51 protein-coding genes, 1 rRNA gene and 3 pseudogenes (1 of these 55 only partly in view) are annotated in these 48,843 nt (G+C 70.6%); 37 read left to right on the plus strand and 18 right to left on the minus strand.

Going from position 1 to position 48,843, the window contains the following annotated elements; all coding sequences use genetic code 11:
- Positions 1-78: the 5' portion of a DUF3099 domain-containing protein gene (locus ACFYOH_RS28000; RefSeq protein ID WP_388630868.1), read on the minus strand. Its footprint begins 186 nt before the window's first position; only the first 78 of its 264 coding nucleotides appear in the window; its start codon is at positions 76-78; the stop codon falls past the left edge of the window.
- Between the two features lie 199 nt (positions 79-277).
- On the opposite strand from ACFYOH_RS28000, the gene ACFYOH_RS28005 reads away from it, so the two are divergent.
- The 5 genes from ACFYOH_RS28005 to ACFYOH_RS28025 all read left to right on the plus strand — a co-directional run bounded on the left by ACFYOH_RS28005 (position 278) and on the right by ACFYOH_RS28025 (position 3,740).
- The gene (locus ACFYOH_RS28005) at positions 278-1,021 is read left to right on the plus strand and encodes a DUF2993 domain-containing protein (RefSeq protein ID WP_388630870.1); all 744 of its coding nucleotides are present in this window, start codon (positions 278-280) and stop codon (positions 1,019-1,021) included.
- Between the two features lie 198 nt (positions 1,022-1,219).
- Positions 1,220-1,300 carry an Ms5788A family Cys-rich leader peptide gene (locus tag ACFYOH_RS28010; protein WP_350751515.1) on the plus strand — a complete coding sequence of 27 codons (81 nt, stop codon included), beginning with the start codon at positions 1,220-1,222 and terminating at the stop codon, positions 1,298-1,300.
- A 129-nt stretch (positions 1,301-1,429) separates the two neighbouring features.
- Positions 1,430-2,275 (plus strand): sulfurtransferase, encoded by an 846-nt coding sequence (locus ACFYOH_RS28015; RefSeq protein ID WP_388630873.1) that lies wholly within the window; start codon positions 1,430-1,432, stop codon positions 2,273-2,275.
- 57 nt (positions 2,276-2,332) lie between these two features.
- Positions 2,333-2,623, plus strand: a complete 291-nt coding sequence (locus ACFYOH_RS28020) for a DUF1416 domain-containing protein (protein ID WP_384776111.1) — start codon at positions 2,333-2,335, stop codon at positions 2,621-2,623.
- A 391-nt stretch (positions 2,624-3,014) separates the two neighbouring features.
- On the plus strand, positions 3,015-3,740 hold the full coding sequence (locus ACFYOH_RS28025; RefSeq protein ID WP_388630877.1) for a hypothetical protein: 726 nt from the start codon (positions 3,015-3,017) through the stop codon (positions 3,738-3,740).
- Between the two features lie 143 nt (positions 3,741-3,883).
- On the opposite strand, the gene ACFYOH_RS28030 is transcribed toward ACFYOH_RS28025, so the two are convergent.
- The 3 genes from ACFYOH_RS28030 to ACFYOH_RS28040 are packed head-to-tail and all read right to left on the minus strand — an operon-like array spanning position 3,884 to position 6,205.
- Positions 3,884-5,041, minus strand: coding sequence for a hypothetical protein (locus tag ACFYOH_RS28030; protein WP_388630879.1), 1,158 nt, complete (start codon positions 5,039-5,041; stop codon positions 3,884-3,886).
- Position 5,042: 1 nt separating this feature from the next.
- Positions 5,043-5,297, minus strand: a complete 255-nt coding sequence (locus tag ACFYOH_RS28035) for a MoaD/ThiS family protein (protein WP_388630882.1) — start codon at positions 5,295-5,297, stop codon at positions 5,043-5,045.
- A gap of 47 nt (positions 5,298-5,344) precedes the next feature.
- Positions 5,345-6,205: an alpha/beta hydrolase family protein gene (locus ACFYOH_RS28040; RefSeq protein ID WP_388630885.1), complete on the minus strand. Its 861-nt coding sequence runs from the start codon at positions 6,203-6,205 to the stop codon at positions 5,345-5,347.
- Positions 6,206-6,400: 195 nt separating this feature from the next.
- Here ACFYOH_RS28040 and ACFYOH_RS28045 point away from each other — a divergent pair, with 195 nt between their 5' ends.
- From ACFYOH_RS28045 to ACFYOH_RS28075, 7 genes are all read left to right on the plus strand, one after another.
- Positions 6,401-7,189, plus strand: coding sequence for a winged-helix domain-containing protein (locus tag ACFYOH_RS28045; protein ID WP_388630888.1), 789 nt, complete (start codon positions 6,401-6,403; stop codon positions 7,187-7,189).
- 97 nt (positions 7,190-7,286) lie between these two features.
- Positions 7,287-8,312 (plus strand): LacI family DNA-binding transcriptional regulator, encoded by a 1,026-nt coding sequence (locus ACFYOH_RS28050; protein WP_388630890.1) that lies wholly within the window; start codon positions 7,287-7,289, stop codon positions 8,310-8,312.
- A 150-nt stretch (positions 8,313-8,462) separates the two neighbouring features.
- On the plus strand, positions 8,463-9,461 hold the full coding sequence (locus tag ACFYOH_RS28055) for a S1C family serine protease (RefSeq protein WP_388630893.1): 999 nt from the start codon (positions 8,463-8,465) through the stop codon (positions 9,459-9,461).
- Between the two features lie 58 nt (positions 9,462-9,519).
- Positions 9,520-9,759, plus strand: coding sequence for a hypothetical protein (locus ACFYOH_RS28060; protein ID WP_388630896.1), 240 nt, complete (start codon positions 9,520-9,522; stop codon positions 9,757-9,759).
- 1,068 nt (positions 9,760-10,827) lie between these two features.
- Complete coding sequence (locus ACFYOH_RS28065) at positions 10,828-11,556, plus strand: response regulator transcription factor (protein ID WP_388630899.1); 729 nt, start codon at positions 10,828-10,830, stop codon at positions 11,554-11,556.
- A complete protein-coding gene (locus ACFYOH_RS28070; RefSeq protein ID WP_388630902.1) occupies positions 11,553-13,040 on the plus strand; it encodes a sensor histidine kinase in 1,488 nt (495 codons plus the stop codon). Before ACFYOH_RS28065 ends, ACFYOH_RS28070 begins: the two co-directional genes overlap by 4 nt.
- 251 nt (positions 13,041-13,291) lie before the next feature.
- A complete protein-coding gene (locus ACFYOH_RS28075; protein ID WP_388630904.1) occupies positions 13,292-14,005 on the plus strand; it encodes a PH domain-containing protein in 714 nt (237 codons plus the stop codon).
- Between the two features lie 271 nt (positions 14,006-14,276).
- Here the strand turns inward: ACFYOH_RS28075 and ACFYOH_RS28080 are convergent.
- A pseudogene (locus ACFYOH_RS28080) lies at positions 14,277-15,137 on the minus strand (ABC transporter transmembrane domain-containing protein); the annotation flags it as partial.
- Between the two features lie 377 nt (positions 15,138-15,514).
- On the opposite strand from ACFYOH_RS28080, the gene mshD reads away from it, so the two are divergent.
- The 7 genes from mshD (at position 15,515) to ACFYOH_RS28115 (ending at position 22,858) form a co-directional block, all read left to right on the plus strand.
- Complete coding sequence (gene mshD, locus ACFYOH_RS28085; protein WP_388630907.1) at positions 15,515-16,441, plus strand: mycothiol synthase; 927 nt, start codon at positions 15,515-15,517, stop codon at positions 16,439-16,441.
- 121 nt (positions 16,442-16,562) lie between these two features.
- Positions 16,563-16,949 carry a GntR family transcriptional regulator gene (locus tag ACFYOH_RS28090; RefSeq protein WP_388630909.1) on the plus strand — a complete coding sequence of 129 codons (387 nt, stop codon included), beginning with the start codon at positions 16,563-16,565 and terminating at the stop codon, positions 16,947-16,949.
- Positions 16,946-17,842, plus strand: a complete 897-nt coding sequence (locus tag ACFYOH_RS28095) for an ABC transporter ATP-binding protein (RefSeq protein ID WP_388630911.1) — start codon at positions 16,946-16,948, stop codon at positions 17,840-17,842. Before ACFYOH_RS28090 ends, ACFYOH_RS28095 begins: the two co-directional genes overlap by 4 nt.
- Positions 17,839-18,825, plus strand: a complete 987-nt coding sequence (locus tag ACFYOH_RS28100; protein ID WP_388630914.1) for an ABC transporter permease — start codon at positions 17,839-17,841, stop codon at positions 18,823-18,825. The genes ACFYOH_RS28095 and ACFYOH_RS28100 overlap by 4 nt, the downstream gene beginning before the upstream one ends.
- Before the next feature lie 146 nt (positions 18,826-18,971).
- The gene (locus ACFYOH_RS28105; protein ID WP_388630917.1) at positions 18,972-21,326 is read left to right on the plus strand and encodes an RNA degradosome polyphosphate kinase; all 2,355 of its coding nucleotides are present in this window, start codon (positions 18,972-18,974) and stop codon (positions 21,324-21,326) included.
- On the plus strand, positions 21,307-22,428 hold the full coding sequence (locus tag ACFYOH_RS28110) for a CHAD domain-containing protein (RefSeq protein ID WP_388630920.1): 1,122 nt from the start codon (positions 21,307-21,309) through the stop codon (positions 22,426-22,428). The genes ACFYOH_RS28105 and ACFYOH_RS28110 overlap by 20 nt, the downstream gene beginning before the upstream one ends.
- Before the next feature lie 22 nt (positions 22,429-22,450).
- Positions 22,451-22,858, plus strand: coding sequence for an NUDIX hydrolase (locus ACFYOH_RS28115; protein WP_388630923.1), 408 nt, complete (start codon positions 22,451-22,453; stop codon positions 22,856-22,858).
- On the opposite strand, the gene ACFYOH_RS28120 is transcribed toward ACFYOH_RS28115, so the two are convergent.
- Positions 22,840-23,013: a hypothetical protein gene (locus tag ACFYOH_RS28120; protein WP_388630926.1), complete on the minus strand. Its 174-nt coding sequence runs from the start codon at positions 23,011-23,013 to the stop codon at positions 22,840-22,842. The two genes, ACFYOH_RS28115 and ACFYOH_RS28120, sit on opposite strands and share 19 nt — an antisense overlap.
- A gap of 143 nt (positions 23,014-23,156) precedes the next feature.
- On the opposite strand from ACFYOH_RS28120, the gene ACFYOH_RS28125 reads away from it, so the two are divergent.
- Both ACFYOH_RS28125 and ACFYOH_RS28130 read left to right on the plus strand, forming a co-directional pair.
- Entirely contained in the window at positions 23,157-24,005 is an 849-nt protein-coding gene (locus ACFYOH_RS28125) for a hypothetical protein (RefSeq protein ID WP_388630928.1), read from the plus strand.
- 101 nt (positions 24,006-24,106) lie between these two features.
- Entirely contained in the window at positions 24,107-24,274 is a 168-nt protein-coding gene (locus tag ACFYOH_RS28130; RefSeq protein ID WP_388631014.1) for a hypothetical protein, read from the plus strand.
- Between the two features lie 28 nt (positions 24,275-24,302).
- Here ACFYOH_RS28130 and ACFYOH_RS28135 read toward each other — a convergent pair whose 3' ends face one another.
- Positions 24,303-24,608, minus strand: coding sequence for a metal-sensitive transcriptional regulator (locus tag ACFYOH_RS28135; RefSeq protein ID WP_388630931.1), 306 nt, complete (start codon positions 24,606-24,608; stop codon positions 24,303-24,305).
- Between the two features lie 206 nt (positions 24,609-24,814).
- Here ACFYOH_RS28135 and ACFYOH_RS28140 point away from each other — a divergent pair, with 206 nt between their 5' ends.
- The 4 genes from ACFYOH_RS28140 to ACFYOH_RS28155 are packed head-to-tail and all read left to right on the plus strand — an operon-like array spanning position 24,815 to position 27,134.
- Positions 24,815-25,435, plus strand: coding sequence for a DUF47 family protein (locus ACFYOH_RS28140; RefSeq protein WP_351615062.1), 621 nt, complete (start codon positions 24,815-24,817; stop codon positions 25,433-25,435).
- 7 nt (positions 25,436-25,442) lie between these two features.
- On the plus strand, positions 25,443-26,441 hold the full coding sequence (locus ACFYOH_RS28145; RefSeq protein WP_388630934.1) for an anion permease: 999 nt from the start codon (positions 25,443-25,445) through the stop codon (positions 26,439-26,441).
- A gap of 58 nt (positions 26,442-26,499) precedes the next feature.
- A complete protein-coding gene (locus tag ACFYOH_RS28150; protein ID WP_388630937.1) occupies positions 26,500-26,757 on the plus strand; it encodes a hypothetical protein in 258 nt (85 codons plus the stop codon).
- Positions 26,758-26,765: 8 nt separating this feature from the next.
- Positions 26,766-27,134, plus strand: coding sequence for a hypothetical protein (locus ACFYOH_RS28155; protein ID WP_388631008.1), 369 nt, complete (start codon positions 26,766-26,768; stop codon positions 27,132-27,134).
- A gap of 142 nt (positions 27,135-27,276) precedes the next feature.
- Here the strand turns inward: ACFYOH_RS28155 and pstB are convergent, their stop codons facing one another.
- The 4 genes from pstB to pstS all read right to left on the minus strand — a co-directional run bounded on the left by pstB (position 27,277) and on the right by pstS (position 31,409).
- Positions 27,277-28,053: a phosphate ABC transporter ATP-binding protein PstB gene (gene pstB / locus ACFYOH_RS28160; RefSeq protein WP_069780064.1), complete on the minus strand. Its 777-nt coding sequence runs from the start codon at positions 28,051-28,053 to the stop codon at positions 27,277-27,279.
- Between the two features lie 47 nt (positions 28,054-28,100).
- Positions 28,101-29,159 (minus strand): phosphate ABC transporter permease PstA, encoded by a 1,059-nt coding sequence (pstA, locus tag ACFYOH_RS28165; protein WP_388630940.1) that lies wholly within the window; start codon positions 29,157-29,159, stop codon positions 28,101-28,103.
- A complete protein-coding gene (gene pstC / locus ACFYOH_RS28170; RefSeq protein ID WP_388630942.1) occupies positions 29,156-30,163 on the minus strand; it encodes a phosphate ABC transporter permease subunit PstC in 1,008 nt (335 codons plus the stop codon). Before pstC ends, pstA begins: the two co-directional genes overlap by 4 nt.
- Positions 30,164-30,278: 115 nt before the next feature.
- Positions 30,279-31,409: a phosphate ABC transporter substrate-binding protein PstS gene (gene pstS / locus ACFYOH_RS28175; RefSeq protein WP_388630945.1), complete on the minus strand. Its 1,131-nt coding sequence runs from the start codon at positions 31,407-31,409 to the stop codon at positions 30,279-30,281.
- A gap of 349 nt (positions 31,410-31,758) precedes the next feature.
- Between pstS and ACFYOH_RS28180 the strand changes: the two genes are divergently transcribed.
- Entirely contained in the window at positions 31,759-33,315 is a 1,557-nt protein-coding gene (locus ACFYOH_RS28180) for an FAD-binding oxidoreductase (RefSeq protein WP_388630948.1), read from the plus strand.
- Positions 33,316-33,344: 29 nt separating this feature from the next.
- Here the strand turns inward: ACFYOH_RS28180 and ACFYOH_RS28185 are convergent, their stop codons facing one another.
- From ACFYOH_RS28185 to ACFYOH_RS28195, 3 genes are all read right to left on the minus strand, one after another.
- Entirely contained in the window at positions 33,345-34,049 is a 705-nt protein-coding gene (locus tag ACFYOH_RS28185; RefSeq protein WP_388630951.1) for a phosphatase PAP2 family protein, read from the minus strand.
- 246 nt (positions 34,050-34,295) lie between these two features.
- On the minus strand, positions 34,296-35,315 hold the full coding sequence (locus ACFYOH_RS28190; protein ID WP_388631011.1) for an NlpC/P60 family protein: 1,020 nt from the start codon (positions 35,313-35,315) through the stop codon (positions 34,296-34,298).
- An 81-nt stretch (positions 35,316-35,396) separates the two neighbouring features.
- On the minus strand, positions 35,397-35,765 hold the full coding sequence (locus tag ACFYOH_RS28195) for a Uma2 family endonuclease (protein ID WP_388630954.1): 369 nt from the start codon (positions 35,763-35,765) through the stop codon (positions 35,397-35,399).
- 225 nt (positions 35,766-35,990) lie between these two features.
- Between ACFYOH_RS28195 and ACFYOH_RS28200 the strand changes: the two genes are divergently transcribed.
- On the plus strand, positions 35,991-36,287 hold the full coding sequence (locus tag ACFYOH_RS28200) for a hypothetical protein (RefSeq protein WP_388630957.1): 297 nt from the start codon (positions 35,991-35,993) through the stop codon (positions 36,285-36,287).
- Positions 36,284-36,631 carry a hypothetical protein gene (locus ACFYOH_RS28205; RefSeq protein WP_388630960.1) on the plus strand — a complete coding sequence of 116 codons (348 nt, stop codon included), beginning with the start codon at positions 36,284-36,286 and terminating at the stop codon, positions 36,629-36,631. Before ACFYOH_RS28200 ends, ACFYOH_RS28205 begins: the two co-directional genes overlap by 4 nt.
- 77 nt (positions 36,632-36,708) lie before the next feature.
- Here ACFYOH_RS28205 and ACFYOH_RS28210 read toward each other — a convergent pair whose 3' ends face one another.
- A complete protein-coding gene (locus tag ACFYOH_RS28210; protein WP_388630963.1) occupies positions 36,709-37,479 on the minus strand; it encodes a trypsin-like serine peptidase in 771 nt (256 codons plus the stop codon).
- A gap of 127 nt (positions 37,480-37,606) precedes the next feature.
- Positions 37,607-38,509, minus strand: a complete 903-nt coding sequence (locus ACFYOH_RS28215) for an oxidoreductase (protein WP_388630966.1) — start codon at positions 38,507-38,509, stop codon at positions 37,607-37,609.
- Positions 38,510-38,563: 54 nt separating this feature from the next.
- Here ACFYOH_RS28215 and ACFYOH_RS28220 point away from each other — a divergent pair, with 54 nt between their 5' ends.
- The 9 genes and pseudogenes from ACFYOH_RS28220 (at position 38,564) to ACFYOH_RS28260 (ending at position 48,070) form a co-directional block, all read left to right on the plus strand.
- Positions 38,564-39,187, plus strand: coding sequence for a TetR/AcrR family transcriptional regulator (locus ACFYOH_RS28220; RefSeq protein ID WP_388630969.1), 624 nt, complete (start codon positions 38,564-38,566; stop codon positions 39,185-39,187).
- Positions 39,188-39,585: 398 nt separating this feature from the next.
- Positions 39,586-39,861: pseudogene (locus ACFYOH_RS28225) on the plus strand (peptidase S8); the annotation flags it as partial.
- Positions 39,862-40,038: 177 nt separating this feature from the next.
- Positions 40,039-40,591 (plus strand): annotated as a pseudogene (locus tag ACFYOH_RS28230) (hypothetical protein); the annotation flags it as partial.
- 360 nt (positions 40,592-40,951) lie between these two features.
- Entirely contained in the window at positions 40,952-41,260 is a 309-nt protein-coding gene (locus tag ACFYOH_RS28235; RefSeq protein WP_190181597.1) for a hypothetical protein, read from the plus strand.
- A 107-nt stretch (positions 41,261-41,367) separates the two neighbouring features.
- Positions 41,368-42,198, plus strand: a complete 831-nt coding sequence (locus ACFYOH_RS28240; protein ID WP_388630972.1) for a hypothetical protein — start codon at positions 41,368-41,370, stop codon at positions 42,196-42,198.
- Positions 42,188-43,525 carry a hypothetical protein gene (locus tag ACFYOH_RS28245; RefSeq protein WP_388630974.1) on the plus strand — a complete coding sequence of 446 codons (1,338 nt, stop codon included), beginning with the start codon at positions 42,188-42,190 and terminating at the stop codon, positions 43,523-43,525. The genes ACFYOH_RS28240 and ACFYOH_RS28245 overlap by 11 nt, the downstream gene beginning before the upstream one ends.
- Positions 43,522-45,078 (plus strand): SCO6880 family protein, encoded by a 1,557-nt coding sequence (locus ACFYOH_RS28250; protein ID WP_388630977.1) that lies wholly within the window; start codon positions 43,522-43,524, stop codon positions 45,076-45,078. Before ACFYOH_RS28245 ends, ACFYOH_RS28250 begins: the two co-directional genes overlap by 4 nt.
- 14 nt (positions 45,079-45,092) lie before the next feature.
- Entirely contained in the window at positions 45,093-46,505 is a 1,413-nt protein-coding gene (locus tag ACFYOH_RS28255) for an ATP-binding protein (protein ID WP_388630980.1), read from the plus strand.
- Positions 46,506-46,531: 26 nt separating this feature from the next.
- A complete protein-coding gene (locus tag ACFYOH_RS28260) occupies positions 46,532-48,070 on the plus strand; it encodes a type IV secretory system conjugative DNA transfer family protein (RefSeq protein ID WP_388630983.1) in 1,539 nt (512 codons plus the stop codon).
- Here the strand turns inward: ACFYOH_RS28260 and ACFYOH_RS28265 are convergent.
- Positions 48,067-48,633: a GNAT family N-acetyltransferase gene (locus tag ACFYOH_RS28265; protein WP_388630986.1), complete on the minus strand. Its 567-nt coding sequence runs from the start codon at positions 48,631-48,633 to the stop codon at positions 48,067-48,069. The genes ACFYOH_RS28260 and ACFYOH_RS28265 overlap by 4 nt on opposite strands.
- A gap of 105 nt (positions 48,634-48,738) precedes the next feature.
- A 5S ribosomal RNA gene (rrf, locus tag ACFYOH_RS28270) occupies positions 48,739-48,843 on the minus strand; the annotation flags it as partial.

Consider the following 48,843-nt stretch of genomic DNA (forward strand, 5'->3'; position numbering starts at 1 on the left):
GACCCCCCAGGCCAGGACGAAGAGGCCGATGCACGTCCCCATCATGGCGAAGTAGATGTGCCGCCGCCGCGCGTACATAAGTTCAGGGTAGGCCGTGGCCCGGATCCGGCACGCGGGACCGGCGTAGGCCACACCGGTCGGCGGTCGCGGCCGTTCGGTGGACGCACCGGCAGCGAGTCGGCTGTCACAAGTGATCCACATTCTTCCCCGGGCCGCGCGCCGCGGAGTTACCTTGGCGTAGCCAAACCACCGACCGCCGACCCGGGGGATACACCACATGCGCGCCCTGCGAATAATCCTGATCCTCGTCGTGATCCTGGGTGGGCTGTTCGTGATCGCGGACCGGGTGGCCGTGCACTTCGCCGAGGGGGAGGCCGCCGACAAGCTGAAGTCGACGGAGAACCTGGCCTCGACGCCGGACGTGAGCATCAAGGGGTTCCCGTTCCTCACCCAGGTCGCGGGCGGCTCGCTCGACGACGTCGAGGTCGGGATCAAGGACTACGAGGCCGCGACCGGGACCGCCGGGAAGACGATCCGGATCGACGATCTGCAGGCCGACATGAAGGGCGTCTCCTTCTCCGGCGACTACAGCTCCGCCACCGCCTCCAGCGCCACCGGCACCGCGACGATCTCCTACGCCGAGCTGCTGAAGACCGCCAAGCCCGAGCCGACCGAGGTCGTCCCCGGCCTCAAGGCCAAGGTCGTCAGTCTCGCCGACGGCGGCCACGGGAAGATCAAGGTGACGGCCAAGCTCACCGGCACGCTCGGCCCCCTGCCGATCAACCAGACCGTGTCCGTGCTCAGCACCGTGACCGTCGAGAACAACAGGGTGCAGGTACACGCCGACTCCCTGCCCAAGCTCGCCGCCGCCGCGATCGCCGAGAACCGCATCCGCGAGATCACCGACTTCCAGCAGGCCATCAACCAGCTGCCCGGCGGCGTCAGGCTGGACAAGGTGCAGGCCGCGCAGGACGGCGTGGAGATCAGCGTGCAGGGTTCGGACGTCAAGCTGGCGGGGTAGGACCACGCCCGGACGGCAGGCGTACGTCCGACTGGCGAGACGGGTCGTCCGTTGAGTAGACGCGGCGACCCGCCCGAGCGCTCGGGAGGCCGCGGGGCGGCCGCCGGGCGCTCTTCTCGTCCCGCCATACGGACGATCGTGTCTCGTCATATGACACGCCGGTGACACGCCCGCCCGGACGTCCCTACGATCGCATGCATGAAGCGACAGGCGGATCTCACGAAGCGGCGGGCAGTGGACCTGTGCCGCGTTGCCGCCATGCTCTGTCGCCCCTTCTGAGCGAAAGTCCCCGGCTTCCGCATCTCACCGCCGCCCTGCTGGAAGGGCACCCGTGCGCCGCTCGGGCCCTACGAGCGCGCACCCCTGTACTCGCACACCCCGCCGCAACTGCCCCGGAGGAGAAAGAGCATGAGCCGCACCGACGTCCTGGTCGATGCCGACTGGCTGCAGGAGCACCTGGACGACCCGGCCATCGCCATCGTCGAGGTGGACGAGGACACGTCCGCCTACGAGAAGAACCACATCAAGAACGCGATCCGCATCGACTGGACCAAGGACCTGCAGGACCCGGTCCGCCGCGACTTCATCGACCAGGAGGGCTTCGAGAAGCTCCTGTCGGAGAAGGGCATCGCCAACGACACCCTGGTGGTCCTCTACGGCGGCAACAACAACTGGTTCGCCTCGTACGCCTACTGGTACTTCAAGCTCTACGGCCACGAGAACGTCAAGCTCCTCGACGGCGGCCGCAAGAAGTGGGAGCTGGACGCCCGCGAGCTGGTCGCCGGCGACGAGGTCCCGGAGCGCGCCAAGACGGAGTACAAGGCCAAGCCGCAGGACACCTCGATCCGTGCCTTCCGTGACGACGTCGTCGCCGCGATCGGCTCGCACAACCTGGTCGACGTGCGCTCGCCCGACGAGTTCTCCGGCAAGCTGCTCGCCCCGGCGCACCTGCCGCAGGAGCAGTCGCAGCGTCCGGGTCACGTCCCGAGCGCCCGCAACATCCCGTGGTCGAAGAACGCCAACGACGACGGCACCTTCAAGTCGGACGAGGAGCTGAAGGCCCTCTACGCCGAGGAGGACGTGGACCTCGCCAAGGACACGATCGCCTACTGCCGCATCGGTGAGCGCTCGGCCCTGACCTGGTTCGTGCTGCACGAGCTGCTCGGTGTCGAGAACGTGAAGAACTACGACGGCTCCTGGACCGAGTACGGCTCCCTCGTCGGCGTGCCGATCGAGCTCGGCGCGAACAAGTAAGCCCACCCCTCATCCATCCCGACCGACCTCCCGGTCACACCCCTCTGGAGAAACAGCATGTGCGGAGCGAAGGCCGGCGGCCCGGACGCCTCGACGATCAAGCCCGGTGAGACCACGATCCAGGGTCAGGTGACCCGCGACGGCGAGCCGGTGACCGGCTATGTCCGTCTGCTGGACTCGACCGGCGAGTTCACCGCCGAGGTTCCCACCTCGGCGACCGGTCAGTTCCGGTTCTACGCGGCCGAGGGCACCTGGACGGTCCGGGCGCTGATCCCGGGCGCGACGGCCGACCGCACGGTCGTCGTGGCGGAGAAGGGCGCGCTGGCCGAGGTCGCCATCGCGGTCTGATCGGGCCTGCGCGAAGCAGCAGCACAGTGACGGTCGAAGGGCCGCATCCCCGGGGTTGGACGCCAGTGGGGGTGCGGCCCTTCGGCATGCGCGGTGGGCCGTTGCTAGCGCGACGCACCTCATTGCGCCAGTAACGACACGCTTGCTGCTGGGGTAGGCACTAGTACTAAGATCATCCAAAAGGTCTAGCGGTGAGTCAATTCACCTATTTCCACGGTGATTTGACGCCTCCTCGATGAACGGCGAGCGGCCGTTATCGGCCACAATTCCCCCAATTGGTGCACAAAAACCCAGTCTCTCGCCATTTCCGACATGACAGCCATAGCGGTCGGCGAATACGTTCCATGACGACCGGCCAACGTGTCGGTGTCTCAGAGACTGGAGAAGCACGATGAAGATCTCGCGTTCCACCGTCGTCACCGCTGCGGCAGCGGCTGCCGCGGCTCTGGCCGCGACCGGCGTCACCTACGCCTCGGCCGCCTCCGCCCCGGAGGCGGCGCCGGCCGTCCACCAGGCGGCCGCTGCCGCCCCGCTCGGTGGCGCCGGCAACAGCAACGGCAACGGCAACGGCAACAACAACGGCAACGGCAACAACAACAACGGCAACAACAACAACGGCAACAACAACTTCGGCAAGGGCAACGAGGGCCGCGAGGGCCGTGGTGGCGGCCACGGTGGCGGCTGGGGCGGCGGCTGGGACGGAGGCCGGATCGAGATCAACGAGCGGTCCTACTCCGCCCACCCGGGTGACTGCATCACCGTGGTCAGTGGCCTGGGCGCCAAGACGCTGAACATCCGGAACGACAGCCGCCGGGTTGTCGAGGTGTTCCGCGGCGCGGTCTGCGACAACGGCGCTCCCGTCGCCACTGTCGGACCCCACAGCCAGAGCGACGGCGTGCGCGTCCGCCACACGGAGGGCCTCCACGTCAAGGACGGCGTGGTCGGCAGCTTCCGCGTGGTCGGCTGCCCCTGGGGCGGCTGGGGCGGCGGCTGGGGCGGCGACGGCGGCTGGGGCGGCGACGGCGGCTGGGGCGGCGGCGACGGCGGCCGGGGCGGCGACGACGGCGGCTGGGGCGGCGGCGAAGGCGGCTGGGGCGGCGACGGTGGTGGCCGGTAACCCAGAGCCCGCCGGCAACCCGCAATCCGCCGGCAACTCACAGCCCGCTGTATGACATGGAGCCCCGGCCCGCCGGAATCGGGCCGGGGCTCCGGCTTGTCCCCCGTTCGGCAACGGACGGGGCCTGATCGAGGGGAACGGCTCTAACCGAGCGCCCTTCCCAGCACCCACACCACGGGCGCGGCAGCCGACAGCGGCAACGCCACCCCGGCCGTGAAGTGCACGAACCTCGACGGGTAGTCGTAACTGGCCACGCGGTGACCGATCAGCGCGCACACCCCGGCGGCCGCGCCGAGCAGCGCGCCCTTCGCGCCCAGCCCGGTCATCCCGCCCACGGCGATCCCCGCGCCGGCCGCCGCCAGCAGCGAGACCACCACCGACGCCGGTGTCGGCAGCGGCAGGACCCGGGCCAGGATCGCCACCGCCGCCGCCGCGGCGCCCACGGACACCGCGTGCGCGCCGGCGCCCAGGTACCCGGTGGCCAGCACCGACAGGGCCGACGAGACGACCGTCGCCATCAGGCCGTACATCCGCTCGTCCGGCGAGGCGTGCGAACGCAGCTGCAGGACCAGGGTCAGCAGGACCCAGATGCCGAGCGGACCGAGGATCGCCGCGGGGGCGTGGTCACGGCCGGCGACCAGCACCGCCGTGTCGGCCGCCAGCCCGCCCAGGAACGCCAGCGCGATGCCCTGCCGGGCCGGCCACATGCCGTTCAGTCGGAACCAGCCCGCCGCCGTCACGCCCTGCAGCACCACCAGCGGCAGGACCAGCGCGTACGAGGCGACCGGCGCCGCCGCGGCCAGCAGCAGGCCCAGCAGCGCGGTCAGCAGCGCCGGCTGCATACCGGGCTCGATGATCGGCGAACGGCCCTCGAGGCGCGCCCGCTGGGCGTCCGTGATCCGGGCGTTCCCGGCGAGCGTGGCGGGGCCGTAAGCCGGCCCGGACTCGGGTACGGCTTCCGGGGCGGGGGTGGCTGCGGGTGCGGGTGCGGTATGCGGCTCCGGTTGCGGAGGGGCCGCGTACTGCTGCTGGTGCTGCTGCTGGTACGGCTGGTGTTCCTGCTGGTACTGCCCCTCATACGCCTGCGACGGCGGATACGCCGCCTGCGCGGGCGCCTGCAGCGACGCGTGCGTCTGCGAATCCCAGGTCTGCCCCTGCCACTGCTGGGTGCGCTGGGGGTCGTAGCCGGGCTGCGGCCCGTGTCCGGCGTACTGGTCCTGCTGGGGCCACTGCTGCTGATAGGGGTCGTAGCCCTGGTAGCCCTCGTAGGGGCCCTGGCCCTGATACGGCTGGTCGCTCATCTCACCCTCCTGCGAACGGCGGGAGCACCTCGACCGTGCCGCCCTCGGCCAGCCGTACCGTCTCATGCGCGCGGGTCCCGACGGGGTCACCGTCGACGAGGAAGGAGCAGCGCTGCAGCACGCCTGTGAGTTCACCGGGGTGGCGCGCGCGCACGGCGGCCAGCGCGTCGGCGAGCGTGTCCGCGTCGTACGGCTCCTCGGCGACACCGGCCGCGGCCTTGGCGGCGGCCCAGTAGCGCACCGTGACCTTGGGCATCTGATTCCTCAATCGACAGCGAGCAAGAAATAAAGAGTGCAGTCAGGCTAGCCCGCCTTGACGGCCGCCCAGTCCGCGATCCGGGCGAGCAGGGCGTCGTCCGCCGCGTGCTCCGCGTGGCCCATGCCCACCGCCACCCAGAGTTCGCCGTGGTCACCGGCCGCCTCGGCGAGCATCCGGGGGTGGTCGAGGGGGAAGTAGCCGTCGCGGTCGCCGTGCACGATCAGCAGCGGGGTGGGGGCGATCCCGGGGACCGCCTCCGTCGGGGAGATCGGGACCGGATCCCACTCGCGGTGGTGGATCCGGGTGCGCAGGCCGTAGCGGCCGACCAGGCGGCCCTCGGGGCGGGTGACCAGCCAGTGCAGGCGGCGCATGGGAGCCGTGCCCCGGTAGTACCAGCGGGCCGGGGCGCTGACCGAGACCACCGCGTCGACCGTGCCGGGCTCCAGGGCGGCGTGCCGCAGGACCACCGAGCCGCCCATGGAGAAGCCGACGGTCGCCACACGCGCGTGCCCGCGGCCGCGGGCCCAGGCGACTGCGGCGGCGAGGTCCAGGACCTCCTTGTCTCCGACGGTGGAGCGGCCGCCGGAGCGTCCATGGCCGCGGAAGGAGAAGGTGACGACCGCGCCGTAGCCGCGCAGGACGCCCGCCACCCGTCGAACGTGCGGACGGTCCACGTCCCCGGTGAACCCGTGGGCGACGACGAACACCAGGTCACGGGCGGCCGAATGGCCGGTGTCGGGATCGGATCCGGAACTTTCGTATACGACGGCGCCCGGATCGTATACGGAATCGATCGGAATTCCGTCGGCGGTGCGCAGAAACGTCCGGATAGGCGCCTGTCTGCGCGTCTCGCGATTCGGACGAACGGTGGAATGCGCCACTTGACCTGCCGAACGGTTCCTCATGTGGGCTATTCTGCTGGGCATGAGGACTCGGGCAGTGCAGCCCCCGGGTCCTTTTGTGCTTTCGGAAGCGTTGTATACGAAGTGGGAAACCCCAGGCGAAGGCGCCGGGGAGGGCCCGCGGTGTACGGGGCCTTCGGGATCGCAGAGCAGTGCCCGTCCGCACAGCCGCGCAGGGACCGAGGAGGAACCAGACATATGAGTTCTCTGCTGCTCCTGACCAACGCCCTCCAGCCGTCGACGGAGGTGCTGCCCGCCCTCGGCCTGCTCCTGCACAACGTGCGGGTGGCCCCGGCGGAGGGCCCCGCCCTGGTCGACACCCCGGGCGCCGACGTCATCCTCGTCGACGGCCGCCGCGATCTGCCCCAGGTGCGCAGCCTGTGCCAGCTGCTGCGCTCCACCGGTCCGGGCTGTCCGCTGATCCTCGTCGTCACCGAGGGCGGCCTCGCCGCCGTCACCGCCGACTGGGGCATCGACGACGTGCTCCTCGACACCGCCGGCCCCGCCGAGGTGGAGGCGCGGCTGCGGCTGGCCATGGGCCGCCAGCAGATCGTCAACGACGACTCCCCGATGGAGATCCGCAACGGCGACCTCTCCGTGGACGAGGCGACCTACAGCGCCAAGCTCAAGGGCCGGGTCCTGGACCTGACCTTCAAGGAGTTCGAGCTGCTGAAGTACCTCGCCCAGCACCCGGGCCGGGTCTTCACCCGCGCCCAGCTGCTGCAGGAGGTGTGGGGCTACGACTACTTCGGCGGCACCCGCACGGTCGACGTCCACGTACGGCGGCTGCGCGCCAAGCTCGGCCCGGAGCACGAGTCGCTGATCGGCACCGTCCGGAACGTCGGTTATCGATTCGTTACGCCCGAGAAGGCCGACAAGGCCGAGCGGGCCGCCGAGCAGGCCAAGGCCAGGGCGGAGCAGGCAAAGGCGGAGGATGCGGACACATCCGCCGTCCGTGACGGCTCCGAGATCCACGCCGACGTCTAGCGCAGGCATGAACGCCGTTCGGGCCGGGCATTGCTTCCGCACATCCAAGCACTGATACGCCCTGCCCAGAACGGGTCAATCCGCGTAGACTCCGCGCGTGGCCAAGGTGACTCGGGATGACGTGGCACGGCTGGCTGGAACCTCCACCGCCGTCGTCAGTTATGTCATCAACAACGGACCCCGGCCGGTCGCCCCGGCCACGCGCGAGCGTGTCCTCGCCGCGATCAAGGAACTGGGGTACCGCCCCGACCGGGTCGCCCAGGCGATGGCCTCCCGGCGCACGGATCTCATAGGCCTGATCATCCCGGACGCCCGCCAGCCCTTCTTCGGCGAGATGGCGCACGCGGTCGAGCAGGCCGCCTCCGAGCGCGGCAAGATGGTCCTGGTCGGCAACACCGACTACATCGGTGAACGCGAGGTCCACTATCTGCGCGCCTTCCTCGGCATGCGCGTCTCGGGCCTGATCCTGGTCTCCCACGCGCTGAACGACCTCGCCGCCGCCGAGATCGACGCCTGGGACGCCCGGGTGGTCCTGCTGCACGAGCGCCCCGAGGCCATCGACGACGTCGCCGTGGTGACGGACGACCTCGGTGGCGCCCAGCTCGCCGTGCGCCACCTGCTGGAGCACGGCTACGAGTACGTCGCCTGTATGGGCGGTACGGCCGAGACCCCGGCCGTCGGCGACCCGGTCTCCGACCACGTCGAGGGCTGGAAGCGGGCCATGGCCGAGGCGGGGCTGTCCACCGAGGGCCGGCTGTTCGAGGCGCCGTACAACCGCTACGACGCCTACCAGGTCGCCCTGGACATCCTCTCCGGCCCCGAGCGGCCGCCGGCGATCTTCTGCTCCACCGACGACCAGGCGATCGGCCTGCTGCGGGCGGCGCGCGAGCTGCGCATCGACGTGCCCGGCAAGCTGGCGGTGGCCGGGTTCGACGACATCAAGGAGGCGGCGCTGGCCGACCCGCCGCTGACCACCGTCGCCTCGGACCGCTCGGCGATGGCCCGGACGGCGGTCGACCTGGTGCTCGACGACGGGCTGCGGGTGGCGGGGTCGCGGCGGGAGCGGCTGAGGACGTTCCCGTCCCGGCTGGTGGTGCGCACGAGCTGCGGCTGCGAGGCCTGAGCCGCACCGGCAGGTGTGGGCCCTGAGTCGCACCGGCAGGTGTGGGCCCTGAGTCGCACCGGCAGGTCTTTATATCGGGCAAACGAGGTTCTGCCGGGCTTCTCAGCGAGCACTCAGGAAGCTCTCATGGTCACGGGGGAGGCTTCTGACATGACCGAGAGCCAGGGTGGATACACCCAGCAGCCGAGCAGCAGCTACTCCACCTCCGTCAGCCCCGAGTGGCCGCCTCCGCCGCCGTACCCGCCGGTGACGGCGGTGGCGCCGGAGCCGCGGAAGAAGCACAACCGGGGTCCCGTCGCCCTCCTCGCGGCCGTCGCCATCGTCGCCGCCGCGGTGGGCGGTGCCACGGCGTACGGCTTCCAGGAGCTGACCGGCAATGACACGGTCTCCGCCACCGGTACGACCACGAACGTGGTGCCGACCGGCAAGCGGGGTGACGTCGCCGCGATCGCTGCCGCGGTCAGCCCGAGCGTGGTCGAGATAAGCGCGACTCTCAGCAGTGGCTCCTCCACCGGCTCCGGTGTGATCATCACGTCGAACGGCGAGATCGTCACCAACAACCACGTCATCTCCGGGGCGCAGTCGATCAAGGTGCGCACCAGTGACGGAACCAGCTACACCGCCGATGTCGTCGGCACCGACAGCTCCAAGGACCTCGCGCTGATCAAGCTTCACGGCGCGTCGGATCTGAAGCCCGCCGCCCTCGGCAACTCCTCCGGCGTCCAGGTCGGCGACTCGGTCGTCGCGATCGGCTCCCCCGAAGGCCTGACCGGCACCGTCACCAGCGGTATCGTCTCCGCCCTCAACCGGGACGTGACCGTCTCCACCGACGAGACCCAGGGTCAGGGGCAGGGCGGCGACGGACAGTGGCCGTTCCAGTTCGGCGGCCGTCAGTTCAACGGCGACACGGGTTCGTCCACGACGACGTACAAGGCCATCCAGACGGACGCCTCCCTCAACCCGGGCAACTCCGGCGGCGCCCTGATCGACGCGAGCGGCAACGTCATCGGCATCAACTCCGCGATGTACTCGTCGAGCCGGCAGTCCTCCTCGTCCTCGGACGCGGGCAGCATCGGCCTCGGGTTCGCGATCCCCGTCAACACCGTCAAGTCCGACCTGGCCAAGCTGCGGTCGGGCAACAACAGCTAGCGCGTGAGCCCCGCACCAGGCAGCGCGTGGCACGGCACCAGTCAGCAGGGAGTACGTCATGATCACCAAGGTTTCGCACCAGATCGCCGACCACGGTCCCACCGACCTCACCCTGGCCCTCACGGTCTCCTGGGACCTGCACGTGCCGATCCCGGCGCCCCGCAAGCCCGAGCAGGCGTCCCGTGCACCCGAGGTGGTCGTCACGCCGGTCCCGCAACTGATGGGCCTGCGCACCGGCCCCGTCCGCACCCACCGCCGCAAGGTCCCCATGAACCGCTTGACCGCGGCGCTGGCCTGACGCGGGGGGCGGGGCTGACGCCGGGGCGGGCCTGACCGTCGAGGTCCGGCCCGCCCCCAGGCCTGAGCCCCGGGTTGGGCCTGACCGCCTGGGTTGGGCCTGACACCTCAGGTTTGGGCCTGACCGCCGGGGTTGGACCTCACACCTCGGGTTCGGGCCTGACCGCCGGGGTTGGACCTGACACCAGCGGGAACTGGCCTCAGTCGGGCCCAGCGTCGGGCGAGCCCCAGACGGGACTGGACTCGAACGGGCCCGGCCTCGGGCAAGCCCCGGACAGCACTGACCCCGCACGGGCCCAGCCGCGGGTGGGCCCCGGACAGCACTGGACTCGGATGGATCCAGCCCTCTGGTGGGCCCCGACGGGACCGGACTCGGACGGACCCGGCCTCGGGTGGGCCCCGGACAGCACTCACCCCGCACGGGCCCAGCCCCGGGCAAGCCCCGGACGGGACCAGACTCGGACAGGCCCAGCCTCGGGTGGGCCCCGGACAGCACTGACCCCGCACAGGCCCAGCCCCGGACGGGACCGAACTCGGACGGGACCGGACTCGGACGGGCCCGGCCTCGGGTGGGCCCCGGACGGCACTGACCTCGGACGGGCCCAGCCTCGGGCGAGCCCCGGACGGGACCGGACTCGGACGGGCCCCGGACGGCACTGACTCCGCACAGGCCCAGCCCCGGACCAGCCCCGGACGACACTGGACTCGGACCGGGTGGGCCTCCGGTTCGGGCCTGACGACCGCCGGGTCCTGCCGCCGGACCGGAGCCGACCCCCGGACCGGGACCCGACCACCATCCGCGGCAACCGCCGCGGCGGCCGGCCCTCGGCACCAGCCTCGCCGACCGCACCGACCCCGCATCGACCACCGTCAAAGCCGGCCCGGACCGGGTTCGACCCCCGGCCAGGCCACCGAAGGCCGAGCACGAACCGACTGCCGAACCGACCGCCCCACGGGCCGCACCCGGCAGGTCTGCCTCCCGGACCGTCGGTCGTGGCAGGCTGAGAGTCAGCCGAGAGGCACCCCCATCCACCCGCCCCAACCACCGCACCCCGAGGAATCGCGAGCCATGAGCCCCGCCGAAGGCGACCCCCAGCGCATCCTGATCGTCGACGACGAGCCGGCCGTACGCGAGGCGCTCCAGCGCAGTCTCGCCTTCGACGGGTACGACACGGAGGTGGCCGTCGACGGCGCGGACGCGCTGGAGAAGGCGACCGCCTACAAGCCCGACCTGGTCGTCCTGGACATCCAGATGCCGCGCATGGACGGCCTGACCGCGGCCCGCCGTATCCGCGGGGCGGGAGACACCACCCCGATCCTCATGCTCACGGCCCGCGACACCGTCGGCGACCGGGTGACCGGCCTCGATGCCGGCGCCGACGACTACCTGGTCAAGCCCTTCGAGCTGGACGAGCTGTTCGCCCGTATCCGCGCCCTCCTGCGCCGCAGCTCGTACGCGGCGGCGGTGTCCGCCGAGGCCCAGGAGGACGAGGCGCTGACCTTCGCCGACCTGCGCATGGACCTCGTCACCCGTGAGGTCACACGCGGCGGCCGGCAGGTGGAACTGACCCGCACGGAGTTCACCCTCCTGGAGATGTTCATGGCGCACCCGCGCCAGGTCCTCACCCGCGAGCAAATCCTGAAGGCGGTCTGGGGCTTCGACTTCGAGCCCTCCTCCAACTCCCTCGACGTCTACGTCATGTACCTGCGCCGCAAGACCGAGGCCGGCGGCGAGCCGCGCCTCGTGCACACCGTGCGGGGCGTGGGGTACGTCCTGCGGCAGGGCGGCGCCGAGTGAGCAGGCTGGTACGGCGCTACCGGTCCCTGCCGATCAGGGCCCGGCTGGCGATGCTGGTCGCGGCGGCGGTGGCGTTCGCGGTGGCGGCGGTCTCGGTGACGTGCTGGTTCATCGTGCAGGGGAAACTGTACGACCAGGTCGACACCGACCTGCAGAAGGCGATCCAGCGGCCCCAGATGGCGGACGACGTCACCACGCTGTTGTCCAGCTGCCCCCAGGCCCCGTCGGAGTCGGCCTTCGGGTTCCGGTCGCGCGGCAACTACTACTTCGAGCTGGTCAAGGCGGACGGCACGGCCTGCATCTTCTCGAACTCCGCGGGCGCGGTGAAGACCGTCTCCAGCGACCGGGACGTGGCGAAGTCGGTGGACAGCCGCAAGGGCCTCCTCCGCAACGGGACGGACAGCAACGGAGACGCCGTTCGCGTGCTGACCATGCCCTTGGTGGTCAACGAGGGCGTGGCGACCCCGCCCCAGCTGTACCCGAACACGGCCCTGCTGGTGGCCACACCGCTCAAGACCACCCAGGACACCCTCAACGACCTGGCCCTCATCCTGCTCCTCGTCTCGGGGATAGGAGTCGTCGGGGCCGGCGCCGCGGGCCTGGCCGTCGCCCGCGCCGGTCTGCGCCCGGTCGACAAGCTGACCGAGGCCGTGGAGCACGTGGCCCGGACCGAGGACCTGACCATCCGCATCCCCGTGGAGGACGACAGCGAGGACGAGGTCGCCCGGCTCTCCCGGTCCTTCAACTCCATGACCGCCTCCCTGGCCAGCTCCCGCGATCTCCAACAGCAGTTGATCGCCGACGCCGGCCATGAACTCCGTACGCCGCTGACGTCGTTGCGCACGAACATCGAGCTCCTGACCCGCAGCGAGGAGACGGGCCGTCCGCTGCCGCCGGAGGACCGCAAGGCGCTGCTCACCTCGGTGAAGGCGCAGATGACCGAACTCGCCGCGCTGATCGGCGACTTGCAGGAGCTGTCCCGTTCGGAGGGGCAGCACGGTGAGCGGGTCCAGGTGGTGTCGTTCCAGGACGCGGTCGAGGCGGCACTGCGCCGCGCCCGTCTGCGCGGCCCGGAGCTGACGATCACGTCGGACCTGGAGCCCTGGTACGTCCGGGCGGAGCCCTCCGCGCTGGAGCGCGCGGTCGTCAACGTCCTCGACAACGCGGTGAAGTTCAGCCCCGAGGGCGGCTTGGTCGAGGTGCGGCTGACCGACGGCGTCCTGACCGTCCGCGACCACGGCCCCGGTGTCCCGCAGGACGAACTCCCGTACGTCTTCGACCGCTTCTGGCGCTCCCCCAGCGCCCGCGCCCTGCCCGGCTCGGGCCTCGGCCTGTCCATCGTGGCCCGCACGGTCCAGCAGGCGGGCGGCGAGGTCACCCTCTCCCCCGCGCAGGGCGGCGGCACGGTGGCCACGATACGGCTGCCGGGCGCGCCGACGCCGCCGCCGGAGACGCCGGAGACGACCGAGACCCTGGTCGGCTGAGCGAGCCGGCGGTCACTCCGGCTTCGGCAGGGCGCGCAGTCGCCGGATCCGGGAGCGGCTCAGCTCGGGTCTGCCAGGTGCTGCCGGCCCGCCGCCCTGCTCGCGGTGTGAGCGTGCGGCGTTCCGCGACCCGTCCATGACCGGCGCGTGGCGGCGGATCGTTTCGCCCACCCCCTCCTCACCGCCCCGCACACGAGGTCTAGCCTCTCCTCGGTCGCGCACACTTCCGGTGCGCCGGGGAGGGGATCTCCATGGACGAGGGCGCGCCGGCACGGGAGTACCGCAGGCAGCGAAGACGGCCCCTGCATGCCGCGGTGGTGCCGCTCATCCTCCTGGGCAACGCCGCGCTGCAGACCATCCGCACCCGCCACGACGTGCCGATCTGGTGGACCCCCGTGCTGCTCGCCGTTCTCGTGGCGGTCGGCGTGTGGGCCGCCCTGTCGGAGTGGCGGGCGCGCACCGTGGTGACGGCCCGGGGAATCACCCGCCAGGGCCCCCTGCGGGCACGCACCTGGGCCTGGTCCACCGTCTACGACATCCGGATCGAGTACTCCGGCAGCCAGCCCCTCAACGCCCACCCCCGGTGGCCGGCCTACCTGTACGACCTGGAAGGCCGCCGCTTCCTGCTCCCGCAGATCAACGAGTGGCAGCTGGACGATCCCTGCGCCGAGGTCGCGGCCCTGCGCGAGGCCGCCTGGCGGTACGGGATGCCCTACGGGCAGCGGGCCGAGATCGAGGAGGGGATCCTGCGGCAGGCCGGGCGACGACGGGGATGGCAGTGGGCGAGCGTCGCGGCCGTGGTGGTGTTCGCCTTGATGATCCTGGTCGCGCTGGCGGAGGACGTCGCCGGGACGCCGGCCAACCTCTACCTGCTGCTCCTGGTCATACCGCTGGCCGCTTTCGGCCTGCTCGGGCTCCTGCTCGCCCGGTGCTTCGCCGCCCGCGCCCTGCGGCTGCCGCGCTGAGCGCCCCGCCGGAAATGCCGCGATGTGCCGTCGGCCGTCTGCGGCGTCATCGCCCTCACCGGCGCAGGATCAGTGTGTCGTCGCCCGTCGGCGCCGGTGCCGCCACCGCCTCCGGCAGCGGCTGGGCGAGACGGGCGTACACGCCGCCCCGGGCGAGGAGTTCCTGGTGCGTGCCCGTCTCCACCAGGCGTCCGTGGTCGACGACCAGGACGCGGTCGGCGTCGGGGGCGAGGGACAGGTCGTGGGTGATCACGAGGGTCGTACAGCCCGACAGGAAGGCGGCGAACGCGAGGAGTTGACCGAGGGGCATCCGGCCGGCGGAGATCTCCGGGACGCCCAGCCCGATCACCGCGAGCACGCGGAGCGTCTCGACGACCTCGACGAACTGCTCGTACAGCTCGCCCAGCCGGGCCCCGCGCACGCTCGCCCGCAGCCAGGCGCGGGCCTCGCGGTCGAGCCGTTTCTCCTCGTCCCGCTGGCTGTTGTACGCCTGGGTGAGGACGACATTGCCGAGCGACTCCTCCACCACCGAGGTGATCGCGCCGTCCGCCACCCGCCCGTCACGGGCAGCCTGTTCGATCCGGCCGGAGAAGCGGCGCGCGGCGAGCAGGAGCAGGGGCGCGAGGACGAAGGTGGCCGGCGCCAGGTCCCAGCGCAGCCAGAAGGCGGCGGTGGCATGGAAAACGGCGGAGAACGCGGCCGAGACCGCGCCCACGACGCCGGAGACCATCAATTGTTCGATGGACTCGACGTCTCCGGTGAGCCGCTCGACCAGGTCGCCCTGGCGGTGCTGCTGGAAGAAGTGCGGCGGCAGGTCCTGGACATGGCGGAAGACGGCCGCGCGCAATCACAGCACGAATCGCTCGGCGGTCCAGGCGGCCAGGGAATTGCCCAGACAGCCGACGAGCGCGGCGAGCGCGGCCGCGCCGAGCCAGGCGCCCACCGGTCCCCAGAAGGCGGACAGTGAACCGGCCTTCAGGGCGTGGTCGGTCAGCTCGGCGAACAATAGGATCGCGGCGGTCTCGGCGAGCGCGGAAACAACCACGCAGGCGGTGATCACGCCGAGCCTTTTGCGGTCCCCGCGGGTCAGCGGCCAGAACCGGCGGAAGGCCTGTCGGGCTTCCCCGAGCATCGACGACTCCTTTCCACAGCTGTGGACAGACGCTCTGCCCACCTGACGACGGCCCTGCTCAGCCCTTGTCTCCGGCCGGCCGGCGCTTCGGCGCGTGCCCGGGCCGCTTCTCCGGCGCCGGCTTCTTCCGCTCCGGAGCGGGCTCGCAGTGCTTCTTGACCGGGGCGAGCTTGTGGAAAGACCTGGCGATTCTCCGTTTCCTGTGATTCGCGTCAGAGAATTCCGACAAGGAAAAAAATTACGGCATTCCGAGACCGAGAAAAGGCAATTCCGGTGAGACCTCAATGAAAGAGCACTGTGGGTAATTCACAGGGATTTTCGGGAACCACGGCGCCATTCACATAGGTTCTACGGGGTGGCTGCCGTACCCTCTACGCATGAGCAGCGACGACACCGTACGGGCCTTCCCCGCCCGCTCCATCGAGACCCACTCCGCGCTCACCCCGGACCAGGCCGATGCCGTGCGGGCCCTGCTCGCCGAGGCCGCCGCGGTCGACGGGCAGCAGCCGGTGTCCGAGCAGGGCCGGCTGCAACTGCGCGGGGGCGCCCGCGAGGGCGTCTCGCATCTGCTGCTGTGCGTCGACGGCGAACTCGTGGGCTACGCCCAACTGGAGGACACCGACCCGGTCGAGGCGCCGGCCGCCGAACTCGTCGTACGGCCCGCGGACCGGGGGCAGGGGCACGGGCGGGCGCTCGGCGCGGCGCTGCTCGCCGCCTCCGGCAAGCGGCTCAGGGTGTGGGCGCACGGCGGGCATCCCGCCGCCCGGCATCTCGCCCAGGTGCTCGGCCTGACCCTGTTCCGCGAACTTCGGCAGATGCGGCGGCCGTTGACCGATCTGCAGCTGCCCGACCCGGTGCTGCCGGAGGGCGTGAGCGTGCGCACCTTCGTGCCCGGCAAGGACGACGCGGCCTGGCTCGCGGTCAACGCGGCCGCCTTCGCCCACCACCCCGAGCAGGGCTCGCTGACCCAGCGGGACCTCGACGACCGCAAGGCCGAGCCGTGGTTCGACCCGGCCGGGTTCTTCCTCGCCGAGCGACGCGGGGAGGTGATCGGCTTCCACTGGACCAAGGTGCACGCCGAGGAGGCCCTCGGCGAGGTGTACGTCCTCGGGGTCCGGCCCGGTGAACAGGGCGGCGGCCTCGGCAAGGCCCTCACCACGATCGGCCTGCGCCACCTGGCCGGCCAACAGCTGCCGACCGCGATGCTCTACGTCGACGCCGACAACCAGGCGGCGGTGTCGGTGTACGAGCGGCTGGGCTTCACGACGCACGAGACGGACCTGATGTACCGCACGGAGACCTGACATACGGCAGATACCGCACGAAGACCTGACATTCGGCGGGACGAGGGGCGGCCGGCTTGACGGCCGCCCCTTTCTTGCACCACCCTTTCACTACTCAATTAGTGAAAGGGTGGTTCAACGCATGGTCGAGTACCGCATCGACCGGCACAGCGGGGTCGCCACCTACGTCCAGATCGTCCAGCAGACCAAACAGGCCCTGCGCATGGGCCTGCTGCAGCCGGGAGACCGGCTGCCCACCGCACGTGAGGTCGTGGAGGCCACCGCGATCAACCCCAACACCGTCCTTAAGGCGTACCGGGAACTGGAACGCGAGGGACTGGTGGAGGCGCGCCGGGGCCTCGGCACGTTTGTGCGGCGGGCGCTCGGCAGCACCCCGGTCGACCCCTCCCTCCGCACCGAGCTGGAGGCATGGGCCGAGCGGGCGCGCGGCGCCGGGCTGGCGCGGGACGACGTGGCCGCACTCTTCACCGCCGTACTCGACACGCACTTCCAGGGAGAACGTTCATGAGCGACACGGCGATCGAGGCGACCGGCCTCGGCAAGCGCTTCGGACGCCGGGGCGGGTGGGCGCTGCGCGACTGTGCCTTCCGGCTGCCCGCCGGGCGGGTGTGCGCCGTCGTCGGGCCCAACGGCGCCGGCAAGTCGACGCTGCTCGCCCTCGCCGCGGGGCTGCTCCCGGCCACCGAGGGCCGGCTGCGGGTGCTCGGCGCCAGTCCGGCCACGGCCCGCCCGCGGGTCGGCTACGTCGCCCAGGACAAGCCGCTCTACCCGCAGCTCACGATCGCCGAGATCCTGCGCATGGGCGCCGACCTCAACCCCGGGCACTGGGACGCGGCCGCCGCCGAGCACGTCGTCGCGGGCGGCGACCTGGACCCCAGGGCCCGCATCCGCTCCCTCTCCGGCGGTCAGCGCACCCGGGTCGCGCTCGCCCTCGCCCTCGGCAAGCGGCCCGAACTGCTGCTCCTGGACGAGCCGATGGCCGACCTCGATCCCCTCGCCCGGCATGAGCTGATGGGGACGCTGATGGCCCAGGCCGCCCAGTACGGCACCACCATCGTGATGTCCTCGCACGTCGTGGCCGAGCTGGAGGACTCCTGCGACCACCTGCTGCTCGTCGGCGGCGGCCGGATCCGGCTGGCCGGCGAGATCGACGACCTGCTCACCGCCCACGTCCGGGTCACCGGCGCCGCCGACTCCGCCCGCCTCGACGCACACGCCGTCGTCGAGTCCCGGGTCACCGGCCGCCAGCTGACCGCGCTGCTCCGCCCGGCCGGACCGCTCCCCGCCGACTGGCGCGCCACGCCGCCCACGCTGGAGGAACTGGTCCTCGCCCACCTGCGCAATCCCGAGGCCCCCGCCCTCACCACCGCCCCGGCCGTCACCGAGGAGAGTGCCGCGTGACCACCGTCCCGACCGCCCCGCGGCCCCGCACCGCCCGCTGGCTGCTGCGACTGCACCGCCCCGCGCTGTACGGCTTCGCCGGCCTGGTGATCGTCCTGACCGGCGTACAGCTCGCCCTGGCAGGGCCGCTCGCCGACGCGGCCGCCGCGGGCTGGCGCCAGTTCGACGCCTGCGGCCTGGGCATATGCGGATACGACCAGGCCGCGATCCTGCGCTACAAGGACTACTACGACTACGCCACCTACGCCCTGAACGCGCTGCCCTTCCTGGTGGCCGCCTGGGCCGGTGCCGCCCTGACCGGCCGGGAGATGGAGACCGGCACCGCCCGGCTGTCCTGGACCCAGGGCGCCTCCCCGGCCCGCTGGCTCACCGTCCGGCTGGCCGTCCCGGCGGCCCTCGTCGCCACCAGCACCTGTCTGCTGTTCTGGCTGCACCACCGGGCCTGGTCGGCAGGGCTGGGCCGGGTCGACTCCGCCAAGCGCTGGTACGAGCTGACGACCTTCCACGCCAACGGCCCCACCACCGCCGCGCTGGCCCTGACCGGACTGGCGGCCGGCACCCTGGCGGGCCTGGTGCTGCGCCGTACGCTGCCCGCGCTGGTCGTCGGCACGCTGTTCACCGCGGGCGTCGCCGGCGTGGCCCAGCAGCTGCTGCCCCATCTGTGGCCGGCGGTCACCCGCATCGGCGACCTCCAGCAGGGCTACCGCGGTGACGGCCTCATCGTCGCCCAGGGCCTGGTGACCAGGACCGGCGAGCATGTGTCCTGCGGTTCCGGGGCGTGCGACCGCGCCTCCGTGTACGCGGTCGGCTACTTCAACACCTATCACCCCTACTCTCACTACTGGCCGCTCCAGCTCACCGTCAGCGCGCTGTTCCTGGCGGTCGCCGGGGTGCTGGTGTTCGCCTCCTACCTGGTGCTGCGGCGGCTGACCGGGGCGCTGGGGGCGGCTGGGGAAGCGGAGGGCGTCCTCGTCGGCGCCTGACCGCCGTTGAGGTACCGGCGGCGCGTCCTTCGGGGCGCGCCGCCCGCCCCTCTTTCGCAACCAGGACCCCCGGGAGCCGCCCCGCGCTATCCCGCACGTCATGTCTCCGTAACCATTGATTCAGCCAGACTTGCGACGCTCGGCCAATGCAGCCCGCCGTGCCAGAGCCTTCGCCGCCCCCCGAGGGGCCCGCGGAAAACGGGGCCAGGACGCTCCCGCCCGCACGTTCCGACGCGCCTGTCATGCCTGTAGCGCGGAAGAATGGGTTCATGAGTCAGCAAGACACCCAGGCAGAGGTCCAGCACATCCAGCCCGACGTGGGCTCCATAGCCGCACACCGCTCGCGCACCGTCGCGGGCTCGGTCTCCGATCTGGAGCCGGACCTCGACGCTGATCTCGACGCGTACGACGAGACGAAGGCCGGGGGCACTCCGCTACCCCAGGGCCGTTTCCTCGACCGTGAGCGCAGCTGGCTCGCTTTCAACGAGCGCGTCCTGGAGCTGGCCGAGGACCCGAACACACCACTGCTGGAGCGGGCGAACTTCCTCGCGATCTTCGCCAGCAACCTGGACGAGTTCTTCATGGTCCGGGTGGCCGGTCTGAAGCGCCGTATCGCCACCGGCGTCGCGACGCGCTCGGCCTCCGGGTTGCAGCCGCGCGAGGTGCTGGAGATGATCTGGTCCCGGTCACGCGAGCTGATGGCCCGGCACGCCGCCTGCTACCACGAGGACGTCGCCCCCGCGCTCGCGGAGGAGGGCATCCACCTGGTCCGCTGGAACGAGCTGACCGACAAGGAGCAGGCCAGCCTGTTCACGCTCTTCCGGCACCGGATCTTCCCCGTGCTCACCCCGCTGGCGGTCGACCCCGCGCACCCCTTCCCGTACATCTCCGGCCTGTCCCTGAACCTGGCCGTGATCGTGCGGAACCCGGTCAGCGGCAACAAGCACTTCGCCCGCGTGAAGGTGCCGCCGCTGCTGTCCCGCTTCCTGGAGAGCAGCCCCGGCCGGTACGTCCCCGTCGAGGACGTCATCGCCGCGCACCTGGAGGAGCTTTTCCCGGGCATGGAGGTGCTGGAGTCCCACGCCTTCCGGCTCACCCGCAACGAGGACCTGGAAGTGGAGGAGGACGACGCCGAGAACCTGCTCCAGGCCCTGGAGAAGGAGCTCATGCGGCGCCGCTTCGGCCCGCCGGTGCGCCTGGAGGTCGAGGAGTCCATCGACCGCGAGGTGCTGGACCTGCTGGTCCGCGAGCTGAAGATCAGCGAGGCCGAGGTGTACCCGCTGCCCGGCCCGCTCGACCTCACCGGCCTCTTCCGCATCCACAGCCTCGACCGGCCCGAGCTGAAGTACCCGAAGTTCGTCGCCGGCACCCACCGCGACCTCGCCGAGGTGGAATCGGCGTCCGCGCCGGACATCTTCGCGGCCCTGCGCACCCGGGACGTGCTGCTGCACCACCCGTACGACAGCTTCTCCACCTCCGTGCAGGCCTTCCTGGAGCAGGCGGCGGCCGACCCGGACGTCCTCGCGATCAAGCAGACCCTGTACCGCACCTCCGGCGACTCCCCGATAGTCGACGCGCTCATCGACGCCGCCGAGTCCGGCAAGCAGGTCCTCGTCCTGGTCGAGATCAAGGCCCGCTTCGACGAGCACGCCAACATCAAGTGGGCGCGCAAGCTGGAGGAGGCCGGCTGCCATGTCGTCTACGGCCTGGTCGGCCTGAAGACGCACTGCAAGCTGTCCCTGGTGGTCCGCCAGGAGGGCGAGACGCTGCGCCGCTACAGCCACGTCGGCACGGGCAACTACCACCCGAAGACGGCGCGCCTGTACGAGGACCTGGGCCTGCTCACCGCCGACCAGCAGGTCGGCGCGGACCTCTCCGACCTGTTCAACCGCCTGTCCGGCTACTCCCGCCGGGAGACCTACCGCCGCCTGCTGGTGGCGCCCAAGTCCCTGCGCGACGGCCTGGTCTCGCGGATAGACAAGGAGGTCCAGCACCACCGCGCGGGCCGTCCGGCGTTCATCCGGCTCAAGGTCAACTCGATCGTCGACGAGGCAGTCATCGACGCCCTCTACCGCGCGTCCCAGGCGGGCGTGCCGGTGGACGTGTGGGTGCGCGGCATCTGCGCCGTCCGCCCCGGCGTCACCGGCCTGTCCGAGAACATCCGGGTCCGCTCGATCCTCGGCCGCTTCCTGGAGCACTCCCGTGTGTTCGCCTTCGGCAACGGCGGCGAACCCGAGGTGTGGATCGGCAGCGCCGACATGATGCACCGCAACCTCGACCGCCGGATAGAGGCCCTGGTGCGGGTCGTCGACCCCGCCCACCGGGCGGCCCTCAACCGGCTGCTCGACACCGGCATGTCCGATTCGACCTCCTCCTGGCACCTCGGTCCGGACGGCGAGTGGACGCGACACGCGGCCGACGCGGACGGCCAACCCCTGCGCAACGTCCAGGAGATGCTCATAGACGCCCGGAGGCGCCGGCGTGGCACAGCAACACCTTGACCCGACGGACCCCACGGCCGAGGTGGTGACCGGGGACGCCCTCGCGGCGTATCTGCGCGCCCAGGCCACGGAGTTCCTCCGCGCCCTGCGCCTGCACCGCGAGACGGGCGGTACGAACGGGGCGGGCCCCGCGCGAGCCCAGGCGAGTGCGGGGGAGAAGGGCGCGGAGGAGTCCGTCGACGCGGCGCGCGCCCTGCGCCGTTCGGCCCGCCGCATCAGCGGCAGCCTGCACACCTTCCGCCCGCTCCTCGACGCCGACTGGTCCGAGGAGATGCGCCCCGAACTGGCATGGCTGTCCGGCACGCTGGGCCTGGAGCACGCGTACGAGGCCCGGTTGGAACGGCTGCTGCTGGCGCTGCACCGGTTGTCGGGGGCGACGGCCTTCCCGGGCCAGGTGGTTTCGGTCGACGTGGCCGCGGGCGCGGCGGCGGCGTCCAAGGCCGGTGGCCCCACCCACCCGACGGCACCTCAGGAACGCGGCAACTTGACGGTGGGCGCGGCAAAGGCGGGCGCCCTGTTGGAACGCCAGCTGACCCTGGCCCGGACGAGGGCTCACTCCACGGCCCTGCAGGCACTGGGGTCGAGCCGCTTCCACGCCGTGGCGGACAAGGTCGCCGTGCTCGCCAGCGAGGTCCCCCTCACCCCCACCGCCCCCACCACCGACCTGCGCCCCCTGGCAGCCGCTGCGGAGGAACGGCTGACAGACGCCATCGCCGGGCTCCCGCTGGTCGTGGCGGGCCACCCGTACAACGCGGAGGCCCTGGTGCACGGACTGTCCCCGGACCCGTCCCCGCACCCCCAGGACGGCCCCTGGCACCAGGTCCGGCTGCTGCTGCGCCTGCACCGGTACGCCCAGGAGGCGCTGCACGGCGGCAACATGCCCGTCGACGTGCGCCTGCTGGCGGCCGGCCAGGCCCTGAACCGGCACCGGGACGCCTCGGAGGCGGCAGCGGCGGCGGCCCAGGCCGCCCGTACGCCCCGGATCGCCCCGGCGACGGCGTACGCGCTCGGCGTGCTCCACGCCGACCAGCGGCACGAGGTGGAGGCCGCCAGGTTCGCCTTCCAGCAGGTCTGGCAGAAGCAGACCGTCAACGCGCCCTGATTTCCCCCGAGGAGGCGGTGGTGTGAGCGACACGTTGGTGCGGGCGGCCGGCTGTGTGCTGTGGCGCCGCTCGCCGGTCTCCGGCGACCTGGAGATCTGTCTGGTCCACCGGCCGAAGTACGACGACTGGTCGCACCCGAAGGGCAAGCTCAAGCGCGGCGAGGACGCGCTCGCGGGCGCCCTTCGGGAGGTCGCGGAGGAGACCGGGTACACGGCCGTGCCCGGCGCGGAGCTGCCGACCCTGCGGTATGTCGCGAACGGCCGCCCGAAGCAGGTGCGTTACTGGGCGGCCGAGGCGGTCTCCGGGCACTTCGCCCCCAGCGCCGAGGTGGACCGCATCCTGTGGCTCTCCCCCGCCGCGGCCCGCAGCCGCCTCACCCAGCCCCGGGACCGCGAACTCATCGACGCCCTTCACCGATCCGCCGCGTGAGCCTCCGCGTCCGTACGGGCCTGGCTGCGGGCCCGGCGGGCCGGACCGCGCCAGCCGCACGTACAGCGGGCCACGCAGAAGCGGCCCCGTTCCGTCGTCGAGGTGAGGTGCTCCTGCCCCTGCCGGATGCGGTCCGGCCCCTCCTGCTGCGCCACCCTGACAACGTTACCGACTTCCCGGCCAAAGGGTTCGTACGGCTTTTCCTCCCCTCGACGGCGCGTGACGGCGCCCCCTACCTGTCGTTAACCGGACGACAGGGGGCCCGTGACGGACACACCGGCTTGGGGGTAGGCAGGCGATGGAACGGCGGCAGCACAGGGACGCGGGCAGGTGGGTCGTCGCGGTCGGCATCATGCTCGGCCTCGGGGCGGGTGCCATGGGCTGTTCCGGCAGCGGGGCCGCCGCCGAGGACGTCAAGGACGGGGGCGATCCGGTCGCCGTCCTGCACCGGGCGGCCGACATCCTGCGCGACGCGGGCAGTTCCAAGGCCACCACCTCCATGGAGATGGCCACGGGCGGCACCCGGGTCACCATCCGCGGCAAGGGTGTCTACGACTTCCGGCGCCGGCTCGGCCGGCTCACCGTCGTGCTGCCCGAGGACCCGGCGGGCGCCTCCGAGCACCAGCCGATCACCGAACTCCTCGCCCCGGACGCCCTGTTCATGAAGAACCGGGGCGCGGGCGTGCCCGCCGACAAATGGGTCCGGGTGGACACCGCCACACTGTCCGACGGCAACCTGGTCACCGGCGGCGCGACCGACCCGTACGCGGCGGCCGAGGTGCTGCGCGGGACGCGGACGGCGACCTACGTCGGCAGGACCGAGATCGGCGGGACCGCCGTACGGCACTACCGGGGCACGGCGGACCTGGGCAACGCGGCCCGCCGGGCCTCCGCCGAGAACAGGGCACCACTGGCCGCGGCGGCGAAAGGGTTCGCCACGGCCGAAGTGCCGTTCGACGCCTATCTCGACGACGAGGGCCGCATCCGCAAGCTCAGGCAGCGCTTCAGCTTCGTCAACGGCAGGCAGAAGACCCCCGTGGCGGTCGCCTCGACGACCCTGCTCTACGACTTCGGCGCCCCCGCGGTCGTACGACTGCCGCGCTCGGCGGACATCTACGCGGGCCGTATCGCCGAGGACGACAACTAGTCCCTGGCGCCACCCCGTAAGTAGCCCGTCCGTGCCATGCGCGGTGTGTAGAGCGCTGCCTACTCTAGGAAGTCGGTGACGGCAGGGACGAGGTGAGGCGGGTGGCTCCGGTCGGCGGTACGGCGGTGCAGGACCACGTGGCCCTCGCCGAGATCGAGCTGTGCGGGGAGCTGATCATCGCGGCCTCCGCGGCCGAGGACCGGCTCAGCATGGAGAGCATCGACGAGGTGCTGCGGGTGGCCGAAGAGCGACGGTCCTGGGAGTCCTGAGCGGTCAGGAGCGCGGGAGCCGGCGGGATCAGGAGCGCAGGAGCCGGCCGATCGCCTTCGTGGCCTCGTCCACCTTGGTGTCGATCTCGTCGCCGCCCTTGAGGGCCGCGTCGGCCACACAGTGCCGCAGATGCTCCTCCAGCAGCTGCAGCGCGAAGGCCTGCAGGGCCTTGGTGGAGGCGGAGACCTGGGTCAGTATGTCGATGCAGTACGTGTCCTCGTCGACCATCCGCTGCAGGCCGCGGATCTGCCCCTCGATCCGGCGCAGCCGCTTGAGGTGCTCGTCCTTCTGCTTGTGGTAGCCGTGCGTGGCGCCGGCCTCGGTCGTCGTCATCACAGGCCTCCATCTCGGGAACGAGCCGCGTTACATACCCCTACTGGGTATATGGTAACCAATTTTGCGGGGTAAGGAGCCCTTGGTACGCCCCCGTGCTGATCGCCCTTCCCGATGGGCGACACTGGGATGCGGCCCATTAGCCGTGGCCGGATGATGCGCCTAGCATCAGCCTGACCGAAACCGAAGCACCCCGAGGACCCCACGTGCGCTTTCGTCTGACCCCCAGGGAGACGAGCTTCTACGACATGTTCGCCGCCTCCGCGGACAACATCGTCACGGGCTCGAAACTCCTGATGGAACTGCTCGGGGCGGACGGACCTGCCCGAGCCGAGATCGCAGAGCGTATGCGGGCCGCGGAACACGCGGGTGACGACGCCACGCACGCGATCTTCCACCAGCTGAACTCCTCGTTCATCACGCCGTTCGACCGCGAGGACATCTACTCCCTCGCCGGCTCCCTCGACGACATCATGGACTTCATGGAGGAGGCCGTCGACCTGGTCGTCCTCTACAACGTCGAGGAACTGCCGAAGGGCGTCGAGCAGCAGATCGAGGTCCTGGCCCGGGCCGCCGAGCTGACCGCCGAGGCCATGCCCAACCTGCGCACGATGGACAACCTGACCGAGTACTGGATCGAGGTCAACCGGCTGGAGAACCAGGCGGACCAGATCCACCGCAAGCTGCTGGCCCACCTCTTCAACGGCAAGTACGACGCGATCGAGGTGCTCAAGCTCAAGCAGATCGTGGACGTCCTGGAAGAGGCGGCGGACGCGTTCGAGCACGTGGCGAACACGGTGGAGACCATCGCCGTCAAGGAGTCCTGAGGCGTCGATGGACACCTTCGCGCTCATCGTGACCATCGCGGTCGCGCTCTTCTTCACCTACACCAACGGCTTCCACGACTCGGCGAACGCGATCGCGACGTCGGTGTCGACGCGGGCGCTGACCCCGCGGGCGGCCCTCGCCATGGCCGCCGTCATGAACATGGCCGGTGCGTTCTTCGGCACCGGCGTCGCCAAGACCGTCAGCGAGGGCCTGATCGAGACACCCTCGGGCTCGACCGGGATGGGCATCCTCTTCGCGGCCCTGCTGGGCGCGATCACCTGGAACCTGATCACCTGGTACTTCGGCCTGCCGTCCTCGTCCTCCCACGCCCTGTTCGGCGGCCTCGTCGGCGCGGCCCTGGCGGGCGGTACGGCGGTGCACTGGAACGGCGTACTGGACAAGATCATCATCCCGATGTTCCTGTCTCCCGTGGTCGGCCTGATCGTCGGCTACCTCGTCATGCTGGCGATCATGTGGCTGTTCCGCCGGGCCAACCCGCACAAGGCCAAGCGCGGCTTCCGTATAGCGCAGACGGTCTCCGCGGCCGGCATGGCCCTCGGGCACGGCCTCCAGGACGCCCAGAAGACCATGGGTGTCGTGGTGATGGCACTGGTGATTTCCGGCCACGAGACGTTCGGCGAGCCGATCCCGGTCTGGGTGAAGATCGTCTCGGCCGTGATGCTGTCCCTGGGCACCTACGCGGGCGGCTGGCGCATCATGCGCACCCTGGGTCGCAAGATCATCGAGTTGGACCCCCCGCAGGGCTTCGCGGCCGAGGCCACCGGCGCCTCGATCATGTTCGGCACGGCCTTCCTCTTCAAGGCGCCGATCTCCACGACCCACGTCATCACCTCGGCGATCATGGGCGTGGGCGCGACCAGGCGCGTCAACGCCGTGCGCTGGGGCGTTGCCAAGAACATCGTCCTCGGCTGGTTCATCACGATGCCGGCAGCCGCGCTGTTCGCTGCGCTGGCTTTCGGCGTGGAGAAGCTGACGGTGCTGTAAAGTCGTCAGTAGAGTACGGGTACGTACCCGTACCCATTGCGTGCCGAGGAGTCCTACGATGGCCGACGCCAACGTCCGTATCCCTGAGGAAGCCCGGGACCGGCTCGCCGCCATAGCGGCAGCCGAGGGGATGTCGCTGCGCGCCTACCTCGCACGGCTGGCCGAAGCCCTGCTCACGCCCGCCGAGCGGGCCGAGCGGGCCGAGCGGGCCCGCGCCGCCCTGACGGAGTGGACCGGCTACGCACCCACTCCCGCAGAGGAACGAGACCTCGACAGCGAGCTGGACCGTCGGCTGGCCCGGGCGGCCGCCCGGTGAGCGACGCGATGCACATCGTCCTGGACGACACCGCCATGGCCGCGGCCGGCCGGGGCAATGCCCTTGCCTCCCGGTTGATCCACCGCGCCCACGTGGAGGTCGGCTGGTACCTGTACGCCCCGGCGTGCGCACTGGTCGAAGCCGACCGGGCCCGTCCTGGTACCGCGGAGCATCTCGCCGCGCTGCCGGGCATCGTCCTCCTGGACCTGGACCTGCCCGCGGCCCTGGCGGTGGCCCAGCGGAACACGTGGGCCTCGGCGCACTGTCAGTACGCTGCTCAGCCCAGCCCGGACCGTCCCGACGGCGCGCTCATCGCCACCGTCACCCCGGATCGGTGGATCGGCGAGCCGGTGCGGGTGCTGGACCTCAACCCGTAAAGACCCTGACGGCCTGCCGGCCACAGCGCCCCCAGCCGGACGCAATGGGCCCGCCCCCGGGAGCCAGGGGCGGGCCCTCTTGCGTCCTCGCGGTGGCACCGCCATGCAGCACCGCGAGGGGTCTATGGCACCGGGCGTCGGCTCAGCCGAAGCGGCCCGAGATGTAGTCCTCCGTCGCCTGGACGGACGGGTTGGAGAAGATGCGCTCGGTGTCGTCGATCTCGATCAGGCGGCCGGGCTGGCCCACCGCGGCGAGGTTGAAGAACGCCGTACGGTCCGAGACGCGCGCCGCCTGCTGCATGTTGTGCGTCACGATGACGATCGTGAAGCGCTCCTTCAGCTCGCCGATCAGGTCCTCGATGGCGAGGGTGGAGATCGGGTCCAGGGCCGAGCAGGGCTCGTCCATGAGCAGGACCTTCGGCTCGACCGCGATCGCGCGGGCGATACACAGGCGCTGCTGCTGGCCGCCGGACAGGCCGGAGCCCGGCTTGTTCAGGCGGTCCTTGACCTCGTTCCAGAGGTTCGCGCCCTTGAGCGACTTCTCGACGATGTCGTTCAGCTGGCTCTTCTTGTAGTTGCCGTTCAGGCGCAGACCCGCCGCCACGTTGTCGAAGATCGACATCGTGGGGAAGGGGTTCGGGCGCTGGAAGACCATGCCTACCTCACGGCGGACGGACACCGGGTCGATCCCGGCGCCGTACAGGTCCTCGTCGTCCAGGAGCACCTTGCCCTCGACGCGGCCACCGGGGGTGACCTCGTGCATCCGGTTCAGCGTGCGCAGGAACGTCGACTTGCCGCAACCGGAGGGGCCGATGAACGCCGTCACCGAACGCGGCTCGACGGTCATCGAGATGTCCTCGATCGCCTTGTGGGAGCCGTAGTAGGCGGTCAGTCCGCTTACGTCGATTCGCTTGGCCATGTCTACTTCACTTCCAGAAATTCAGGCTCGGTCGCTGTATGGCCGCGTCAGCGACCGGTCTTCGGGGCCTTCCAGCGGGCGATGCCGCGGGCCACCAGGTTGAGGATCATCACGAAGGCGATCAGCGTGAGAGAGGCCGCCCAGGCACGGTCGTACGCCGCGCTGGCACCCGCACTCTGCTGGTACTGCTGGAAGATGAACAGCGGCAGCGACGCCTGCGCACCCTCGAAGGGGTTGTTGTTGATGAACGGGTTGCCGAACACCAGCAGCAGCACCGGAGCGGTCTCACCCGCGATACGGGCGATGGCCAGCATGACACCGGTGGTGATACCGCCGAGGGAGGTCGGCAGGACCACCTTCAGGATAGTCCGCCACTTGGGCACACCGAGTGCCAGCGAGGCCTCGCGCAGCTCGTTCGGGACGAGCTTGAGCATCTCCTCGGTGGAGCGGACGACGACCGGCATCATCAGGATGGCCAGGGCCAGCGAACCGGCGAAGCCGAAGGGCTGCATCTGGAAGATGAGCATCAGCGACAGGATGAACAGGCCGGCGACGATCGACGGGATACCCGTCATGACGTCCACGAAGAACGTGACGGCCTTGGCGAGCCTGCCCCGCCCGTACTCCACCAGGTAGATCGCGGTGAGGATGCCGATCGGCGCACCGATGACGGTGGCGAGGCCGACCTGCTCCAGGCTGCCGATGATGGCGTGGTAGATGCCGCCGCCGGGCTCGGAGTCGGCGACGACGCCCATGGAGTGGGTGAGGAAGTAGACGTCGAGGACCTTCACGCCGCGCGAGATGGTCGTCCAGATCAGGGAGACCAGCGGGATGACGGCGAGCAGGAAGGCGACCCAGACGAGGGAGGTGGCGACCCGGTCCTTGGCCTGCCGGCGGCCCTCGACCTTGGCGGCGATGCCGTAGGTGCCGAGGACGAAGAGGACCGCGGCGATCAGGCCCCACTGGACCTTGCTGCTGAGCCCGCCGATCAGGCCGATGGCCACGGCCAGGACGATCGAGCCGGCCGCGATGGCCCAGGGCGACCACTTCGGGAGGCTGGCGCCGCGCAGCGTGCTGGCGCGCTTGTCGGCGAGTGCGTGGCTCATGCGTTGGCCCCCGAGTACTCCTTGCGGCGGGCGATGATCATGCGGGCCGCGCCGTTGACCACCAGGGTGATGACGAAGAGGACGAGACCGGAGGCGATCAGCGCGTCGCGGCCCTGCTCGGTGGCCTCACCGAACTTGCTGGCGATGTTCTGGGCGAAAGTGCCGCCGCCCGGGTTCAGCAGGCTGGCGTGGATGACGTAGTCCGGGGAGAGCACGGTGGCGACGGCCATCGTCTCGCCGAGGGCGCGGCCGAGGCCGAGCATGGACGCGGAGATCACACCGGAGCGGCCGAAGGGCAGCACGGCCATGCGGACGACCTCCCAGCGGGTGGCGCCGAGGGCCAGGGCGGCCTCCTCGTGCATCCGCGGGACCTGCCGGAACACCTCACGGCTGACGTTGGTGATGATCGGCAGGATCATGATCGCCAGCAGGATGCCGACGGTGAGCATGGAGCGGGGGGCGCCGCCGTCCCAGGAGAAGATGCCGGTCCAGCCGAAGTAGTCGTTCAGCCAGCCGAACAGGCCCGCCATGTGCGGGACGAGGATCAGGGCACCCCAGAGGCCGTACACGATGGACGGCACGGCGGCGAGCAGGTCGATCACATAGGCGATGGGACCGCTCAGCCGGCGCGGGGCGTAGTGGGTGAGGAACAGCGCGATCGCGACGGCGACCGGGACCGCGATGGCCATGGCGATGACCGAGGAGACGATCGTGCCGAAGGCCAGCACCGCGATGCCGAAGACCGGCGGCGTGAGGTTGGTGTTCCACTCGAAGGTGGTGAGGAAGTTCCCGTGGTCCTTGCTGATCGCGAGGGACGAACGGTAGGTGAGGAAGACCGCGATCGCGGCCATGATCCCCAGCAGCAGAATGCCCGAGCCGCGGGTGAGGCCGAGGAAGACACGGTCGCCGGGGCGGGACGCGCCGCGGGCGTTGCGCTTCTGCTCGGCCACGTTGGGCTGGGGCGTGGGGGGAGGTGTGTCAGTTGTCTTGGTCGATATGTCCATCGGGTTCTCCGGTCTGCGGAGCCGGCCGCCCGGGTGGGGCGGCGACTCATGGCGGCGGTGCACCGGACGGTGCGGCCCGGCCCGTCTGGGCGCCGGGCCGCACTTTCGGATCAGATCAGCTCAGGCCCGCGATGGTGGTGCGGACCTTGCCGATGATCGCGTCGGGGATCGGGGCGTAGTCGTTGCTCGACAGGAGCTTCTGACCGTCCTCGCTGGCGATGTAGCTGAGGAACGCCTTGGTGGCGGGCAGGGTGTCCGCCTTGTTGCCCTTGTCGCAGACGATCTCGTACGTCACCAGGGTGATCGGGTAGGCGTTCTCGGCCTTGGTGGCGTAGTCCAGCTTCAGCGACAGGTCCTTGCCGGTGCCGACGACCTTGGCGGCCGCGATGTCGGCGGTGGCGCTCTCGACGGAGGGCTTGACCGGGGTCTTGGCGCCGGTGGCGATGGAGACGGTGTTCATGTCCTTGGCGTAGGACAGCTCGAAGTAGCCGATCGCGCCGGAGTTCTGCTTGACGCCCTGGGCCACACCGGCGGAGCCGGAGGCCGCCTGGCCGCCCTTGGCCTGCCAGGCCTTGCCGCCGGAGTACTTCCAGTTGTCCGGGGTGGTGGCGATCAGGTACTTGGTGAAGTTGTCCGTGGTGCCGGAGTCCTCGGAGCGGTGGAAGGCCTGGATCTTCAGGTCCGGGAGCTTCGCCGAGGGGTTCAGCTTCTTGATCGCCGGGTCGTTCCAGTTCTTGATCTTGCTGTCGAAGATCTGGGCGATCGTCGGGGCGTCCAGGACCAGGTTGTCGACACCCGGGACGTTGTAACCGAGGGCGATCGGGCCGCCGACCATCGGCAGGTCGATGCCCTGGCCGCCGGAGCAGACCTTCTGGGAGGCGGTGACCTCGTCCGGCTTCAGCCGGGAGTCGGAACCCGCGAAGGCGAGCTGACCCTGGTTGAAGGAGGTGACACCGGCGCCGGAGCCGCCACCCTTGTAGTTGATCTGCACGCCACAGGCCTGGGAGAACTCCTTGACCCAGGCGTCGATCGCGTTCTTCTGCGCGGAGGAGCCGTCTGCGAGCAACTGGCCCTTGGCGTTGTCACACTTGATCGAGGAGGCGTTGGCCGAGCCGGACGCGTTGCCCGAGGCCTTGCTGCCGCCACCGTTGTCGTCCGAGCCGCACGCCGTCAGGGCCAGGGCACCGGTCACGGCGATCGCACCGAGCGAGAGGGCCCGCAGCCGGTTCTTGCGCTGAAGCATCACTTTCGGGAGTTCCTTCCAGGAGCCGCCGCGGTCGGCGGCGTGCGAGGTATGGAGGAGCGCGAGCGCAAATGGCCGCGCTCCGCACCGTGCACGGCCGAAATTAGGCAGAACAGGTGAAGCCGCCGATGGCCGGAAGTGAACGGAGGGTGAACCCCTGCCGTCGGCCCGGTAAGGTCACGGAATGCTTACGGGGAGGGCACGTGCCGGTTCCGACCAACGGGTTACGCGGGACCGTCTTCGACGTTCGTTCTCCTGTGCGTGAACTGTTACGAACCAACGCGCCCGGGGGGTCGTCTCATTCCAGGACGGGCCAAGGAGGCCCGCGGAAAGGCGGCACAGGACGATGGGCATGGAACGGCGTACGTTCGTCGCGGGCGGCACGGCCGTACTGGCCGCAACCGCGTTCACCGGCTGCAGCTCGAGCGCGGGCAGGGCCACTGCCTCGGCGAGCACGGGCTCATCCTCGCTCACGTCGCTCAAGACCACCAGTGCCAATGCCGCCGCGAGCTGGACGGCCCTCGCCCATGACCTGGACGGCACCCTGGTCCGGCCCGACGACGCGGGCTGGAACACGGCCCACCAGCTGTACAACACCCGCTTCGACGCCCTGAAGCCCGTCGCGGTCGCCTATGTGGCCCACGCCGGCGACATCCGTACGACCCTCGCCTACGCCCAGGCCCATGGCATCCGGGTGTCCATACGCAACGGCGGCCACTCCTACGCGGGCTACTCCTCCGGCGACAACCGCCTCATCCTCGACGTGTCCCCGCTGAACCGCATACGCGTCTCCGGCGGACAGGCCGTCGTCGGCGCCGGCTCCAAGCTGATCGACGTCTACCGGGCGCTGGCCGCGAAGGGCGTGACCATACCCGCGGGCTCCTGCCCCACCGTCGGCGTCTCCGGCCTGGTCCTCGGCGGCGGCCACGGCGTCGCCTCCCGCGCCTACGGCCTGACCTGCGACAGCCTCACCCAGGCGACGGTCATCACGGCCGACGGCACCCAGGTGACGGCGAACGCGTCCTCGCACTCCGACCTCTTCTGGGCCCTGCGCGGCGCCGGCAACGGCAACTTCGGCGTCGTCACCGAGCTGCAGTTCAAGACCCACCCGGCCCCGCAGGCCGTGACGGCGTACATGACATGGCCCTGGTCCAAGGCCGCGGCCGTGCTGAAGGCCTGGCAGGAGTGGGGCCCGAGCCAGCCGGACGAGATCTGGTCCTCCCTGCACCTGGAGTGCTCACCGGGCCGCACCCCCACCGTCTCGCTGGCCTGCTTCTCCCTGGGCACCTACGGCGAACTGCAGAACGCGGTCGACCGCCTGGCCCACGCGGCCGGCGCGAACGCCTCCTCCGTCAGCCTGCGCCGCCGGGGCTACGAGGAGGCGATGGAGATCTACGCCGGCTGCTCCTCCTTCTCCACGGACGCCCAGTGCCACCTCCCGGGCTCCACCCCCGGCCGCTCCCCCCAGGGCCGCCTGGGCCGGGAGACGTACGCGGCCCGCTCCGACTTCTTCGACCGCTCACTGTCGGCGGCGGGCATCCAGACGGTGCTGCGGCAGATCGCCTCGGTCCGGGGCGGCGCGGGCAGCATCGCCTTCACCGCCCTCGGCGGCGCGGTCAACCGCGTCTCCCCCACCGCGACGGCCTTCGTCCACCGCCGCTCCCGGATGCTGGCCCAGTACATCGCGTCCTGGGGCGCGGGCGCCTCCGGCGCCACGGCCCAGTCCTGGCTCACGTCCGCCCACCAGGCGATGGCCCCGTACGCCTCCGGAGCCGCGTACCAGAACTACACCGACCCGACGCTGAAGGACTGGAAGAGGGCGTACTACGGGGACGCGGCGACCCGGCTCGGCACGGTGAAGAAGCAGTACGACCCGCAGAGGTTCTTCTCGTACGCGCAGGGGTTGTAAGACGGGCACGGGGGCCGCAGTGCCGTCGGCTACGCCGCGAGGTCCCGTTCCTCGGACTCCACCGGCGTACGGGCAGGCGGAAGCACGGCCCCCGCACGCCCCCCGCTCACCGATCGCTTCCGTACGACCCACCCCGCCCGGGGCGACCGCTCCACCGCCCGCATCAGCGGGGTGAGCAGCGCCATGGCCGGCGGGGAGAGCAGCAGGGCGACGGCCGTACCGAGCGCGAAGCCGCCGACGACGTCCGTCGGATAGTGCACGCCCATGTAGACCCGGCAGAAGCCCTCCAGCAGGGCGAGTCCGATGCCGGCGATGCCGAAGCGGCGGTTGGCGACGAAGAGGCCGACGCCCAGCGCCATGGTGATGGTCGCGTGGTCGCTGACGAAGGAGAAGTCGGTCTTGCCGGAGACGAGGACGTCGAGGCCCTGGTGGGCGACGAAGGGGCGGGGGCGTTCCACGAAGCCCCGGATCGGCACGTTGACCAGCACGGCGATGCCGGCCGCGAGCGGCGCCCACACCAGCCCGGCGACGGTGGACGCGGCGTCCTCGGCACCTCGGCGCCGCACGGACCACCAGCACCACAGCACGAGCAGCACCATGGCGAGCAGCAGGCCGTACTCACCGACGAACTCCATGGCCCGGTCGAACCAGTGGGGCGCGTCCTTGGCCAGGCCATTGATGTCGTAGAGCAGCTCGACGTCGGGGTTCGATCCGGATTCGGCGAGTACAGCCATGGTGCTGCGGCCCCTTCGTCGTCTACCGGACGCACCTCGTGTGCGCCGCTCCTACCCCCGTGGTTCGTAGATCCGCTTCCGCTGCACTGCCGTACTGCCCGTACTGACGTCCGCTCGGCTACGTCAACAGGAACGCACGGTCGCCGTCAATACGTTCCGCTCTCCACTGAATGATCACGCAGACGTTATCGAAGAGAGACTCATCACCGCAGCTCAGGGGGTTGGTTCACGCTCGGTCACACCGTTTCAAACCGTCGTGGGGAGCGCTTTCGCGCCATCTTCGGTGACGCGCGTGGCGCCGAAGTAGTCCCGCGTGTCGATCGGGTCGAACCGAATGACCGCTCCGGTCCTCGGCGCGTCGATCATGTACCCGCCGCCCACATAGATCCCCACGTGATGGATGGCCCGTGAGTCGCTGGGATCGGTGGAGAAGAACACGAGGTCACCCGGGAGCAACTGGTCCCGCGACGGATGCGGCCCGGCGTTGTACTGGTCATTGGCCACACGCGGCAGCGCGATCCCGACCTTCGCGTACGCGGCCTGCGTCAGCCCCGAACAGTCGAACCGCCCACCCTGCTCGGCCGATCCCTCCCCGCCCCACAGATACGGCGTCCCCAACTTGCCCTGCGCGAAGGCGATGGCGCCGGCGGCCTGCTGGGTGGGGTCGACGCGGGTCACGGGCGCGGCGAAGCTCTTCGACAGAGTCGTGATCGTCTTCACGTAGTTCTGGGTCTCCTGGTACGGCGGTACGCCCCCGTACTTGATCACCGCGTAAGCGCCCGCGTTGTAGGCGGCGAGCATGTTCTCCGAGACGTTCCCGGGCACGTCCTTGACGTACTTGGCGAGTTCGCAGTCGTACGCGGCGGCCGACGGGATCGCGTCGTTCGGGTCCCAGACGTTGCGGACGCCGTCGCCGTTGCCGTCGACCCCGTGCGTCGCCCACGTCCCGGGGATGAACTGCGCTATCCCCTCCGCCTTCGCCGGGCTCACGGCGTTGGGGTTGAAACCGCTCTCCTGGTACAACTGGGCGGCCAGCAGGGCCGGGTTGAGGGCGGTGCACAGATTGCCCCACTTCTGCACCAGTGTCTTGTACGCCGCCGGAACAGCCCCCTTGGCGAGTCCCACACTGCCTGAGCCGACGCCGTTGGCGAGGTTGCCGGCGACGACGTACACGCCGACGACGAGCAGCATCACGAAGCTCAGGCCGAGCCCGACCGCGACGCCGCCCACCACCCACACTTTGCGCACGCCCCAACCCTCCCCCATATGCGGCCTGTTCAAGGCCACATTCTCGGCACGTCCGTACCCCCGGCCAACATTTCGGCCTATTCGCGACGCTCGCGTGGCCTACCGGCCGACGACGTGGCAGCCCGCGCTCAAGGGGTCGCGCCCCTCTTTGACGGGCGCGCGGCCTCTTCCGTACACCGGGAAGTCACCGGTGCCGACATCAGCGCCGAACGGCTCGGGCAACGGCACCAGCTCCCTGAACTTCCCCGGCAGCAGGTCCTGGTAGGCGCCGTCGTCGAGCCGGCTGTGCAGGGCCCGGGTGGCCTTGCGCGGGTCGATGACGAGCAGCAGCGGGACGCGCGCCACGGCGTACCAGTCGACCTTGTCGCGGATGCCTTGGGACTTCTCGGAAGGGGAGACGACCTCGACGGCGAACGCGGTGTCCCCCTGGGCCACAAGCCAGTCGTCGGCATGCTCCCATTCCGTCATTCCGTGGGCAGAACGATCAGACTCGGCGTCAGCCGTCGAGCTTCAAGGAGTCCAGCGGAATACGGCCGTACAGGCGAGGACCAGCTCATTGGCCGTGTCTCGGGCGGAGGTATCGGCCGCGTCCGGGGCTTCGTCGGCGGCAGGCATGGTGCCGGGCGTGGGCAGGCGGGCGACCCATGCGCCGTCGTCCGACAGCCCGTTGCGCCAGGAGCGGCCCTCGGTCGCGTGATAGTCGACGGCAGCACGCTCGTGCGGCCAGGCGACCGTCGTTGTGCAGATGGTGGACAGGAACTCCTCGACACCGTCGAGTGCCCCCTCGTCCGTCAGCGACTGCGAGACGCCGTGCTGCGCAAGGTGGTTCCGCCGAAGGGCGCGCTGGCCTTCATCGCGATGTCGTTCGTCGTGGTCATCCTGGTGGTCTCCGACGGCAGCCTGTCCACGCTGCTCTCCCACCCGGGTGACTTCGGCCCCGACGCGCTGCTCCTCTTCGCCGCGCTGCGCTGGGTGCCGCGCCCGCCGTGACGACGATCCTCCCCGAACTCGCCTGCATGAGCGTCATCGCCGGTTTCGTGGGCGTCCTCGGCTGGAACTTCGGCAACCGCTACCTCGGCCCGCTCAACGGTGTCCTCTCCATGGACGTCGTCCCGATCACCGCGTTCGTCATCTCGGCGCTGACCGGTGTGGTCCCGGCCGGCATGCAGGTGGTCGGCGCCTCGCTGACCGCGCTGGCGCTGATCTTCAACAACCTGTACCTGCGCCGGGTCGCCCAGCGCACGGCGGCGGCAGCGGCAGCGAAGGCCGCGGCCGCGAAGCCGGCGGTGACGGCGACGGACGGGAAGACCTCCCCGGTCGCGGCGAGCCGCTGATCGACCGACGGGCCTGCCGAACCGCGGCTGCCCGGGGGCGCACCCCCCGCGGCAGCCGCTTCCGTGTCCCCTGCTCTTCAGGGATCGCCGATCGCGTCCCTGTACAGCTCGGCGGCGCCCCTGCCCAGCACCACGCTGTACGACACGTCATCGGTCGAGCCGCCCTCCTCGTGGCCGCCGAGGATGCCGACGACCTGGTCGTCACCGTTGATCCAGGGGCTGCCGCTGGTGCCGCTGGTGAAGGCGGGGCAGTCGATGCGCTGCTGGGTGCGGCTGTGCACGGCCGGTTTGTTGGTGCATTTGATGGGCACCTCGCGCGAGTCGGGGTAGCCGATGACGGTCACGGCGGTGGCGCCGGTTGCGGTACCGGTGGTGAACCGACCGGCTCCGACGACGTCCTCGATCCGCTTGCCGTCCAGGTCGTCGACGGTGACGAGGGCCAGGTCGCTGTCCTCGTCCTGGTCCTTGGCCCAGCCGTCGGGCAGATAGCGCTTCCCGACCTTCCACACCCCGTGCGGCGCCTGTCCGTCCCGGTAGCCCGGCACGAACACCAGGTCGCTGTCGGCGCCGTCCACGCAGTGCGCGGCGGTGACGAGGAGGTTGCCCCGCGGGCTGTGCACGACCGAGGCCGTGCAGAAGTGGCCGCCGGACAGGTCCTCGGCCCGGTCCGCGCCGAACAGCGCGCCGACCCGCGCCGACTGCCGAGTGGCGACGGCATCGGCGGTGACCCCTAGGGGCCCCGGCCCGTCATCGGCGGCCGCTACGGACGCCGAGGTCAGGGCGAGCATCACCACGGCGCCGAGCAACGCGGGACGCGAGGTGACCATGATGCGTGAGATGCGCTTCATCAGTGCTCACTGTCCCCCACGAACGTGAGAATGCCGCCGCGACTTAACTGAGATTTTCCTGTGAAACCTCCCGACGGGCGCGCCCCTTACCGGCCATACCCCTCCGACCAGGTGCGATTACATGACGTCATGACCGGCTGACCGGCTTCAGCGCCCACTCCACTCCGGTCAGCTCCTCCGACAGGGTCCACAGACGCCGGGCCGCCGCCGGATCACTGGCCGCCGCGCTGCGGCCGACCAGCGTGGGGGCGCCGCGCATCTCGCCGAGGCCGGCCGGGCCGACGTAGGACGCGCCGGGGAGGTCCTGGCTCGCGGCGTAGAGGGTGGGCAGGGCGCCGGCCTTGTCGCTCTGGGCGAACAGCCTGTTGCCGACCCCCATGGCACCCCTCATCAGCGGGTTCGCGTGGTGGCTCTGGAGGTTGGTGGCAGCCCAGCCGGGGTGCGCGGCCAGGGCCCGGACCGGGGAGCCGGCCTCGGTGAGACGGCGCTGGAGTTCCAGGGTGAACAGGAGATTGGCCAGCTTGGACTGGGCGTAGGCGCGGGTCGGCGTGTAGCGGCCGTGCAGGTTCACGTCCTCGAAGCTGATCACTCCGTCGCCGAAGCGGTGGGCGCCGGAGGCCACGGTCACCACGCGGTCCGTCACATACGGCAGCAGCAGGTTGGTCAGCGCGAAGTGACCCAGGTGGTTCGTGCCGAACTGCATCTCGAAGCCCTGCTTGGTGCGCTGCTCCGGCAGCATCATCACGCCCGCGTTGTTGATCAGCACATCCAGCGGGCGGTCCCAGCCGGCCGCGAACTCCCGTACCGAGTCCAGGTCGGCCAGGTCCAGGCGGCGCACCTCGGTGCTGCCGCTCACCTTCGCCGCGGCGGCGCCGCCCCGCGCGAGGTCCCGTACGGCGAACACCACATGGGCTCCGGCCCGAGCCAGCGCCTCGGCGGCGACGAAGCCGATGCCGCTGTTGGCGCCGGTGATCACGGCCGTACGGCCGGTCAGGTCGGGGAGACGGGTCGCGTTCCAGTTATCGTTCATGCCCCCCAAAGTAGGCACCGACAACAATGATGTCAATGACAACATCAGGTTACGATGGTCCGCATGCCGCGCATGTCCCCGTCACCGACGAACCGCCCCTACCACCACGGAGACCTGCGCGCCGCCCTGCTCAAGAGCGCCGAGCGCACCCTGCGCGAGAAGGGGGTCGGCGCGCTCTCGCTGCGCGAGCTGGCCCGGGACGTCGGGGTGAGCCACGCGGCCCCCGGCCGGCACTTCAAGGACAAGCAGGCCCTCATAGACGCCCTCGCGCTGGACGGGTACGAGCGCATGAACCAGGCCCTGGGCGCCGCTGCCGGACAGCCCGGCCTCACCTTCGAGGGACGCATGGCGGCGCTCGCCCGCGCCTACCTCGGCTTCGCCGTCGAGAACCCGGAGCTGCTGGAGCTGATGTTCGCGCGCAAGCACGCGCCCGACAGCTCCGCCCAGCTCGCCGCGGCCGTCGACGAGTCCCTCGGCTCCTTCGCCCGCATGATCGCGGAGGCGCAGGAGCGGGGCGAGATCGTCGCCGGCGACCCCGAGCGGATCACCATGATCGCCGCCGCGAGCCTGCACGGCCTCGCCGCCCTCATCGCCGCCTGCGCGCTCGACGCCGAGGAGGCCATGAGCGGCCTGGACGAGCACGTCCATCTGCTGCTCCACGGCCTCAAGCCCCGCTGAACCCGCCGGGGTCGGCCGAACCACCTCTGTGCCGTACCTGTGCCCCGGGTCAAGCCGCACCCAGCACGGCGCCAGCACACTGCCATCGACCAGCAATCCCCCAACGGCCTTGAGTAACGCGAAAGTCAGAATTCCGAAAGCCTCTTGTTGTCGCGTACTCAACAACGCGATGGTCGTCGCGGGCCGCCGCCCCCACCGGTCACCCACCGGTGGCCCCCCACACCCGCAGGCCTCTGACCACCACTCACAGGAGGCTGTACCTTGCGTACGACCACCCCTAACTCCCCCCACATACGCGGCAGATGGCGCCGGATCGGATCGGCCGCCGCGGCCACCGCCGCACTCCTCGCCGCCAGCCCGACCACCGCGGCCCACGCCGAAGCCGCCACCACGTCCCACACGGCTCCTACGGCACCGGCTGGTACACCTACGGCGGCACCAGCGCCAGCTCGCCCATCATCGCCTCGGTCTACACCCTCGCCGGCACCCCGAACAGCAGCGACTACCCGGCCCAGTACCCGTACAACGCGGCCGGCACCTCCGCCCTCAACGACGTGACCAACGGCAGCAACGGCTCCTGCGCCACGGCGTACTTCTGCACCGCCGGCTCCGGCTACGACGGCCCGACCGGCTGGGGCACCCCGCAGGGCACGAGCGCCTTCGGCGCGAGCTGAGCGCCACCGCCCGAACCACCCCGTCGGGTCACGGGGAGCCGCCGGTGTGAGGGGGACGTGGGGTCCCCTCGGCGGCACGGAAAGGAGAACGGGCCACGGCAGCCGGCCGTGGCCCGTTCTCCCCCCACCGGACACCAGAAGCTGCTCACCGAAGGCGGCCGACGCCGCCACCCCTCCGCCTACAACGACCCGAACGCCGAGGCCGACCGCGCGAAGTACCGCTCGTACTACGGCCTGTCCGCCTGCACCGCGGCCAACGGCTGCTTCAGGAAGGTCAGCCAGGCCGGCTCCACCACCTTCCTCCCCACCAGCGACGCCGGTTGGTCCGAGGAGAGCTCCCTCGACCTCGACATGGCCTCCGCCGGCTGCGGCGCCGAGTACCCGGCCGCCTCCAAGTACGTGACGGCGGTGGGCGGCACGGCCCTGCCGAAGTCCTCCTCGACGAGCCGCGGCTGGACGGAGACGGACGGCGTCCCGGTCCACCGACTCCTACGGAGTGACCGCCGGCCGGCACACCTTCGGCGGCACCAGCGTCGGCTCGCCCGTCATCGCCGCCGTTCACCCCCTCGCCGGCACCCCGTCAAGCGGTAGTTACCCGGCCAAGTTCCCGTCCTCCGCGTCCGGCACCTCCGCCCTGAACGACGTCACCAGCGGCTGCACCGCCCAGTCCGGCTACGACGGCCCGACCGGTTGGGGCACCCCGGCGGGCGTGACGGCCTTCACCGGCTGACCGCACCCACTGCTTCGCAGGCCACCGGCCCCGACGGCACCCGCCGCCGGGGCCATGTCCTGTTCCCCGCCCCCACCCATGAGAACATCATCTCGACGCCTCACCCGACCAGCCGTCAGAAACCGCGCCAGGTCGTAAAGGACGACAACGACCCAACCACACGACAGGTTCCGGTCGGACCTCGTTGCCCGGCGTGACCTGCCGTGATACACAGAGTGACCGTACGCGCCATTCGTACGAAACCCGCCAGCCAATGACGTCAAGTCGACATACGACCGCGAAGTTGTCGGCGACAATGAGACCTGCCCTCCGCGCACCGCGGGGGCCACGCGGAACTATCCACCAGGGGCGGTGACTTACATGCTCTTTGCGGCCGACAAGGGAGACATCAACACCATCATCGGCGGGATCGCTCCGAACTGGGGCCCCTTCGGCAGCCTGGGCAACGAGGCGAAGGTGATGATCGAGGTGGTCATGGCCGTGGCCATCCTCCTGTGCCTCGGCATCGCGGTATGGGGCGCGGCCAAACAGCGCATCGGCGCGACCGCCCTGCGCGACACCTTCAGCGCCGAGCAGGGCAAGGGCCTCATCGTCGCCGGCCTGACCGGGGTGTTCATCATCGGCTCCCTCGGCACCCTGTTCACGATCGTGTACGGCATGGCGGTCTGAGTCCCTGAAGGTTGCGTCTCCCTGATGTCGAGTCACCACACCGCGCCCGCGCGGCAAGCAGCACGGCTACCGTCGTACGCCTACGAGGGTGAGGGAGCGCGCACGCCATGACCTCCGGAGACGACCAGGCCTACACCGACTACGGCGACACGGGCCACACCCGCACCCGCCTCCCCGAAACCGACCCCTACGGCGGCGCCCCCCGCCGAGGCCCCCACCGCTCCTCCTCCCGCTCCCTGGTCACGGTGGTCGGCGTAGTGGTCCTCCTCATCGCCGCGATCGCTTTCGCCAACAGGGGGGACGGTTCATCGACCGACGACTCGACCGCGAAGAACCACAAGCCGACAACGGCGCCCACGGACGCCAGCGGAACACGTCCCGTGGACACCAAGACCGCCGACGTACCGACCGGATTCGCCCACACGGAGCAGGGTGCACAGTCGGCCGCCTCGAACTACGCCGTGGCGCTGGGCTCGACGGGCATGTTCAACAAGGACAGCCGCGACTCCCTCCTGCACCTCCTCTACACCTCCGAAGCGGCGGCCAGACTCCAGGGACAGATGGACCAGGCCTACTCGGCCGACTTCCTCGTCACGATGGGCCTCGACGCCTCGGGCAACCCGCCGAAGGGCAGTACGTTCGTCTCCCGGGTGGTCCCGGTCGGCACGACGGTCCAGCACTACACGGAGAACGACGCCAAGGTTGCGGTCTGGTACCTGGGGCTCATCGGCATGGCCGGCAACTCCTCGACCGACCCTGTCACCTCGTCCTGGAAGACCTGGACGTTCGACCTGCAGTGGTCCGGGGGCGACTGGAAGATCACCTCCGACGCCCAGAAGGACGGCCCCGCACCGGTACCCGGCGACGACAAGGCCGCCACCTCCGACGAGATCAGCAAGGCCATCGAAGAGTACGGAGGGTTCACGTATGCCCGGTAGCCCGCGACGTACGCTCAAGCTCGCCGGAGTCGTGACAGCCGTACAGACCACGGCCGTACTGCTGGCCACACGTGCCGTCGCCGCGCCCTCACCCGGCCCCTCGCCCGCACCGTCGAAGAAGTACAACTGCGACGTCATCTCCGGCGAGGCCAAGAAGTACTGCGAACGCGGCAACACCTCCGGCGGCTCAGGGGGTTCCAACCTCCCGGACGACTCCACCCTCGACCCCCTGTCCTCCCTCGCCAAGGGCTGTGCCGAAGCCGCGTCCTGGACCATCGGGAAGCTCAGCAAGGCCGTGAAGGAGACCGCCAACGTCGACTTCACCAATCCCAAGTTCCTGCAGCAGTACGCGATCGTCTTCGCCGCGTCGACGATCCTGACCCTGCTGCTGTGGCTGCTGGCCGTGGCCAAGCGCGCGGTGCGCGGTGTGCCGCTGACCACCGCCATCTCGGAAGCCGTCGGATTCCTGTGGCTGACGGTGCTCGCCTCCGCCTTCACCCCGCTGATCCTCTACACGGTCGTGTCCGCGACCGACGGAGTGACCGACGTCCTCGCCAAGGCCACCGGCGACCAGGCCGACACGTTCTTCGGCACCTTCTCCGGCGCCCTCGGCAAGGGCACCGACATCGGCGGCGGCCCGATCATGCTGATCGTGGTCTCCCTGGTCAGCATCCTCGCCGCCGGCGTCCTCTGGCTGGAACTGGTCATCAGGGCCGCCCTCCTCTACGTCGGCGCCCTCCTCGGCACCGTCGTCTACGCGGGACTGGTGGACAAGAACCTGTGGGGGCATGTCCGGCGCTGGGCCGGAATCATGATCGCCGTGATTCTCGTCAAGCCCGTCATCGTCATCGTGCTCGGGCTCGCCGGCGCCCTGTCCAGCGGCAACGGCCCCGACGCCTTCTCCGCCGTCGTCTCCGGCCTCGCCATCATCCTGCTCGCCATCTTCGCCAGCGCGATGATCTACCGCTTCGTCCCCGGCTTCGGCGACGAGATCGCGAACGGCCGCAACAACCGCATCATGCAGGGCGCCGAAAGCAAGGCAGCCGCCGTCATCAGCTCCCCCGCCACCCTCGTCGCCCAGGGCATCAAGACCCACAGCACCCGCGCCGACAACAACGGAGCCGGCGCGGGACAGACCGGCAGCAGCACCCCACGCCCGGCCAACCCCGCCACCGGCGGGGTCGCCGCCCACAGCAGCCGCCCCACCGGGGGCGGCGGCGGAGCCGTCCCCTCCGCCACGCCCGCGCCCCGCGCACCCAGCCCGGTCAACACCCCGCACGCCGGCAACGCCCGCAACGTCAACCGCACGGGAGGTGAAGGGCGTTGACGACCGAGTCCCACCTGTCCCATCCGGTCACGCCCCGTCGTACATATCTCATCGGCCGCGCCCGGCCGAACGCGATCATCGGCCGCAACCGCGAGTCCGGCGAGATCGCGCTGATCGTCGCGGGCGCGTTCCTCGGCATGATGTGCGGCCTCCTCGTCCCGGTCCTGTCCCTGCGGATCGTGCTGCTGATGGGCTTCCCACTGCTCGCGCTCGCCGCGGTCTACGTGCCGTACAAACGCCGCACCTTCTACAAGTGGTTCGAGATCAACCGCAGCTACAAGCGGACCGTCAAGAGCGGCGCCCACTACCGCTCGGCCGCCATGGAAGCCGGCACGCGCCTCGACGGACGCGAGGTCGAGATCGGCCCGCCCCCGGGCATCGGCCGCATCACCTGGCTCGCCGCCCCCTTCGGGCCCGACGAGATCGCCGTACTCCTGCACGCCGACCGCAAGACCGTCACCGCCGCCATCGAGATCGAGGGCCCCGGTGTCGGCCTGCGCGACTCCGAGGACCAGGAGGCCCTGGTCGACCGCTTCGGCACCCTGCTCAAGCACGTCGCCAACGGCGACGGGTTCGTCACCCGGCTGCAGATGCTCGCCCGCACCCTGCCCGCCGATCCCGACGCCCACGCCAAGGACGTCGCCCAACGCGGCGACCCCCGCTCCCCCGGCTGGCTCCAGCAGTCGTACGACCAGCTGCAGTCCATGGTGTCCACCAGCAGCGAGCAGCACCGCGCCTACCTCGTCGCCTGCATGCACTACAGCCGCGAACTGGCCGCCGAGGCACACGCCATGGCCCGCGCCGTCCGCGCCCGCGGCACCAAGGTCGACCGGGACTCGGGCCTGGCGGTGGTCATGGCCCGCGAGCTGACCGACATCTGCTCCCGGCTCCAGGAGGCCGACATCCGGGTCCGCCAGCCGCTGGGCCAGAGCCGGCTCGCCTCCCTCATCCACTCCATGTACGACCCCGACCACCCCATCGACCACATCCAGGCGATGACCAAGCGCAACGCCTGGCCGGCCGAGCTCGACGCCATGGAGCCCACCTACCTCCAGGCCAAGACCCGCGAGTCCAACACCCGCGCACCCTGGTGCCACGCCACCGCCTGGGTGAAGGAGTGGCCCATGACCCCGGTCGGGGTCAACTTCCTCGCCCCCCTCCTCGTCCACACCCCGGACGTCATCCGAACGGTCGCGGTGACGATGGATCTCGAACCCACCGAGGTAGCCATCGAACGCATGCTGACCGAGAAGACCAACGACGAGGCCGAGGCCTCCCGCGCCGCCAAGATGAACCGCACCGTCGACCCCCGGGACGTCGCGGCGCACAACCGCCTCGACCAGCGCGGCGAAGACCTCGCCAGCGGCGCCGCCGGCGTCAACCTCGTCGGCTACATCACCGTCTCCGCCCGCACCCCGGAGGCCCTCAACCGCGACAAGCGGACGATAAGGGCCTCCGCCGGCAAGTCGTACCTCAAGCTGGAGTGGTGCGACAGAGAGCACCACCGCGCCTTCGTGAACACACTTCCCTTCGCCACCGGCATCCGAAGGTAGGGGCTGATTCACCGATGCGGGATCCGCTGTCCGTCCTCACCGACACCTTCACCTCCTTCCTCTTCGGGAAGGTCGAGACGACCCGGCTGCCGGTGCGCACCTCCACGGGCCAGGCCCAGGCGGTCTATCTGCCCACCGCCGCGCCCGGCCTCGGCGACTCCGGTGTCATCATCGGCCGCGAGGTCTACTCCGGAAAGGGCTACATCTACGACCCCTTCCAGCTCTACGGCCAGCAGCTCCCGGCTCCGCACTGGCTGGTCCTCGGCGAGTCCGGCAACGGCAAGTCGGCCCTGGAGAAGACCTACGTCCTGCGCCAACTGCGCTTCAGGGACCGCCAGGTCGTCGTCCTGGACGCCCAGGGCGAGGACGGGGTGGGTGAGTGGAACCTCATCGCGGAGGAACTGCGGATAACTCCCATCCGGCTGGACCCCATGGCCGCCCTGGACCACGGGATCCGGCTCAACCCGCTCGACCCGGCGATCACCACCACCGGGCAGCTCGCGCTGCTCCGGACGATCATCGAGGTCGCCATGGGCCACAGCCTGGACGAACGCTCCGGCTTCGCCCTCAAGGTCGCCCACTCCTTCGTCAACGAGACGATCGTCGACCGCCAGCCGGTCCTCTCCGACATCGTCGAGCAGCTACGGCACCCCGAGCCGGAGTCGGCCGAGGCGATGAACGTCGCCATAGACGACGTACGGGCCTGGGGCCTGGACGTGGCCCTGGTGCTGGACCGCCTCGTCGACGGTGACCTGCGCGGCATGTTCGACGGCCCGACGACCGTGGGGATCGATCTGGACGCCCCGCTGATCGTCTTCGACCTCTCCCACATCGACCGCAACTCCATCGCCATGCCCATCCTCATGGCGATCGTCGGCGTCTGGCTGGAACACACCTGGATCCGTCCCGACCGCAAGAAGCGCATCTTCCTGGTCGAGGAGGCCTGGCACATCATCAACAGCCCGTTCGTGGCCCAGCTGTTCCAGCGGCTGCTGAAGTTCGGCCGCCGGCTGGGGCTCTCGTTCGTGGCGGTGGTGCACCACCTGTCCGACGTCGTGGACGGCGCCGCGGCCAAGGAGGCGGCGGCGATCCTGAAGATGGCCTCCACCAGGACCATCTACGCCCAGAAGGCCGACGAGGCCCGGGCCACCGGCCGGGTGCTGGGTTTGCCGCGGTGGGCCGTGGAAATCATCCCGACACTGACGCCCGGCATCGCCGTATGGGACGTCAACGGCAATGTCCAGGTGGTCAAACACCTGGTCACGGAGACGGAACGCCCGCTGGTCTTCACCGACCGCGCGATGACCGAGTCCTCCAGCGACTTCACGGCCGACGACGCCCTGCGCGCCGCCGAGCTGGAGGCCGAGCAGCGGGCCGCGGCCTTCGTGGAGCAGCATCTGGGCGACTCCGAGTCGACGGTGGCGTAGGGGCGCGAAGGACAGGGGAGGAACGGGTGAGACCGGACGCTCGTGATCGCCGCGAGGACCGCCGGGAGGGCCAGGGCGGCATCCCCGACGGCCTGCTGATCGGCATCCTCGCGTTTCTCCTCGGCATGACGTTGCTGGTGTGGACGGCCACGGGCCTCGCCGCCCTCTTCGCCAAGGGCGCCTGGCCCCATGGCGTCACCTTCACCCGCACGCCCCTCGCCATGCGCCACCTCATCGGCGAACCCCACGACATCGCCGGTGCCTGGCCGGACACCCCCGCTTCCCAGCTCTCCGGCTGGGGCCTGTTCTGGGGTCTGTTCATCGGCCAGTTGATGATCCTGTTCGTCCTCACCGTGTTCGTGATGGGAGCGGTGGCGAGATGGCGGGCGGGGAGGGCACGGGCGCGGGCCCAGAAGCCGATCCCGACGGCGCCGGAACAGCGGTACGAGGTGCCGGTAGAGCGGTACGAGGTGCCGGTAGAGCGGTACGAGGTGCCGGTAGCGCGTACGGAGCCGGAGCCTGCGGAGGCTGTCCAGGCCCCGCAGCCCCGTGTGACCCCACCGGATCCGGCACCGCAGAAGCCCTTGGCTCCCCTCTCGGCCGACGGTGAAATGGTGGACGCGTCGGAAACCGCTCGTCCCAATGGCCCGGTGCTCTACGCCCCACCCGCAGCCCGCCAGACGGCCGCAGCGCAAGCCGTACGCGACGCGGAAGGCCCCGCCCTGGTCGTCACCTCGAACCCCGCCCTCTGGTCCGAGACAAAGGACGCCAGAGCCAAACTCGGCCCCACCCTCCTCTACGACCCCACCCACCTCTGCGACACCCCGGCCCGCCTCCACTGGTCCCCCACCACCGGCTGCGAGGACAAACAGACCGCGCTGAGCAGAGCCACCGCCCTCCTCGGACCCGTACAGCCCACGGCCAGGATCGACCAGACCGTGGCCGACACCGCGGTGACGCTCCTGCGCAGCTACCTCCACGCCGCAGCCCTGGAGAACCGCACCGTCCGCCACGTCCACCGCTGGTCCCAGGGCATCCAGGTCCAGGACGCCGTACGCACCCTCCGCACCCACCCCAAGGCCGCCCCCGGCGCCGCCGGCGAACTCGAGGCCGCGCTCACCGCACACCCCGAGCGCCGCGACATCGCCCAGGAACTGACCAACCGGGCCCTGTCGGCCCTGTCCACGGTGAACATCCGTGAGGCCTGCACCCCGAACCGAACAGATGCCCTGTCACTGGATTCCTTCGTCCACGAAGGGGGCACGCTTTATGTGGTCGGTGAATCCATCGAGGACTCCAGGAGCAATCCCGGCGCGATGCCGCTCCTGACGGCCCTCGTCTCCAGCGTGGTCGAGCGCGGCCGGCGCATGGCCGAACGGTCATCCTCCGGTCGGCTCGACCCACCACTGACCCTGGTCCTGGACGACATCGCGGCCGTGGCCCCGGTCCCTCAGCTCCCCGACCTGCTCGCCACCGGCACCGAGCAGGGCCTGCCCACCCTCGCCCTGCTCCGCTCCCGCGAACAGGCCCGCTCCCGCTGGCCGCACCGGGAACTACCCGTCTAGGACGGCCCCTGCAGCACGAACTCCAACTCGTTCTGCCCCGTGTCCCGCACGAACGGCACGACCACCCCGCTCGGCACGAACCCCGCCTTGCGGTAGGCGCCCTGGGCGCGTTCGTTGTCCTCGTGCACCAGCAGCCGCACCCGCTCGACACCCCGCTGCCGCGCCCACTCCACACCGGCGTCGAGCAGGGCCTTGATCAGCCCGTTCCCGCGGTGCTCGGGCCGGACGAACACCCCGACCACATGCCCCTGCCGGCACTCGACGGCCAGTCCGGCCCAGTCCTTGGTCCCGGCCTCCTCGATGAGCACGGTGACCGAGCCGGCCCAGGTCCCGTCGGGCGTCTCAGCGATGAACTGCCGGGCCGCCGTGGACCCTTCCCCGGATCCGACCGCGCGGTCCTGCCAGAACACGTCCGCGCGTGCCTCGGCCTCCTCGTACGTCTCCAGGAAGGCGAGGCCCGCGCTCGGGTCCCGCAGCGCGTCCAGGCGCAGTTGCTTCACTCGGGGCCAGTCGTCGGGTCGTATGGCGCGGATGAGGTAGTCACTGCTGGTCGAGGTGCTCATGTGGGCCACCGTAGTGCCGCCCGTCGTCAGTGGCATCCCATATTGGGAAACGCTGTGAAACGCAGAAAGGCCCACGCCATCCGGCGTGGGCCTTTCCCAAGAATTGTTCGGCGGCGTCCTACTCTCCCACAGGGTCCCCCCTGCAGTACCATCGGCGCTGTGAGGCTTAGCTTCCGGGTTCGGAATGTAACCGGGCGTTTCCCTCACGCT

The sequence above is a fragment of the Streptomyces sp. NPDC007856 genome, assembly GCF_042868225.1.
GTDB lineage: Bacteria > Actinomycetota > Actinomycetes > Streptomycetales > Streptomycetaceae > Streptomyces.

What these genes read in the sequence shown, in the direction of transcription:
- ACFYOH_RS28005 (WP_388630870.1), top strand. Translation starts at nt 278, where the DNA reads ATGCGCGCCCTGCGAATAATCCTGATCCTCGTCGTGATCCTGGGTGGG.
- ACFYOH_RS28010 (WP_350751515.1), top strand. Translation starts at nt 1,220, where the DNA reads ATGAAGCGACAGGCGGATCTCACGAAGCGGCGGGCAGTGGACCTGTGC.
- ACFYOH_RS28015 (WP_388630873.1), top strand. Translation starts at nt 1,430, where the DNA reads ATGAGCCGCACCGACGTCCTGGTCGATGCCGACTGGCTGCAGGAGCAC.
- ACFYOH_RS28020 (WP_384776111.1), top strand. Translation starts at nt 2,333, where the DNA reads ATGTGCGGAGCGAAGGCCGGCGGCCCGGACGCCTCGACGATCAAGCCC.
- ACFYOH_RS28025 (WP_388630877.1), top strand. Translation starts at nt 3,015, where the DNA reads ATGAAGATCTCGCGTTCCACCGTCGTCACCGCTGCGGCAGCGGCTGCC.
- ACFYOH_RS28030 (WP_388630879.1), bottom strand. Translation starts at nt 5,041, where the DNA reads ATGAGCGACCAGCCGTATCAGGGCCAGGGCCCCTACGAGGGCTACCAG.
- ACFYOH_RS28035 (WP_388630882.1), bottom strand. Translation starts at nt 5,297, where the DNA reads ATGCCCAAGGTCACGGTGCGCTACTGGGCCGCCGCCAAGGCCGCGGCC.
- ACFYOH_RS28040 (WP_388630885.1), bottom strand. Translation starts at nt 6,205, where the DNA reads ATGAGGAACCGTTCGGCAGGTCAAGTGGCGCATTCCACCGTTCGTCCG.
- ACFYOH_RS28045 (WP_388630888.1), top strand. Translation starts at nt 6,401, where the DNA reads ATGAGTTCTCTGCTGCTCCTGACCAACGCCCTCCAGCCGTCGACGGAG.
- ACFYOH_RS28055 (WP_388630893.1), top strand. Translation starts at nt 8,463, where the DNA reads ATGACCGAGAGCCAGGGTGGATACACCCAGCAGCCGAGCAGCAGCTAC.
- ACFYOH_RS28060 (WP_388630896.1), top strand. Translation starts at nt 9,520, where the DNA reads ATGATCACCAAGGTTTCGCACCAGATCGCCGACCACGGTCCCACCGAC.
- ACFYOH_RS28065 (WP_388630899.1), top strand. Translation starts at nt 10,828, where the DNA reads ATGAGCCCCGCCGAAGGCGACCCCCAGCGCATCCTGATCGTCGACGAC.
- ACFYOH_RS28075 (WP_388630904.1), top strand. Translation starts at nt 13,292, where the DNA reads ATGGACGAGGGCGCGCCGGCACGGGAGTACCGCAGGCAGCGAAGACGG.
- mshD (WP_388630907.1), top strand. Translation starts at nt 15,515, where the DNA reads ATGAGCAGCGACGACACCGTACGGGCCTTCCCCGCCCGCTCCATCGAG.
- ACFYOH_RS28090 (WP_388630909.1), top strand. Translation starts at nt 16,563, where the DNA reads ATGGTCGAGTACCGCATCGACCGGCACAGCGGGGTCGCCACCTACGTC.
- ACFYOH_RS28095 (WP_388630911.1), top strand. Translation starts at nt 16,946, where the DNA reads ATGAGCGACACGGCGATCGAGGCGACCGGCCTCGGCAAGCGCTTCGGA.
- ACFYOH_RS28105 (WP_388630917.1), top strand. Translation starts at nt 18,972, where the DNA reads ATGCAGCCCGCCGTGCCAGAGCCTTCGCCGCCCCCCGAGGGGCCCGCG.
- ACFYOH_RS28125 (WP_388630928.1), top strand. Translation starts at nt 23,157, where the DNA reads ATGGAACGGCGGCAGCACAGGGACGCGGGCAGGTGGGTCGTCGCGGTC.
- ACFYOH_RS28135 (WP_388630931.1), bottom strand. Translation starts at nt 24,608, where the DNA reads ATGACGACGACCGAGGCCGGCGCCACGCACGGCTACCACAAGCAGAAG.
- ACFYOH_RS28145 (WP_388630934.1), top strand. Translation starts at nt 25,443, where the DNA reads ATGGACACCTTCGCGCTCATCGTGACCATCGCGGTCGCGCTCTTCTTC.
- ACFYOH_RS28150 (WP_388630937.1), top strand. Translation starts at nt 26,500, where the DNA reads ATGGCCGACGCCAACGTCCGTATCCCTGAGGAAGCCCGGGACCGGCTC.
- ACFYOH_RS28155 (WP_388631008.1), top strand. Translation starts at nt 26,766, where the DNA reads ATGCACATCGTCCTGGACGACACCGCCATGGCCGCGGCCGGCCGGGGC.
- pstB (WP_069780064.1), bottom strand. Translation starts at nt 28,053, where the DNA reads ATGGCCAAGCGAATCGACGTAAGCGGACTGACCGCCTACTACGGCTCC.
- pstA (WP_388630940.1), bottom strand. Translation starts at nt 29,159, where the DNA reads ATGAGCCACGCACTCGCCGACAAGCGCGCCAGCACGCTGCGCGGCGCC.
- pstC (WP_388630942.1), bottom strand. Translation starts at nt 30,163, where the DNA reads ATGGACATATCGACCAAGACAACTGACACACCTCCCCCCACGCCCCAG.
- ACFYOH_RS28180 (WP_388630948.1), top strand. Translation starts at nt 31,759, where the DNA reads ATGGAACGGCGTACGTTCGTCGCGGGCGGCACGGCCGTACTGGCCGCA.
- ACFYOH_RS28185 (WP_388630951.1), bottom strand. Translation starts at nt 34,049, where the DNA reads ATGGCTGTACTCGCCGAATCCGGATCGAACCCCGACGTCGAGCTGCTC.
- ACFYOH_RS28190 (WP_388631011.1), bottom strand. Translation starts at nt 35,315, where the DNA reads ATGGGGGAGGGTTGGGGCGTGCGCAAAGTGTGGGTGGTGGGCGGCGTC.
- ACFYOH_RS28195 (WP_388630954.1), bottom strand. Translation starts at nt 35,765, where the DNA reads ATGACGGAATGGGAGCATGCCGACGACTGGCTTGTGGCCCAGGGGGAC.
- ACFYOH_RS28210 (WP_388630963.1), bottom strand. Translation starts at nt 37,479, where the DNA reads ATGAAGCGCATCTCACGCATCATGGTCACCTCGCGTCCCGCGTTGCTC.
- ACFYOH_RS28215 (WP_388630966.1), bottom strand. Translation starts at nt 38,509, where the DNA reads ATGAACGATAACTGGAACGCGACCCGTCTCCCCGACCTGACCGGCCGT.
- ACFYOH_RS28220 (WP_388630969.1), top strand. Translation starts at nt 38,564, where the DNA reads ATGGTCCGCATGCCGCGCATGTCCCCGTCACCGACGAACCGCCCCTAC.
- ACFYOH_RS28235 (WP_190181597.1), top strand. Translation starts at nt 40,952, where the DNA reads ATGCTCTTTGCGGCCGACAAGGGAGACATCAACACCATCATCGGCGGG.
- ACFYOH_RS28240 (WP_388630972.1), top strand. Translation starts at nt 41,368, where the DNA reads ATGACCTCCGGAGACGACCAGGCCTACACCGACTACGGCGACACGGGC.
- ACFYOH_RS28245 (WP_388630974.1), top strand. Translation starts at nt 42,188, where the DNA reads ATGCCCGGTAGCCCGCGACGTACGCTCAAGCTCGCCGGAGTCGTGACA.
- ACFYOH_RS28255 (WP_388630980.1), top strand. Translation starts at nt 45,093, where the DNA reads ATGCGGGATCCGCTGTCCGTCCTCACCGACACCTTCACCTCCTTCCTC.
- ACFYOH_RS28265 (WP_388630986.1), bottom strand. Translation starts at nt 48,633, where the DNA reads ATGAGCACCTCGACCAGCAGTGACTACCTCATCCGCGCCATACGACCC.